58 protein-coding genes, 3 tRNA genes and 1 pseudogene (1 of these 62 only partly in view) are annotated in these 53,995 nt (G+C 66.4%); 24 read left to right on the forward strand and 38 right to left on the reverse strand.

Features of this window, described 5'->3' with window-relative positions:
• From C7H84_RS30885 to C7H84_RS30930, 10 genes are all read right to left on the reverse strand, one after another.
• A protein-coding gene (locus C7H84_RS30885) for a LacI family DNA-binding transcriptional regulator (protein WP_121862349.1) crosses the window boundary here: on the reverse strand, positions 1-79 show its start. Its footprint begins 953 nt before the window's first position; only the first 79 of its 1,032 coding nucleotides appear in the window; it begins with the start codon at positions 77-79; its stop codon lies beyond the left edge, outside the window.
• A gap of 34 nt (positions 80-113) precedes the next feature.
• Complete coding sequence (locus tag C7H84_RS30890) at positions 114-1,133, reverse strand: ABC transporter permease (RefSeq protein WP_121862350.1); 1,020 nt, start codon at positions 1,131-1,133, stop codon at positions 114-116.
• Entirely contained in the window at positions 1,130-2,743 is a 1,614-nt protein-coding gene (locus tag C7H84_RS30895; protein ID WP_121862351.1) for a sugar ABC transporter ATP-binding protein, read from the reverse strand. Before C7H84_RS30895 ends, C7H84_RS30890 begins: the two co-directional genes overlap by 4 nt.
• A gap of 156 nt (positions 2,744-2,899) precedes the next feature.
• On the reverse strand, positions 2,900-3,850 hold the full coding sequence (locus C7H84_RS30900) for a sugar ABC transporter substrate-binding protein (protein ID WP_121862352.1): 951 nt from the start codon (positions 3,848-3,850) through the stop codon (positions 2,900-2,902).
• Between the two features lie 313 nt (positions 3,851-4,163).
• Positions 4,164-4,358: a hypothetical protein gene (locus C7H84_RS30905; protein WP_121862353.1), complete on the reverse strand. Its 195-nt coding sequence runs from the start codon at positions 4,356-4,358 to the stop codon at positions 4,164-4,166.
• Positions 4,359-4,449: 91 nt separating this feature from the next.
• Positions 4,450-5,376 (reverse strand): CysB family HTH-type transcriptional regulator, encoded by a 927-nt coding sequence (locus C7H84_RS30910; RefSeq protein ID WP_121862354.1) that lies wholly within the window; start codon positions 5,374-5,376, stop codon positions 4,450-4,452.
• 81 nt (positions 5,377-5,457) lie between these two features.
• Complete coding sequence (locus C7H84_RS30915; protein WP_121862355.1) at positions 5,458-6,516, reverse strand: sulfate ABC transporter ATP-binding protein; 1,059 nt, start codon at positions 6,514-6,516, stop codon at positions 5,458-5,460.
• A gap of 13 nt (positions 6,517-6,529) precedes the next feature.
• The gene (gene cysW, locus C7H84_RS30920; protein WP_121862356.1) at positions 6,530-7,477 is read right to left on the reverse strand and encodes a sulfate ABC transporter permease subunit CysW; all 948 of its coding nucleotides are present in this window, start codon (positions 7,475-7,477) and stop codon (positions 6,530-6,532) included.
• A complete protein-coding gene (gene cysT, locus C7H84_RS30925) occupies positions 7,474-8,373 on the reverse strand; it encodes a sulfate ABC transporter permease subunit CysT (protein ID WP_121862357.1) in 900 nt (299 codons plus the stop codon). The genes cysW and cysT overlap by 4 nt, the downstream gene beginning before the upstream one ends.
• Positions 8,374-8,510: 137 nt before the next feature.
• The gene (locus tag C7H84_RS30930; RefSeq protein ID WP_121862358.1) at positions 8,511-9,548 is read right to left on the reverse strand and encodes a sulfate ABC transporter substrate-binding protein; all 1,038 of its coding nucleotides are present in this window, start codon (positions 9,546-9,548) and stop codon (positions 8,511-8,513) included.
• Positions 9,549-9,812: 264 nt separating this feature from the next.
• On the opposite strand from C7H84_RS30930, the gene lexA reads away from it, so the two are divergent.
• Genes lexA through C7H84_RS30950 form a run of 3 tightly spaced genes read left to right on the forward strand, consistent with a single transcriptional unit; the run spans position 9,813 to position 11,550 of the window.
• A complete protein-coding gene (gene lexA / locus C7H84_RS30940) occupies positions 9,813-10,460 on the forward strand; it encodes a transcriptional repressor LexA (protein WP_006759459.1) in 648 nt (215 codons plus the stop codon).
• A gap of 26 nt (positions 10,461-10,486) precedes the next feature.
• On the forward strand, positions 10,487-10,822 hold the full coding sequence (locus C7H84_RS30945; RefSeq protein ID WP_121862359.1) for a hypothetical protein: 336 nt from the start codon (positions 10,487-10,489) through the stop codon (positions 10,820-10,822).
• A 29-nt stretch (positions 10,823-10,851) separates the two neighbouring features.
• Positions 10,852-11,550 carry a DUF2939 domain-containing protein gene (locus C7H84_RS30950; RefSeq protein WP_121862360.1) on the forward strand — a complete coding sequence of 233 codons (699 nt, stop codon included), beginning with the start codon at positions 10,852-10,854 and terminating at the stop codon, positions 11,548-11,550.
• Between the two features lie 102 nt (positions 11,551-11,652).
• On the opposite strand, the gene C7H84_RS30955 is transcribed toward C7H84_RS30950, so the two are convergent.
• A complete protein-coding gene (locus C7H84_RS30955; protein WP_121862361.1) occupies positions 11,653-12,150 on the reverse strand; it encodes a universal stress protein in 498 nt (165 codons plus the stop codon).
• On the opposite strand from C7H84_RS30955, the gene C7H84_RS36660 reads away from it, so the two are divergent.
• The 3 genes from C7H84_RS36660 (at position 12,149) to C7H84_RS30965 (ending at position 14,248) form a co-directional block, all read left to right on the forward strand.
• On the forward strand, positions 12,149-12,343 hold the full coding sequence (locus tag C7H84_RS36660; RefSeq protein WP_162999409.1) for a hypothetical protein: 195 nt from the start codon (positions 12,149-12,151) through the stop codon (positions 12,341-12,343). The two genes, C7H84_RS30955 and C7H84_RS36660, sit on opposite strands and share 2 nt — an antisense overlap.
• Positions 12,344-12,493: 150 nt before the next feature.
• On the forward strand, positions 12,494-13,408 hold the full coding sequence (gene nodI / locus C7H84_RS30960) for a nodulation factor ABC transporter ATP-binding protein NodI (protein WP_121862362.1): 915 nt from the start codon (positions 12,494-12,496) through the stop codon (positions 13,406-13,408).
• 6 nt (positions 13,409-13,414) lie between these two features.
• A complete protein-coding gene (locus C7H84_RS30965; RefSeq protein WP_121862363.1) occupies positions 13,415-14,248 on the forward strand; it encodes an ABC transporter permease in 834 nt (277 codons plus the stop codon).
• A gap of 48 nt (positions 14,249-14,296) precedes the next feature.
• On the opposite strand, the gene C7H84_RS30970 is transcribed toward C7H84_RS30965, so the two are convergent.
• From C7H84_RS30970 to C7H84_RS30985, 4 genes are all read right to left on the reverse strand, one after another.
• Entirely contained in the window at positions 14,297-14,719 is a 423-nt protein-coding gene (locus tag C7H84_RS30970) for a hypothetical protein (protein ID WP_162999421.1), read from the reverse strand.
• A gap of 224 nt (positions 14,720-14,943) precedes the next feature.
• Positions 14,944-16,002 carry a permease gene (locus tag C7H84_RS30975; RefSeq protein WP_121862365.1) on the reverse strand — a complete coding sequence of 353 codons (1,059 nt, stop codon included), beginning with the start codon at positions 16,000-16,002 and terminating at the stop codon, positions 14,944-14,946.
• On the reverse strand, positions 15,999-17,126 hold the full coding sequence (mnmH, locus tag C7H84_RS30980) for a tRNA 2-selenouridine(34) synthase MnmH (RefSeq protein WP_121862366.1): 1,128 nt from the start codon (positions 17,124-17,126) through the stop codon (positions 15,999-16,001). Before mnmH ends, C7H84_RS30975 begins: the two co-directional genes overlap by 4 nt.
• Before the next feature lie 64 nt (positions 17,127-17,190).
• The gene (locus tag C7H84_RS30985; RefSeq protein WP_121862367.1) at positions 17,191-18,144 is read right to left on the reverse strand and encodes a LysR family transcriptional regulator; all 954 of its coding nucleotides are present in this window, start codon (positions 18,142-18,144) and stop codon (positions 17,191-17,193) included.
• A gap of 165 nt (positions 18,145-18,309) precedes the next feature.
• Here C7H84_RS30985 and C7H84_RS30990 point away from each other — a divergent pair, with 165 nt between their 5' ends.
• Both C7H84_RS30990 and C7H84_RS30995 read left to right on the forward strand, forming a co-directional pair.
• Positions 18,310-19,731, forward strand: coding sequence for a M20 family metallopeptidase (locus tag C7H84_RS30990; protein WP_121862368.1), 1,422 nt, complete (start codon positions 18,310-18,312; stop codon positions 19,729-19,731).
• 33 nt (positions 19,732-19,764) lie between these two features.
• A pseudogene (locus tag C7H84_RS30995) lies at positions 19,765-21,053 on the forward strand (MFS transporter).
• An 87-nt stretch (positions 21,054-21,140) separates the two neighbouring features.
• Here the strand turns inward: C7H84_RS30995 and C7H84_RS31000 are convergent.
• On the reverse strand, positions 21,141-22,193 hold the full coding sequence (locus C7H84_RS31000) for an NADP(H)-dependent aldo-keto reductase (protein WP_121862369.1): 1,053 nt from the start codon (positions 22,191-22,193) through the stop codon (positions 21,141-21,143).
• A 213-nt stretch (positions 22,194-22,406) separates the two neighbouring features.
• Positions 22,407-22,844, reverse strand: coding sequence for a PaaI family thioesterase (locus tag C7H84_RS31005; protein ID WP_121862370.1), 438 nt, complete (start codon positions 22,842-22,844; stop codon positions 22,407-22,409).
• Between the two features lie 169 nt (positions 22,845-23,013).
• Here C7H84_RS31005 and C7H84_RS31010 point away from each other — a divergent pair, with 169 nt between their 5' ends.
• Positions 23,014-23,496 (forward strand): helix-turn-helix domain-containing protein, encoded by a 483-nt coding sequence (locus tag C7H84_RS31010; protein WP_121862371.1) that lies wholly within the window; start codon positions 23,014-23,016, stop codon positions 23,494-23,496.
• A 413-nt stretch (positions 23,497-23,909) separates the two neighbouring features.
• Positions 23,910-24,533 (forward strand): phospholipase D family protein, encoded by a 624-nt coding sequence (locus C7H84_RS31015; RefSeq protein WP_346428404.1) that lies wholly within the window; start codon positions 23,910-23,912, stop codon positions 24,531-24,533.
• Positions 24,534-24,707: 174 nt separating this feature from the next.
• Here C7H84_RS31015 and C7H84_RS31020 read toward each other — a convergent pair whose 3' ends face one another.
• Positions 24,708-24,926: a hypothetical protein gene (locus C7H84_RS31020; protein WP_121862373.1), complete on the reverse strand. Its 219-nt coding sequence runs from the start codon at positions 24,924-24,926 to the stop codon at positions 24,708-24,710.
• A gap of 155 nt (positions 24,927-25,081) precedes the next feature.
• On the opposite strand from C7H84_RS31020, the gene C7H84_RS31025 reads away from it, so the two are divergent.
• The gene (locus C7H84_RS31025; RefSeq protein WP_240462142.1) at positions 25,082-25,447 is read left to right on the forward strand and encodes a GGDEF domain-containing protein; all 366 of its coding nucleotides are present in this window, start codon (positions 25,082-25,084) and stop codon (positions 25,445-25,447) included.
• A gap of 106 nt (positions 25,448-25,553) precedes the next feature.
• On the opposite strand, the gene C7H84_RS31030 is transcribed toward C7H84_RS31025, so the two are convergent.
• The 3 genes from C7H84_RS31030 to C7H84_RS31040 form a co-directional block, all read right to left on the reverse strand.
• Positions 25,554-26,027: a VOC family protein gene (locus tag C7H84_RS31030; protein ID WP_121862374.1), complete on the reverse strand. Its 474-nt coding sequence runs from the start codon at positions 26,025-26,027 to the stop codon at positions 25,554-25,556.
• Positions 26,028-26,202: 175 nt separating this feature from the next.
• Positions 26,203-26,442 (reverse strand): hypothetical protein, encoded by a 240-nt coding sequence (locus C7H84_RS37690; protein WP_346428405.1) that lies wholly within the window; start codon positions 26,440-26,442, stop codon positions 26,203-26,205.
• Positions 26,443-26,517: 75 nt separating this feature from the next.
• Positions 26,518-26,826: a phosphatidylserine/phosphatidylglycerophosphate/cardiolipin synthase gene (locus C7H84_RS31040; RefSeq protein ID WP_121862376.1), complete on the reverse strand. Its 309-nt coding sequence runs from the start codon at positions 26,824-26,826 to the stop codon at positions 26,518-26,520.
• Positions 26,827-27,027: 201 nt separating this feature from the next.
• Between C7H84_RS31040 and C7H84_RS31045 the strand changes: the two genes are divergently transcribed.
• From C7H84_RS31045 to C7H84_RS31055, 3 genes are all read left to right on the forward strand, one after another.
• Positions 27,028-27,771 carry a DUF695 domain-containing protein gene (locus tag C7H84_RS31045; RefSeq protein WP_121862377.1) on the forward strand — a complete coding sequence of 248 codons (744 nt, stop codon included), beginning with the start codon at positions 27,028-27,030 and terminating at the stop codon, positions 27,769-27,771.
• An 862-nt stretch (positions 27,772-28,633) separates the two neighbouring features.
• The gene (locus C7H84_RS31050; protein ID WP_121862378.1) at positions 28,634-29,098 is read left to right on the forward strand and encodes a hypothetical protein; all 465 of its coding nucleotides are present in this window, start codon (positions 28,634-28,636) and stop codon (positions 29,096-29,098) included.
• Between the two features lie 333 nt (positions 29,099-29,431).
• Entirely contained in the window at positions 29,432-30,685 is a 1,254-nt protein-coding gene (locus C7H84_RS31055) for an acyltransferase (RefSeq protein WP_121862379.1), read from the forward strand.
• 774 nt (positions 30,686-31,459) lie between these two features.
• Here C7H84_RS31055 and C7H84_RS31070 read toward each other — a convergent pair.
• The 8 genes from C7H84_RS31070 to ssuD form a co-directional block, all read right to left on the reverse strand.
• Positions 31,460-31,535 (reverse strand) — tRNA-His (locus C7H84_RS31070).
• Positions 31,536-31,599: 64 nt separating this feature from the next.
• Complete coding sequence (dusA, locus tag C7H84_RS31075; RefSeq protein WP_240462143.1) at positions 31,600-32,586, reverse strand: tRNA dihydrouridine(20/20a) synthase DusA; 987 nt, start codon at positions 32,584-32,586, stop codon at positions 31,600-31,602.
• 126 nt (positions 32,587-32,712) lie between these two features.
• Positions 32,713-32,967 carry a hypothetical protein gene (locus C7H84_RS31080; RefSeq protein ID WP_121862382.1) on the reverse strand — a complete coding sequence of 85 codons (255 nt, stop codon included), beginning with the start codon at positions 32,965-32,967 and terminating at the stop codon, positions 32,713-32,715.
• Positions 32,968-33,022: 55 nt separating this feature from the next.
• Entirely contained in the window at positions 33,023-33,220 is a 198-nt protein-coding gene (locus C7H84_RS31085; RefSeq protein ID WP_121862383.1) for a hypothetical protein, read from the reverse strand.
• A gap of 150 nt (positions 33,221-33,370) precedes the next feature.
• Entirely contained in the window at positions 33,371-33,586 is a 216-nt protein-coding gene (locus tag C7H84_RS31090; RefSeq protein ID WP_006400187.1) for a molybdopterin-binding protein, read from the reverse strand.
• 57 nt (positions 33,587-33,643) lie between these two features.
• The gene (locus C7H84_RS31095) at positions 33,644-34,600 is read right to left on the reverse strand and encodes an ATP-binding cassette domain-containing protein (protein WP_121862384.1); all 957 of its coding nucleotides are present in this window, start codon (positions 34,598-34,600) and stop codon (positions 33,644-33,646) included.
• Positions 34,597-35,409 carry an aliphatic sulfonate ABC transporter permease SsuC gene (ssuC, locus tag C7H84_RS31100; protein ID WP_121862385.1) on the reverse strand — a complete coding sequence of 271 codons (813 nt, stop codon included), beginning with the start codon at positions 35,407-35,409 and terminating at the stop codon, positions 34,597-34,599. Before ssuC ends, C7H84_RS31095 begins: the two co-directional genes overlap by 4 nt.
• A 16-nt stretch (positions 35,410-35,425) precedes the next feature.
• Positions 35,426-36,583 (reverse strand): FMNH2-dependent alkanesulfonate monooxygenase, encoded by a 1,158-nt coding sequence (ssuD, locus tag C7H84_RS31105; protein WP_121862386.1) that lies wholly within the window; start codon positions 36,581-36,583, stop codon positions 35,426-35,428.
• 341 nt (positions 36,584-36,924) lie between these two features.
• Here ssuD and C7H84_RS31110 point away from each other — a divergent pair, with 341 nt between their 5' ends.
• On the forward strand, positions 36,925-37,356 hold the full coding sequence (locus C7H84_RS31110) for a hypothetical protein (protein WP_121862387.1): 432 nt from the start codon (positions 36,925-36,927) through the stop codon (positions 37,354-37,356).
• A gap of 98 nt (positions 37,357-37,454) precedes the next feature.
• Here the strand turns inward: C7H84_RS31110 and C7H84_RS31115 are convergent, their stop codons facing one another.
• From C7H84_RS31115 to C7H84_RS31125, 3 genes are read right to left on the reverse strand one after another with little or no spacing between them, the layout of a single operon-like run.
• Entirely contained in the window at positions 37,455-38,603 is a 1,149-nt protein-coding gene (locus C7H84_RS31115; protein ID WP_121862388.1) for an enoyl-CoA hydratase/isomerase family protein, read from the reverse strand.
• A gap of 31 nt (positions 38,604-38,634) precedes the next feature.
• Positions 38,635-38,973 carry a multidrug efflux SMR transporter gene (locus tag C7H84_RS31120; RefSeq protein WP_121862389.1) on the reverse strand — a complete coding sequence of 113 codons (339 nt, stop codon included), beginning with the start codon at positions 38,971-38,973 and terminating at the stop codon, positions 38,635-38,637.
• A gap of 3 nt (positions 38,974-38,976) precedes the next feature.
• The gene (locus C7H84_RS31125) at positions 38,977-39,474 is read right to left on the reverse strand and encodes a heme-degrading domain-containing protein (protein ID WP_063549259.1); all 498 of its coding nucleotides are present in this window, start codon (positions 39,472-39,474) and stop codon (positions 38,977-38,979) included.
• Positions 39,475-39,699: 225 nt separating this feature from the next.
• Between C7H84_RS31125 and C7H84_RS31130 the strand changes: the two genes are divergently transcribed.
• The 7 genes from C7H84_RS31130 (at position 39,700) to C7H84_RS31160 (ending at position 45,091) form a co-directional block, all read left to right on the forward strand.
• Positions 39,700-39,776: transfer RNA gene (locus C7H84_RS31130), tRNA-Met, on the forward strand.
• Between the two features lie 181 nt (positions 39,777-39,957).
• The gene (locus tag C7H84_RS31135) at positions 39,958-40,503 is read left to right on the forward strand and encodes an NUDIX hydrolase (protein ID WP_121862390.1); all 546 of its coding nucleotides are present in this window, start codon (positions 39,958-39,960) and stop codon (positions 40,501-40,503) included.
• Positions 40,504-40,514: 11 nt separating this feature from the next.
• A complete protein-coding gene (gene aat / locus C7H84_RS31140; RefSeq protein ID WP_121862391.1) occupies positions 40,515-41,279 on the forward strand; it encodes a leucyl/phenylalanyl-tRNA--protein transferase in 765 nt (254 codons plus the stop codon).
• A gap of 33 nt (positions 41,280-41,312) precedes the next feature.
• Positions 41,313-42,143, forward strand: coding sequence for an arginyltransferase (locus tag C7H84_RS31145; RefSeq protein WP_121862392.1), 831 nt, complete (start codon positions 41,313-41,315; stop codon positions 42,141-42,143).
• A gap of 198 nt (positions 42,144-42,341) precedes the next feature.
• Positions 42,342-43,379 (forward strand): quinone-dependent dihydroorotate dehydrogenase, encoded by a 1,038-nt coding sequence (locus tag C7H84_RS31150; protein WP_121862393.1) that lies wholly within the window; start codon positions 42,342-42,344, stop codon positions 43,377-43,379.
• Between the two features lie 102 nt (positions 43,380-43,481).
• Complete coding sequence (locus C7H84_RS31155) at positions 43,482-44,276, forward strand: cystine ABC transporter substrate-binding protein (protein WP_121862394.1); 795 nt, start codon at positions 43,482-43,484, stop codon at positions 44,274-44,276.
• A gap of 122 nt (positions 44,277-44,398) precedes the next feature.
• Entirely contained in the window at positions 44,399-45,091 is a 693-nt protein-coding gene (locus C7H84_RS31160; protein WP_121862395.1) for an amino acid ABC transporter permease, read from the forward strand.
• Positions 45,092-45,146: 55 nt separating this feature from the next.
• On the opposite strand, the gene C7H84_RS31165 is transcribed toward C7H84_RS31160, so the two are convergent.
• The 6 genes from C7H84_RS31165 to rnr form a co-directional block, all read right to left on the reverse strand.
• Positions 45,147-46,133 carry a Gfo/Idh/MocA family oxidoreductase gene (locus C7H84_RS31165; protein WP_121862396.1) on the reverse strand — a complete coding sequence of 329 codons (987 nt, stop codon included), beginning with the start codon at positions 46,131-46,133 and terminating at the stop codon, positions 45,147-45,149.
• Positions 46,134-46,235: 102 nt separating this feature from the next.
• Complete coding sequence (locus C7H84_RS31170; protein WP_121862397.1) at positions 46,236-46,952, reverse strand: FCD domain-containing protein; 717 nt, start codon at positions 46,950-46,952, stop codon at positions 46,236-46,238.
• Positions 46,953-47,235: 283 nt separating this feature from the next.
• A complete protein-coding gene (rpiA, locus tag C7H84_RS31175) occupies positions 47,236-47,928 on the reverse strand; it encodes a ribose-5-phosphate isomerase RpiA (RefSeq protein WP_121862398.1) in 693 nt (230 codons plus the stop codon).
• Positions 47,929-48,034: 106 nt separating this feature from the next.
• Positions 48,035-48,907, reverse strand: coding sequence for an N-acetylmuramoyl-L-alanine amidase (locus tag C7H84_RS31180; RefSeq protein ID WP_121862399.1), 873 nt, complete (start codon positions 48,905-48,907; stop codon positions 48,035-48,037).
• A gap of 118 nt (positions 48,908-49,025) precedes the next feature.
• Complete coding sequence (rlmB, locus tag C7H84_RS31185) at positions 49,026-49,769, reverse strand: 23S rRNA (guanosine(2251)-2'-O)-methyltransferase RlmB (protein WP_121862400.1); 744 nt, start codon at positions 49,767-49,769, stop codon at positions 49,026-49,028.
• A 151-nt stretch (positions 49,770-49,920) separates the two neighbouring features.
• Positions 49,921-52,389: a ribonuclease R gene (gene rnr, locus C7H84_RS31190; protein WP_121862401.1), complete on the reverse strand. Its 2,469-nt coding sequence runs from the start codon at positions 52,387-52,389 to the stop codon at positions 49,921-49,923.
• Positions 52,390-52,638: 249 nt separating this feature from the next.
• Between rnr and C7H84_RS31195 the strand changes: the two genes are divergently transcribed.
• Positions 52,639-52,725, forward strand: a tRNA-Leu gene (locus tag C7H84_RS31195).
• Between the two features lie 183 nt (positions 52,726-52,908).
• Positions 52,909-53,898 carry an aliphatic sulfonate ABC transporter substrate-binding protein gene (locus tag C7H84_RS31200; RefSeq protein ID WP_121862402.1) on the forward strand — a complete coding sequence of 330 codons (990 nt, stop codon included), beginning with the start codon at positions 52,909-52,911 and terminating at the stop codon, positions 53,896-53,898.
• Positions 53,899-53,995 lie beyond the last annotated feature (97 nt).

Genomic DNA, 53,995 nt, shown 5'->3' on the forward strand with positions numbered 1-53,995 from the left:
GCCGCGAATTGTTCACCACGTGCGAGACGGTCGTAAACGACACGCCCGCCATGGCCGCCACATCCTTGATCGTCGCCATTTCCCGTTCTCTCTGGTCTGCTTTCTGTGTAGTTCTACCGGGCGCGGGCGCGCCGGCTGCGATACGTATCGAGCACGACCGCCACCACGATCACCGCCCCGGTGATGATCCGTTTGGTCGGCTCGTTCGCGCCGATCTGCGCGAGCCCGGCGGCCAGCACCGAGATGATCAACACGCCGAAAAACGTGCTGATCACCGAGCCGCGCCCGCCCATCAGGCTCGTGCCGCCGATCACGACGGCTGCGATCACCTGCAGTTCGAGGCCCACGCCCGCGTTCGGGTCGGCGGCCTCGAGCCGCGAAATCTGGAACAGCGACGCGAGCCCCGCGAGCGCGCCCATCAGTGCGAATACGAGGATTTTATACGGCCTCGGGTTAACCCCGGCAAGCCGCACGGCCTCCTCATTCGTGCCGATCCCGACGAGATAGCGCCCGAACACGGTCCGCGTGAGCACGAACTGCGCGGCGATCATCACCGCGACCGCGATCAGGAACGCCGGCGAGATGCCGAGCGCGATCGGATTCGACAGAAAATCGAACGCGTCGCCGATATAGGCCGTGCGCGAATTCGTCAGCTGGTACGCGACGCCGCGCGCGGCCTCCAGCACGCCGAGCGACACGATGAACGACGGGATCCGCCAGCCGACCGTGATAGCGCCCGTCAACGAGCCGGTCACGGTCGCGACCGCGATCCCGATCAGCGCGGCCGGCAGCGGCCCCCACTGCCATTTCAGCGCGGCCACGCTGACCATCGACGCCGCCAGCGCGAGCACCGAGCCGACCGACAGGTCGATGCCGGCGATGATTAGCACGAAGGTCATCCCCACCGACATCACGACGAGATCGGGGATCTGGTTTGCGATCGTACTGAACGTATCGTAGGTCAGGAAGTGCGAGCTCAGCGTCGAGAACAGCACGATCATCGCGGCGAGCGCGCCGGCCAGCCCGAGATAGTTCGACACGCCGAGCCGCGTGCCGGACAGCGTGCGCGCGCGGCGCCCCGTCACGGTGTCTTGCGCGCCTGCGTCGCTCGGGGAAACGGGAGGCTGGGTCATGGCTGTCGTCCTGTCGTCGAAGTGCCGGAAGCCGCGCGCGCCGCCGCTCCCGCTTCCGGATGCCGCGAGCCTGCGGGCAGCGCTTCACGGCCGAAGCCGGCGAACGCCGCGGCCAGCAGCGCATCCTGGGTCCAGTTGCCGCGTTCGAACACGGCGGTCATGCGGCCGGCCGACATCACGCCGATCCGGTCGCAGATCAGCATCAGCTCGCGCAGGTCGCTCGAGACGACCACCAGCGCGCGGCCTTCGCGCGCCAGCGCGCCCATCAGCGTATAGATTTCGAATTTGGCGCCGACGTCGATCCCGCGAGTCGGCTCGTCGAACAGCAGCACGCCCATGTCGCGCGCGAGCCAGCGGCCGATCACGACCTTCTGCTGGTTGCCGCCCGACAGCTCGCCGACCGTCTGCGCGGCGCCGTGCGTGCGAATCCGCAACGCGTCGATCTGCTGCTCGGCGAGCGCCGTCTCGCGCGCCGTGTCGACGATGCCGCCGCGCGCGAGCCGATCGAGCTGGCCGAGCGACACGTTCGAGGTGACCGACTGCGACAGCAGCAGCCCTTCGCCCTTGCGGTCCTCGGTGATCAGCGCGATGCCGTGCTTCACCGCGTCGACCGGCGAGCCGATGTGCGCGGGCTTCAACGGATCGCCGACCGCGATCATCCCGGCGTCCGGCGTATCCGCGCCGTAGATGAGCCGCAGCAGTTCGGTGCGCCCCGCGCCGATCAGCCCCGAGATGCCGAAGATTTCGCCCGCGCGCACCTCGAGCGACACGTCCTGCACCGCGGTGCCGCGTGTCATGCCCGACACGACGAGCCGCGGCGCGCCGATCCGGCGCGTGCCGAGATCGATGTGCTCGCCGATCTCGCGCCCGACCATCAGCGTGACGAGCCCGTCGGACGTCGTCGCGGCCATGTCCCCGACGTGCACCAGCCGGCCGTCGCGCAGCACCGCGACGCGCTCGGCGACGCGCGCGAGTTCCTCGAGCCGGTGCGAGATATAGACGATCGCCACGCCGCGCGCCTTCAGCCGATCGATCTGTTCGAACAGCAGCTCGACCTCGCGCGCGGTCAGCATCGCGGTCGGCTCGTCGAGGATCAGCACGCGACAGTCGCCGATCAGGTTGCGCGCGATCTCGACCATCTGCTGATGGCCGATGCCGAGCGCACCGACCGGCGTATCGGGGTCGACCGCGTCGAGCCCGACCTGCGCCATCGCGGCACGCGCATCGTCGCGCAGCCGCGCGCGATCGATGATGCCGAAGCGTCGCGGCAGGCGATTCAGAAACAGGTTTTCGGCGACCGTCAGCGTCGGCAGCAGGTTCAGCTCCTGCATCACCATGCGCACGCCGAGCGCCTCGGCCTGCGTGCGGCTCGCCGGCGCATAGGGCTCGCCGCCCAGTTGCATCGTGCCGGTCGTCGGGTCGACGAGCCCGCCGATGATCTTCGACAGCGTGCTCTTGCCGGCGCCGTTCTCGCCCGTCAGCGCGAGCGCCTGACCCGGCACGAGCGTCAGCGTGACGTCGGCGAGCACGGGTTCGGCGTAGGTCTTGCCGACGCCGGAGACGGACAGCACCGGAACGGCTGAACGGGTGGGTTGGAAGGTCGGTTCCATCGCGATCCTGGTTGCGGCCGCGCGCACGCGGCGCGCGGGTATGACGCTCACAAGTGCATTCGCATGCAGTGGCCGTGATCGCGCTCACTCCGTATAACGGCCACCGGCCCCGATTCTTGAGGCATTCTTGAGGCCGGCGGCCGCGACGGGGCGGCGTTACTTCGTCACGAGATCCACCGGCGTCTCGACCACGCCCGACATGTCGGCCTGCTTGCGATGCTCGGCGATCGCCTTGAGCGCCGTGTCGATGCCGAACACGGCCTGCTTCGCCGCGTACTGATCGGCGGTCGCGAGCACGCGGCCATCCTTCAGCATCGGCTTGATCGCGTTGATGTTGTCGTAGCCGACCACGAATACTTTGCCCTGCTTGCCTGCCGCGCGCACGGCCGATACGGCGCCGACCGCCATGTTGTCGTTGCCGCACAGCAGCGCGCGCAGGTTCGGGTATTCGTTCAGCATCGCGGACGCGACCGCGTTGCCCTTGTCGATTTCCCATTCGCCCGACTGCACCGACACGACCTTCATCCCGCCTGCCTTCATCGCATCCTGGAAGCCGGCCGTGCGCTGCTGCGCGTTGGTCGTCGTCGACACGCCTTCGAGGATGCCGACCTGGTCGCCCGCCTTCAGCCGCTTCGCGAGGTAGTCGCCGATCTTGCGCGCGCCCTTGCGGTTATCGGGGCCGACGAACGGCACGTTCAGGTTCTTCGACTTCAGCACGTCGGGGTCGAGCCGATTGTCGATGTTCACGACGATGATGCCCGCGTCGACCGCCTTCTTCACGACCGGCACGAGCGCCTTCGAATCGGCCGGCGCGAGCACGATCGCATCGACCTTCGACACGATCATCTGCTCGACGATGCGAATCTGGTTCGCGGTGTCGGTCTCGTCCTTGATGCCGTTCGTGATCAGGTCGAACTGGCCGGCGTTGTGCTTCTGGTATTCCTTCGCGCCGGTTTCCATCGTCAGGAAGAACTCGTTGGCGAGCGACTTCATCACGAGCGCGACCTTCGGCTTGGCCGTAGACTGCGCATGGACGGCCGGGGCGGCAGCGACCGCGACGGCGGCAAGCGCGGCGGTCAGGAAGCGACGGCGAAAGCGGACATTCATACACATCTCCTGGCGACTGGCCCGACGGGGCCGGATTGTTGTTTTAATGTGAGCAAACGTTTGCGCCACACTACCCGAGCATTGGCCATCGATGCTGCTTGTCGGTACCACGGAATGGAAGCGAGGCAGACGGCCGACTGCCTGGCGCGTGCTGTCGTCGACGCGCCACCGCCGGCGAGGGCGCCGGCGGAGTGAAGGCTATGCTGTACCGTTTCGGTGCGACGCGCAACCCGTCTGATCAATATTTAAGGGTTTATTCGGAGCACACGATTGCGCGTGTCGATTGCGGCGCGTTACGGCGTGCGGGTGTGCGTCATGCCGGGTTGCGCGGCGCGGCTTCGTCGCGATCATCCGCCGGTGGCTCGCCGAAGCGATACATCGTCGCAACGACGTATTCGAATCCGCCGCCTTTGTTTTTCTGTGAATTGGCGAATACGTGATGGGCGCCTTTGGCGGCAGCCCGATATTCCGCGGCGGCGTCGATCGAAGCTTCGACGCGCCGGCACACGATGACGGCACGAAGCCGGGTGTCACGATGTGCCGTTGCGGCACGTCCGGCGGCCGGCGTATGCCGCGCCGCCGGAGCGTCACCGTGGAACTCAGACCGCTTCGCGCAGCAGCCCCGCGATTTCCGCTTCGTTCAGGTGCGGCGCGAACATCTCGATCAGCCGGTACGCATACGCGCGCAGGAACGCACCCTTGCGCAACCCGACGCGCGTCGTGCTCGCCTCGAACAGATGCTGTGTGTCGAGCGCGACGAGGCCGGTGTCACGCTGCGGATCGAACGCCATCGCCGCGACGACGCCGATCCCCATCCCGAGTTCGACGTAGGTCTTGATCACGTCCGCGTCGATCGCGGTCAGCACGACGTCGGGCACCGCGCCGGCCTGCGTGAACGCCTGGTCGATGTGCGAGCGGCCCGTGAAGTCCTGGTCGTACGTGATGATCGGGTACTCGGCGATTTCCTCGAGCGTCAGGTTCTCGCGGCCGACGAGCGGATGTCCCTTCGGCACGACGACCGTGTGGTGCCACGAATAGCACGGGAACGTGACGATGTCCGGATAGCGATCGAGCGCCTCGGTCGAGATGCCGAGATCGGCTTCGCCGTTCAGGATCATCTGCGCGATCTGCTGCGGGCTGCCCTGGCGCAGCGCGAGATGCACCTTCGGGAACACTTCGGTGAACTGGCGGATCACCTTCGGCAGCGCGTAGCGCGCCTGCGTGTGGGTCGTCGCGACGACGAGGTGGCCGCTGTCCTGGTCCGCGAACTGGCGCGCGACGCGGCGCAGGTTCTCCGCATCGAGCAGCATCCGCTCGATCAGCTGGTGCACGGCCTTGCCCGGCTCCGTGAGCCCGGTGAGCCGCTTGCCGCGCCGGATGAAGATGTCGACGCCCAGTTCGTCCTCGAGATCCTTGATCTGCTTCGACACGCCGGACTGCGACGTGTACAGCACGTTCGCGACTTCCGTCAGGTTCATGTTCTGGCGCACGGCTTCACGCACGAAACGCAATTGCTGGAAATTCATGGGTTTGCCTCTTAGGCTGTCGTTGTTCGAATGTCGATTCGGGGCGATGTCCGCCCTCTTCTCTTTGGCCCGGTTCCGGTGTCAGTGTGCGGGAAAGACGCGCACTGCGCGCGGCACCGCCGTCGCGCCATCGCCCACCTGCAACGCGAGCGCGCGCCACGCGTCGCGATCGAGTTCCGCTTCGAGCGCGCCACCCGTGCGCGCCTCGAGCTCGACCCGCACCGAACCGCCGAGCGGGATCACGCGGCGCACGTCGACCGCGATGCCGTCGCGATGACCTTCGCCGGCCGGCCACAGCTGCAAGTCGTGCGGCCGCACGTACGCGTTCGCGGGGCCGGCGAAATCGGCATCGACCTCGATCGGCGCAGCCGCGCCCTGGGCGACGAAGCCGCGCCCGGCGACCGTGCCCGGCAGCCGGTTCGCCGCGCCGAGGAACTCGTACACGAACGCGCTTTGCGGATGATCGTAGACGTCCTGCGGGCTGCCGACCTGCTCCACGTGACCGCGGTTCAGCACGACGATGCGGTCGGCCACTTCCAGCGCCTCCTCCTGGTCGTGCGTGACGAAGATCGTCGAGATGTGCAGATCGTCGTGCAGGCGGCGCAGCCAGCCGCGCAGCTCCTTGCGCACCTTCGCGTCGAGCGCGCCGAACGGCTCGTCGAGCAGCAGCACCTTCGGTTCGACCGCCAGCGCGCGGGCCAGCGCGATCCGCTGGCGCTGGCCGCCCGACAGCTCGGACGGATAGCGCTGCGCGAGCCAGTCGAGCTGCACGAGCTTCAGCAGCTCATGCACCTTTTCGCGGATCACGGCTTCCGACGGCCGCTCGCGGCGCGGCTTCACGCGCAGCCCGAACGCGACGTTCTCGAACACGGTCATGTGGCGGAACAGCGCGTAATGCTGGAACACGAAGCCGACCTGGCGCTCGCGCGCGCCGACCGACGCGACGTCGAGCCCCTGCAGCACGACCTGGCCGGCGTCCGCGTGCTCGAGGCCCGCGATCACGCGCAGCAGCGTGGTCTTGCCGCAGCCGGACGGCCCCAGCAGCGCGACGAGCTCGCCCGCCGGGAAGTCGAGCGACACGTTGTCGAGCGCGGTGAAATCGCCGAAGCGCTTCTGAAGATGACGGACGGTGATACCCATTCTGGTTGCCTCTTTACGATTTCGACGAATTGGCGGCGACGGGGCCGGCATGAGCGGGAACGTCATCGCGTGCGCCGGCCAGTTCGGCGGCAAGATGACGCTCGGCGAGCAGCTTCAGCGCGAGCGTGACGAGCGCGAGCAGCGCCAGCACCGACGCCACCGCGAAGGCCGCCGCGAAGTTGTATTCGTTGTACAGAATCTCGACGTGCAGCGGCATCGTGTCGGTCACGCCGCGGATGTGGCCGGACACGACCGACACCGCGCCGAACTCGCCCATCGCGCGCGCGTTGCACAGGATCACGCCGTACAGCAGGCCCCACTTCACGTTCGGCAGCGTCACGCGCCGGAAGATCTGCCAGCCCGACGCGCCGAGCACGCGCGCGGCCTCTTCCTCGTCGGTGCCCTGCGCCTGCATCAGCGGGATCAGCTCGCGCGCGACGAACGGGAACGTGACGAAGATCGTCGCGAGCACGATGCCCGGCACCGCGAAGATGATCTGCACGTCGTGGGCCTGCAGCCACGGGCCGAACCAGCCCTGCGCGCCGAACAGCAGCACGTACACGAGGCCCGAGATCACCGGCGACACCGAGAACGGCAGGTCGATCAGCGTGGTCAGCAACGCCTTGCCGCGGAATTCGAACTTCGCGATCGCCCACGACGCGCACACGCCGAACACGAGATTCAGCGGCACCGCGATCACGGCGACGGTCAGCGTCAGCTTGATCGCCGACCACGCGTCGGGATCGGCGAGCGATTCGAGATAGAAGCCGACACCCTTGCGCAGCGCCTCGAAGAACACCGCGGCGAGCGGCACGACGAGGAAGAACGCGAGGAACACCAGCGCGACGCCGATCAGCAGCCAGCGCACGGCGCGCGGCTCGCTGACGGGGTCGAGCTGCTTCGCGGCGCGCGTGCGCGCGGCGGACGGGTTGTTCAGCACGACGGTGGACTCCTGGCTCATTGCTGGGCTCCTGCGGTGCTCGCGGCAACGGTGACGGCCGCAGGCGCGGGCCCGCTCGCGCCCTTGCTCGTCCTGCGCTGCAGATACCATTGCAGCGTGTTGATCAGCAGCAGCATCAGGAACGACACGACCAGCATCACGACCGCCAGCGCGGTCGCGCCTGCGTAGTCGTACTGTTCGAGTTTCGTGATGATCAGCAGCGACGTGATCTCGGACTTCATCGGCACGTTGCCGGCGATGAAGATCACCGACCCGTATTCGCCGAGCGCGCGCGCGAACGACAGCGCGAAGCCGGTGAGCAGCGCCGGCAGCACGGACGGCAGCACCACGCGGCGGAACGTCAGCCAGCGCGACGCGCCGAGGCACGCGGCGGCCTCTTCCTGCTCGCGCTCGAAATCCTCGAGCACCGGCTGCACGGTGCGCACGACGAACGGCAGCCCGATGAAGGTCAGCGCGACCAGCACGCCGATCGGCGTGAACGCGATCTTGATGCCGAACGGCGCAAGATACTGGCCGATCCAGCCGTTGGTCGCATAGACGGCCGCGAGCGAGATGCCGGCGACCGACGTCGGCAGCGCGAACGGCAGGTCGACGATCGCGTCGACGAGGCGCTTGAACGGGAACGTGTAGCGCACCAGCACCCACGCGACGAGAAAGCCGAACACGGCGTTGATGACGGCGCCGCCCAGGGCGGACGCGAACGTCAGCCGGTACGACGCGAGCACGCGCGGCGACGTGACGGCGGTGACGAACTGGTCCCACGACAGCGTCGCGGTCTTCAGGAACGTGGCGGCGAGCGGGATCAGCACCACGAGGCTCAAATAGGCCACCGTGATGCCGAGCGTCACGCCGAAACCGGGCAGCGCGCTCGGCTTGCGAAAGGTGTACGTCGTCATCGGATGCTCTTGCTGGGTCGATGCTGCTCACGGGTCCGACGCAAACGCCGGCGCCGAGAATTCTCGCGCCGGCGGCCCGTCGGGGATGCGGCGCGCTGTCGTGGCGCGCCGCTGTCGTTATGGTGTGACTGCGTGCGTTACTGCGGCTTGTAGATCGAATCGAACACGCCGCCGTCTGCGAAATGCGTCTTCTGCGCATTCGTCCAGCCGCCGAACGTGTCGTCGACCGTGTACAGCTTCAGCTTCGGGAACTGCTTCGTCAGCTCCGCCGGCACGTTCTTCGAACGCGGACGGTAGTAGTTGCGCGCCGCGATCTCCTGGCCCTGCGGGCTGTACAGGAAGTTCAGGTAAGCCTCGGCCAGCTTGCGCGTGCCCTTCTTGTCGACCACCTTGTCGACCACCGCGACGGGCGGCTCGGCCAGGATGCTCACCGACGGCACGACGATCTCGAACTTGTCGGGGCCGAATTCCTTGATCGACAGGAACGCCTCGTTCTCCCACGCGATCAGCACGTCGCCGATCCCGCGCTGCACGAAGCTCGTCGTCGCGCCGCGCGCGCCCGAATCGAGTACGCCGGCGTTCTTGTAGAGCTTCGTCACGAATTCCTTCGCGCTCTGCTCGTTGCCGCTCGGCTTGTGAACCGCGTACGCCCACGCGGCCAGGTAGTTCCAGCGTGCACCGCCCGAGGTCTTCGGGTTCGGCGTGACGATCGAGACGCCCGGCTTGGTCAGGTCGTCCCAGTCCTTGATCCCCTTCGGATTGCCCTTGCGCACCAGGAACACGATCGTCGACGTGTACGGCGATGCGTTGTCGGGCAGGCGCTTTTGCCAGTCCTTGTTGACGAGACCCTTGTTCGCGAGCGCGTCGATGTCGTAAGCGAGCGCCAGCGTGACGACGTCGGCCTGCAGCCCGTCGAGCACCGAGCGCGCCTGGGCGCCCGAGCCGCCATGCGACTGCTTGAAGTTGACCGTCTCGCCCGTCTTCGCCTTCCACTCCTTGCCGAACGCCTGGTTGAAGTCCTGATACAGCTCGCGCGTCGGGTCGTACGACACGTTCAGGAACGTCGTATCGGCCTGGGCATGCGTTGCGACGCCCAGCGCCGCCGCCGCGCCCAGCGCGAGTGTTGCGATCAGGCGGCCCACTCCGCCCACCAGCCCCGTATTGCGCTTCGCCATCCTTGGTTCTCCAGTGTTGTCGGTACTGCGATGTCGGGCCAGTCTATCGAACGGGTTACATGATTAAAAATAATCGTTCCTTATTTTTTAATACCCAAAAGTGCTAACGCAGACGGGACGGACGGTTGCGGCAGACAAACCGGCGCCGGGGCGTCACGAAATCACCTCGGAACGGGCGCGATCGCGTCGAACCTCAAGTAACACTTGAAATTCGCGAAGTACTGTATAAAAATACAGCTCACTGTCTATCCATACAGTTCAGCCATGACCAAACTCACCGCCCGTCAGCAGCAAGTGTTCGACTTGATTCGCCGCGCGATCGAGCGCTCCGGTTTCCCGCCCACGCGCGCCGAGATCGCGGCCGAGCTCGGTTTCAGCTCGCCGAATGCCGCCGAGGAGCACCTCCGTGCGCTGGCGCGCAAGGGCGTGATCGAGCTGGCCGCCGGCGCGTCGCGCGGCATCCGCCTGCTCGGCATCGAAGACGCCCCGCACCAGTTCACGCTGCCGCACGCCGGCCTGATGCAACTGTCGCTGCCGCTCGTCGGCCGGGTGGCAGCCGGCAGCCCGATCCTCGCGCAGGAGCACATCTCGCAGCACTACGCGTGCGATCCCGCGCTGTTCACGAGCAAGCCCGACTATCTGCTTAAGGTGCGCGGCCTGTCGATGCGCGACGCCGGCATTCTCGACGGCGACCTCCTCGCCGTGCAGAAGCGCACCGAAGCGAAGGACGGCCAGATCATCGTTGCGCGGCTTGGCGACGACGTCACGGTCAAGCGCCTGATGCGCCGGCCTGGCGGCCTCGAGCTGATCGCGGAGAACCCGGATTACGAAAACATCTTCGTCAAGGCCGGCAGCGCGGAATTCGCGCTGGAAGGCATCGCCGTCGGGCTGATCCGCTCGGGCGAACTCTGACAATCGGTCTCGCTGAGGAGAACACCATGGAACGCCTTTCCCGTTTGCTGCCTTTCCGTCAATTCGGTCGCCTGCGTCACCTGCGCGGCCGCACGCCCTGCGCGCCGCTGCCCGCGGCGCCTGTGGTGAGCCAAGAAGTCGCAGTTGAACGGCAGGCGTCGCTGCTGCCGTCGGCGCTGCCCGCATTCGCGCGGGTCTCGCTGAACGCCGGCCTGAATCACGCGGAACCGGCGCGCCGCGCGCCGGTGCGCGTCTATCACGGTCGGTCGCGCCTGATCATGGTCGGGACGATCGATGCCGTGTGCCGGATGATCGATCGCTGCATCGACGAGGAACGATCGGCCGCGCACGGTGGTCTCTGATTGCGGAACCTGTCCGCACCGGAGGCATCGTGACTGGATCTTCGGGCCGCGCGTGGCGGCCCAAGCACCTGCTGATCGTCGTGCTGGCCGTCGCCGTCCTGGCGGCGATCGGCTATGCATACGCGTCGCCATACGTCGCGCTCGGTCGCCTGAAATCAGCGATCGATGCGCGCGATGCGCAAGCGGTCAGTGAGTATGTCGATTTTCCGTCGCTGCGCATCAGCCTGAAGCAGCAGGTCACGGAAGAGTTGATGCGCCGGATCGATGCGGTCAAGAAGGACAATCCGTTCGCGGTGATCGGCGCGCTGATCGGCTCTGCATTGATCGGCCCGCTGGTCGATGCGTATGCGACACCGGAAGGTGTCGCAGCGCTGATGAGCGGCATCCCGCCTCGCGGCAATCCGGGCGAGCGTCCGCCTGATTGGTCGGGGCCGCCGTCAGGCGGTGCGCCTGGCAATGCACCGGTCGCACCGCCGGGCAATCCGGCAAGCACCCCCGCGCCTGGCAGCAACGCCAACGCGTCGGCCGCGCCGGCACCCACATCCGCACCCGCACCGGCCAGCCCGAGCGATGCCGGTCATCCGCAGCAAACCAGCGCCGGCTACCGGAATTTCGATGAATTCGTCGTGACCTACCAGCGCAGCGCCGACGGCACGCGCTATGCAGCGGTCTTCCATCGCTTCGGCCTGTTCTCGTGGAAGCTGTCCGCGATCGATCTGCATGCCTGAACGGCCGCGCTCCGCGGTGATGCCGCTGAAGCGGCACCGTGAGACCGGCGCGAATCGCAATGCGACTCGCGCGCTCTCACGCTCATGGCATCACATGCCGCGTTACTTGCCGTGCGCGTTGGCCGCTTCGCGTTCGCGCGCGATCTCGGCTTTTTGCTCTTCCGCCGACGAACATGCCACCAGGATGCTGCAGTTCACGCGATCGAGCAGTTGCGTGTTGCCGGATCCCATCCACCATCGCGACAACCCGCTGCGGCACCGGTGGCCAACGACGACGAGGTCGGCGTTGATTTCCGTCGCGAGATTCGCGATTTCGTCAATCGGATAGCCGAACGCGAAGTGGCCTTCCGCCTGAACGCCGCGCTCGCGCAGCCAGTTCACGCCTTCCTGCAGGATTTCGCGCGCGGTTTCCTCGAAGCGGCCGCACGCGACGTCGGTCAGCAGCCCCGCGCTTTGCGCGATGCTCGAGCGCATGTCGACGACCGACAGCAAATGCGTTTCCGCCTTCAGGTCCATCGCGAGATTGGCGCCGCACCGCAATGCCTTGCGTCCTTCGAGCGTGCCGTCGTAGCACAGCAGAATCTTGTTGTAGCTAGCCATGAAACCTCCCTATCGCGACTACGGCGACTACGTGCCGGATGCACTCATCATGGTGCGCCGCAATTGCGGACGCAAGGGATGGAAAACGCTGATTCGCCACGCGGGGCCGTCGACGATGATGCGACGCACCATCCGTGTGCCCATGCACCGTGCGGCGCGGGCCTGCCCTGAACAGACGCAGCCGATGCACTAGAATGGCCCGTTCATGCCGTCGACGCGCGATCGCCTCGGTCATGCCCATGTGACACGCGTTCGCCCGATCCGTTCGCAAGCGGCATGCCGACCGGGCCGGCAGCGCAGCTGCAAGACGCCCCCGTGCCCCGCTTATAACGACAACCCGCCCATGCCTGTTGCACCGATCGATTTCCGGAACGTCGAAAAGCGCTATGGCGACAAGCTCGTCGTCAACGACCTGTCCTTCCACGTGCAGGCCGGCGAATGCTACGGCCTGCTCGGGCCGAACGGCGCCGGCAAGACTACGACGCTGAAGATGCTGCTCGGCCTTGCGTATCCCGATGCCGGCGCCATTTCACTGTGCGGCGAACCGGTTCCGTCGCGCGCACGCCATGCTCGGCAGCGCGTCGGCGTCGTCCCGCAGTTCGACAACCTCGATCCCGACTTCACCGTCCGCGAAAACCTGCTGGTGTTCAGCCGCTATTTCGGGATGTCCGCGCAGGCCGCACGCGCGCTCGTGCAACCGCTGCTCGAATTCGCGAAACTGGAAAACAAGGCCGACGCGAAAGTCGGCGAGTTGTCGGGCGGGATGAAGCGGCGCCTGACGCTCGCACGTGCGCTCGTCAACGACCCGGACGTGCTGGTGCTCGACGAGCCGACGACGGGCCTCGACCCGCAGGCGCGACACCTGATGTGGGAACGCTTGCGCTCGCTGCTCGCGCGCGGCAAGACCATCCTGATCACCACGCACTTCATGGAAGAGGCCGAGCGCCTGTGCGACCGGTTGTGCGTGATCGAGGAAGGCCGCAAGATCGCCGAAGGCGCGCCGCACGCGCTGATTGAATCCGAAATCGGCTGCGACGTGATCGAAATTTACGGACCGGACCCGACCGCGCTGCGCGACGAGCTGGCGCCGTTCGCGAAGCACACCGAGATCAGCGGCGAGACGCTGTTCTGCTACGTGACCGACCCCGAACCGCTCAGCGCACGGCTCAAGGGTCGCACGGGGTTGCGCTATCTGCATCGGCCGGCCAATCTGGAAGACGTGTTCCTGCGGCTCACGGGCCGCGAAATGCAGGACTGATCGATCATGGACGTACGCAACTATTCCGCCGCCGCACCGTCCGCAGTGCCGCGCGAGTCGCGCTTCGCGATCGCGCTGCCCGCGAATGCGACCAACTGGATCGCGGTGTGGCGGCGCAACTACCTCGTATGGCGCAAGCTCGCGCTCGCGTCGCTGTTCGGCAACCTCGCCGATCCGATGATCTACCTGTTCGGGCTGGGGTTCGGCCTCGGCCTGATGCTCGGGCACGTCGACGGCGTGTCGTATATCGCGTTCCTTGCGGCCGGCACGGTCGGTTCGAGCGTGATGATGTCCGCGAGCTTCGAGTCGATGTATTCGGGCTTCTCGCGAATGCACGTGCAACGTACGTGGGAAGCGATCATGCACACGCCGCTCGCACTGGGCGACATCGTGCTCGGCGAGATTGTGTGGGGGGCAAGCAAGGCGCTGTTGTCGGGCGTCGCGATCATGCTGGTCGCGGGACTGCTCGGCTATGCGCGGTTTCCGTCGATGCTCGTCGCACTGCCGGTGATCGCGCTCGCCGGCCTCGCGTTCGCCAGCACCGCGATGATCGTCACGGCACTCGCGCCGTCGTACGATTTCTTCATGTTCTATCAGACGCTCGTGCTGACGCCGATGCTGCTGCTGTCGGGCGTGTTCTTCCCGATCGCGCAGTTGCCGCCGATCGCGCAGCACGCGGCCCACTTGCTGCCGCTCGCGAACGCGGTCGAACTGATCCGGCCCGCGATGCTCGACCGCCCGGCGACCGACGTCGGCCTGCATCTCGCGGTGCTCGCCGGCTATGCGGTCGGCGGCTTCGTGGTCTGCGCGTGGCTGTTCCGCCGGCGGATGATGCGCTGACGGCCGGCGCGCAACGCGCCGGCTCGATCGGACGAAAGCGCGACGACGTTACTCGTCGTCGTCGCTCCACGGGATTTCGACGTCGGTCAGGAACGCGACGGTCGCGAGCGGACCGCCTTCCTGGCGACCAAGCTTGCCGTCCGCGCGATGCCATTCGACGCGGAACTGCGTACCCGGATCGTCGGCGATCAGATACACCGCGCGCAGCTCTTCCGCGTCGGCTTCGTCGACCGGGCCGTCGAACGACACCAGCAGCTTCTGCGGCCACAGGCCGTTCACCGGATCGTAAATACGGTCGCCCTGCGGAATGTCGATGCTGGCCTCGACGCCGATCGTGGCGGAAGCTTCGATGATCATCGTGCCGAGCGCATTCAGCACGGCAGTTGCCCGCGCGGAATTGGCCTGGCGGATCGCGAGATCGCCGCGCGTCAGCGCCTTTTCGAGTCGAGGATGAATCTTCGGTTGGGTCATGCGTTTTCCTGTTTGCTTCTTGTAAAGGGCACCGCGCGCATGAAGCGGCGGCGCCGGATGAATACGACGGTCGCGCTGCGCGCCCGGTCCGCGCGCGCGGCGCGGCGGCCCTCAGGCCGGTTCGGGCGCCGGCAGCCGCGCAGGTCGCGCCCGGCTGGCCGAGCGGGCAGCGAACCGGATCCTTCCGACCGCCGCGCCCGCTGACCGTTGCGTGCGCGCGGCCGTCAGAATCCGAACGCGATCGCGAGCAGCCCGCTCACGATCCCGAACACGACGACGAGGCCCGCGACGATCGCCAGCATGTAGGGCTTGAACGAACGCGCGAGCATCGCGAGCGACGGCACGCTGATCGGCGGCAGCGTCATCAGCAGCGCGGCGGCCGGGCCGACGCCCATGCCGAGCGACAGCATCGCCTGGATGATCGGCACCTCGCCGGCCGTCGGGATCACGAACAACATGCCCGCGACCGCGAACGCGACGATCCAGCCGAGCTGGTTGCCGATGTCCGGGCCAATATGCGGGAACAACCACGCGCGCGCCGCGCCGAGCAGCAGCACCAGCACGATGTATTCGGGCACGAGCCGCACGGCCATGCGCGCGAGCAGCTTGATCCAGCGGACGAACGGATTGCCTGCCGCGGCCTGTTCGGCTGCGAGCGCGGCGAGTTGCGCGTCGTCGATGCTGCGGTCTTCGGGACGCGCGATACGGTTCAGCAGATAGCCGATCCCGAACACCATCGCGATGCCGAGCACGAGCCGCAGCGCGCTCCACTGCCAGCCGAGCACGAAGCCCATGAACACCAGCGCGGCCGGATTCAGCACCGTGTTGCCGAGCCAGAACGCGACCGCGCCGCCCGGCGATGCGTGCCGCGCACGCAGCCCCGCGACGACCGGCGCCGCGCAGCACGTGCACATCATGCCCGGCAGCGACAGCAGGCCGCCCGCGGCGACGCTGCCGAAGCCGGTGCGGCCGAGCACGCGTGCGACCCAGTGCGCGGGCAGCAGCGCCTGCACGGCCGAACCGAGCAGCAGCCCGAGCACCATCGCCTGCCAGATCGCCTTGCCGTACGCCCATGCATAGTCGAGCGCCGCCTTCAGCGACGGCTCCGGCGCGGCCGCCGACGTGCCCATCAGGATCGACTTGCCGATCGAATGATGCTCCGCGGCGACGAATGCCTTGTTGTAGTACGGGAACCATTTCACGTAGAACAGTCCCGCGACCGCGATCAGCAGGAAGGTCATCCAGCCGAGCGCCGGACTGGGTTGGGTGCGAGTGGTCGTCATCGTGTGGGGGTCGCCTGGTTGTTATCGGTTGCGGATTGCGCGCCTGCCGCCAGCGCGGCCGACGCGGGGAGCCCCGCTTGCGCGAGCCGGGCCAGCAGCGTGCGCGCCTGCTCGCGCACGTCCGCCGCATTCGGCTGGAACGTGAACGTCAGCGCGCGGTTCAGCTTGTTGTACGTGGCGCGGTAGGTGCGCGCATAGGCGGGATCGTAATGCTTGTCGATCAGTTCGGTGAACAGGTCGGCCCGCGCGTCGGCATCGATCAGCGCGTTCCAGTGCGCCACCTGGTCTCGGCTATGCAGGCCGATCAGCCGGTGGAGTTGCGCCTTGAACGCGTCCGGTGCGTCGAACAGGTGCGCGTAGTCCTCCAGGAGGAACGCGATACGCTCGTCGTGCGCCGCTTCGACCTGCACCCACGGCCCGGCGTGAAACGCCTCGATCAGCGCGATCGGCAGGTGCACGAGGCCGATTCTGCGGCTTTCCGATTCGACGAACACCGGCCATTCGGGGTCGAAACGGCCTAGTGTCTCGACCAGCCCCGAATCGAAGCCCTTCTGCGACGGTTGCGGCTGGCCCGGCAGCGCGCCGAGCAGCGAGCCGCGATGACGGGCGAGCGCCTCGAGATCGAGCGTCTGCGCACCCACGTCGCGCAGCGCATTCAGCAGCCGTGTCTTGCCGCAGCCCGTATGACCGACGAGCGCGATGTAGCGGAACCGCGTCGGCAGCGTGTCGAGCGTCGCACACACCGACTGGCGGTACGCCTTGTAGCCGCCGTCGAGCTGGCGCGCCTGCCAGCCGATCAGGTTGAACCAGTTCGTCATCGACCCGGAGCGCTTGCCGCCGCGCCAGCAATAGATCAGCGGCCGCCAGTTGCGCGGACGATCGGCAAACGTGGTGTCGAGATGGCGTGCGATATTGCGGGCGACCATCGCCGCGCCGACGCGCGTCGCTTCGTACGGCGACACCTGACGGTACATCGTGCCGACGATCACGCGCTCTTCGTTGCTGAGCACGGGCGCGTTCAGCGCGCCGGGGATATGGTCCTCGGCGAACTCGAGCGGCGTACGCACGTCGATGATCTCGTCGAACTCGCCGGCGCGATCGAGGGTGACAATCAGGTTCTTCAATTTGGCGTCGAACAGGGGCGATGCGGCTCGGCGAGCCGCACGGGCACGGAAGGCGGATTAGCGATTATCTCACGCCCGGGCGTCTCGGACCGCGCGCGGCCATCGGCGGGGGCGACGCGGCGCTCATCACGTCGACCAGATGGTCGCGAAACGCGCGCACCGACGCGGGCAGATCGCGCCCGGCCATGGTCTGCACCTGGATGCTGCGTTCGCGCAGCTGCGGGTTCGTGATGGGCACGACGGCGAAGCCGTCCGCGTCGAAACGGTCGCGCACCGACAGCAGCCCCGTGAACATCACCGCACCGGTCCGCTGCACGTAGCGATACATCACCGCGGTATTGTTGCTGGTCAGCTCCGGCTCGAGCATGAGCCCGTCGAGCACGCACGCGATGTCGATCAGCTGGCGCACCGTCGTGCCGGCCTCGGGCAGCACGTGCGGGTGTCGCGCGATGTCGGCGAGCGACACCGAATCGCACGCCGCGAGTGGATGATCGCGCCGCACGAGCGCATAGATCGGCGCCCGTTCGGTATGCTCGACGCGCACGCCCTGCTCCGGCGCGAGGCTGAACGTGAGCCCGATGTCGGCATCGCCGTCGCGCACGCGCCGCGTTGCGTCCGCCGGCGACACGACCCACACCGAGAAATCGACGCCCGGATGGCGTGCCTTGAAGCTCGCAAGCGCGCCCGGCAGGAAATCGATCGCGAACCCCTCCGAGCAGGCAATCTTGAGCAGGCTGCCGTGCAGCGCCTCGAGGCCGCCGATTTCCTTCATCACATGCTCGGCCTCCAGCAGGCTGCGCTGCGCGAAGCCAAGCAGCCGCTCGCCGGCTTCCGACAGTGCCATTCCGCGAGGCCGGCGCTCGAACAGCGGCGCGCCGAGCTCGCTTTCGAGCTTCGCGATCTGCCGGCTGATCGCCGACACGGCCACGTGCAACCGCGCCGATGCGTCGCTGAGCGACCCGGTGCGCGCCACTTCGACAAAGTACCGCAGCGCAAGACCATGCAGGAAAGCCGCCATCGTGGTGTCTCCGCGCCCGTCGCCCGGGCCGCTCAGCTTTGCCTTTTCGGCAATGAAAGGTTCGAAATTCGATCATTGTGGCAAAAAAAACGGCTTTCTAGAATCGATCGCACTCCCTGGTCGTGCGCACCGCGCCCGCCGGAAACCCGATATAGGAGACACGTCTTGAGCCGTACCGCCGCCATCCAGCACGCGCTGAACCAGTTCGAATCGGGCGCGTTCTACACGACCCTGAGCCGCCGCGTCGGCCTGCGCACCGAAAGCCAGGACAACCGCGCAGGCGCCGCGCTGCGCGCGTACCTGACCGACGAGATCGCGCCGGAGGCCGCGCGCCTCGGCTTCACGTCGCGGATCGTCGAGAACCCCGTCGACGGCGGCGGTCCGTTCCTGATCGCGTCGCGCCACGAGGACGACGCACTGCCGACCGTACTCATCTACGGCCACGGCGACGTCGTGCGCGGCTACGACGCGCAATGGCGCGCGCCGCTGTCGCCGTGGACGCTGACCGTCGAAGGCGACCGCTGGTACGGCCGCGGCAGCGCCGACAACAAGGGCCAGCACACGATCAACCTGGCCGCGCTGGCGAGCGTGCTCGAGGCGCGCGGCGGCCGGCTCGGCTTCAACGCGAAACTGCTGATCGAGATGGGCGAGGAAACCGGCTCGCCGGGCCTCGACGCGCTGTGCCGCCAGGAGCGCGACGCACTTGCCGCCGACGTGCTGATCGCGTCCGACGGGCCGCGCGTCACGGCCGAACGCCCGACCGTGTTCCTCGGCTCGCGCGGCGCCGTCAACTTCAAGCTGAGCCTGCGCGCCCGCGACGGCGGCCATCACTCCGGCAACTGGGGCGGGCTGCTGCGCAACCCGGCGACCGTGCTCGCGAACGCGCTCGCGAGCCTCGTCGACGCGCGCGGCGCGATCCGCGTCGCGGGGCTGCGCCCGCCGCCGATCCCGGCCGCCGTACGCGCCGCGCTGGCCGACCTGACGGTGGGCGGCGGCCCCGGCGACCCGGCGCTCGACACCGACTGGGGCGAGCCCGGCCTGTCCGCCGCCGAGCGCGTGTTCGGCTGGAACACGTTCGAGATCCTCGCGTTCAAGGCCGGCAATCCCGAACATCCGGTCAATGCGATTCCGCCCGTCGCGTATGCGCACTGCCAGTTGCGCTTCGTGGTCGGCACCGACTGGGAAGCACTGCATGCGCACCTGCGCGCACATCTCGATGCCCATGGCTTCGCGGACATCGAGATCGACGTCGAGCGCGGCGCCCCGGCCACGCGCCTGCCGCCGGACGATCCGTGGGTGAGCTGGGCCGTCGCGTCGCTCGCGCGCACGACCGGCAAGAAGCCCGCGATCCTGCCGAACCTCGGCGGCACGCTGCCGAACGAGGTGTTCGCCGACACGCTCGGGCTGCCGACGCTGTGGGTGCCGCACTCGTATCCGGCATGTTCGCAGCACGCGCCCGACGAGCACCTGCTCGGCAGCGTCGTGCGCGAGGGGCTGCAGATGATGGCCGGCCTCTTCTGGGATCTCGGCGACGCCGCGCCGTCCGAACGCCGCGCGGCCCCCGCCGCGGCCGGCGCCGCCCTGTAACGCGCTTCGCCCTTTCTCGGGACCGCTCACACGATGAACACCACCACCACCCTGACCTCGCAGGACGCCGTGCGCCCCAGCGCCGCGACGATCCGGCGCATCATCTTCGCCGCATCGATCGGCAACGCGCTCGAATGGTTCGACCTGATCGTCTACGGCTTTTTCGCGGTGACGATCGCCAAGCTGTTCTTTCCCGCGACGAGCGAAGCGACGTCGCTGCTGCTCACGCTCGGCACGTTCGGGCTGTCGTACCTGATCCGGCCGATCGGCGGCTTCGTGCTGGGCGCGTATGCCGACCGCGCGGGCCGCAAGGCGTCGCTGTTGCTGTCGATCGGGATGATGATGGTCGGCACGCTGCTGATCGCGCTGATGCCGACCTATGCGTCGATCGGTATCCTCGCGCCGCTCGGGATCATGCTGTCGCGGCTGATGCAGGGCTTTTCCGCCGGCGGCGAATTCGCGAGCTCGACCGCGTTCCTCGTCGAACACGCGCCGCAGCGGCGCGCTTCATGTCGAGCTGGCAGTTCGCGAGCCAGGGTCTCGCGACGCTGCTCGCATCGGGCTTCGGTGCGTTGCTGACGTCGACGCTGAGCACCGCGCAACTCGAAAGCTGGGGCTGGCGCGTACCGTTCCTGTTCGGCCTCGCGATTGGCCCGGTCGGGCTCTACATCCGCCGCTACGTCGACGAAGGCGTCGAGTTCCAGACGCAGGCACGCTCCGAAGCGCCCGTGCGCGAGCTGTTCGCGGACCAGAAGCTGCGCGTGCTGCTGTCGATCGGCGTGCTCGTGATCTCGACCGCGATCAACTACATGGTGCTGTACATGCCGACTTATGCGATCAAGCAGCTCGGGCTGCCGGCATCGACGGGCTTCGCGGCGACGCTCGCGACCGGCTTCGTGCTGACGCTCGTCACGCCGCTCGTCGGCCACCTGTCCGATCGCACCGGGCGGATTCGCGTGATGGCCGCCGCTGCCGTGCTGATGCTCGCCACCGTCTGGCCGACGTTCGCATGGCTCACGCGTCACGCATCGTTCGCGACGATGCTCGCCGCGCTGATCTGGATCGGGTTGCTGAAGGCGACGTACTGCGGCGCGCTGCCGGCACTGATGGCCGAGCTGTTCCCGTCGCAGACCCGCGCGACCGGTCTTGCGGTCAGCTACAACACGGGCGTCACGCTGTTCGGCGGCTTCGCGCCGTTCATGATCACGTGGCTGATCAGCACGACCGGCAACCGGCTGTCGCCGGCGCTGTACCTGATGGGATGCGCGGTGCTGAGTCTCGTTGCGCTGCTGGTTGCGCGCACGCGGCTCGGGATGCGGTAATCGATGCAATCGGGAGCACGACGGCGCAACGCAGCGCCGTCGGATGCGGCCCGTCGCGGCATGCGTGCCGCGCGGGCCGCTCGCCCGTTACGGCGCCGGGTTCGGCTGCTGTTCGTGCAGCGCGTCGATCTCGGCCAGGATCTCGTCGGACAGCTTCACGTCGATGCTGCCGATGTTCTCCTTCAGTTGCGCGAGCGACGTCGCGCCGACCAGATTGCTGCGCACGAACGGCCGGCTGTTGACGAAGGCCAGCGCAAACTGCGCGGGCGACAGCCCGTGACGTTTCGCGAGCGCGACGTAACGCGACGTCGCTTCGACGGCCTGCGGCTTGCTGTAGCGCTGGAAGCGCTCGAACAGCGTGATGCGTGCGCCCGCCGGCCGTGCGCCGTTCTCGTATTTGCCCGACAGCCAGCCGAACGCCAGCGGTGAATAGGCGAGCAGGCCGATGCCGTCGCGATGCGTGAACTCGGACAGGCCGTTCTCGAACGTGCGGTTCAGCAGGCTGTACGGATTCTGGATGCTCGCAATGCGCGGCAGCCCGAGTTTCTCGGCCGCACGCAGGAACTGCGCGACGCCCCACGGCGTTTCGTTCGACACGCCGATTGCGCGAACCTTGCCGGCCTTCACGAATTCCGCGAGCACGCCCAGCGTTTCCTCGATCGGCACCGTGTACGCATCGTCGACCCACGGATACGCGGCGCGGCCGAACGTCGTCGTGCTGCGATCGGGCCAGTGCAGCTGGTACAGGTCGACATAGTCGGTCTGCAGGCGCTTGAGGCTCCCGTCGAGCGCCTCGGTCAGGTTCTTGCGGTCGAACTGGTTGCCTTCGCCGCGAATGTGACGCGGATTGTGCGGCTGTCGCGCCGGCCCCGCGATCTTCGTCGCGAGCACGATGCGGTCGCGCTGCGCACGATGCTGCGCGAGCCAGGTCCCGATGTACTGTTCCGTGCGGCCCTGGGTATCGGGCTTCGGCGGCACCGGATACATCTCCGCGGCGTCGATCAGCGTGACGCCCTGCCCGAGCGCGTAATCAATCTGCTCGTGCGCGTCGCGCTCCGAATTCTGCTCGCCCCACGTCATCGTGCCGAGACCGATCAGGCTCACCTCGATGCCCGAATCGCCGAGTGTGCGGTATTCCATGCTGCTCCTGTCGCGTCAGTGGAAAGCAGGAACGCTATCACATCGAAGCGCGTGCTTCAGTCTGCCGATGCATACGCTTACAGCCGGCCTTCGCCGGGTACGCATCGCGCGCAGACGCGGATTGCGAGGTATCCGGTTGCGACGCGCCGCCGCGTACGCGGCGTGCAGAGGAAGTCGGCCGCTCAAGGCGGCGCGATGGCGCCATTCGCGCCGTTATTGCGGCCGCTGAATGAAGCAGGTCGCCGACGCGTGCGCGACGATCTTGTCGTCCGGCGTCTTCAGCGTGCCTTCCGCGACGCCGAGCGAACGCGACAGGTGGATCACGCGCCCTTCGGCGATCAGATCGACGTCGCGCGGCACCGGGCGCAGCATCTTCACGTGCAGGTCGACCGTGCCGTAACCGACGCCCGCCTCCAGCATCGCGTGCACGGCGCAGCCGGTGACCGAGTCGAGCACCGTCGCGGCGAACCCGCCGTGCACGCCGCCGAGCGGGTTCAAGTGCCGGCCGTCCGCGCGCGCGGACATTTTCACGTAACCGCGCTCGACACCGAGCGGCCGCATCGGGATCGTTTCCGAGATCGACGCCAGCGGCACGTCGCCCGCCGCCGCCGCGCGCAGCAGTTCGAGACCGGACAGGGAAAGCGGATTCATCGGGTGTCTCCTGATTGAAAGCGCGTCGCCGCGCGAGTAAGTTCCAAATCGGAACTCATTATTGACAACGGCATCGGGCCTGTCAACGCAGGTGACGCCCGTTGCGACCGAAGGTAAGTTCTATAATCGAACCCGCTTCTTCGCCCGGACCGCCGCACGAGACTCGATCATGAAATGGGATGACATCGGCACGCTGAACTGTTCGGTCGCGCGCACGCTCGCCGTGCTCGGCGATCGCTGGACCATGCTGATCCTGCGCAACGCCTTTCTCGGCTGCCGCCGCTTCGACGCGTTCCAGACGCAGTTGGGCCTCACGCGTCACGTGCTGGCCGAGCGGCTCGCGCGCCTTGTCGACGAAGGCGTGCTGGTCAAGCGCGCGTATCAGGAGCGTCCGCCGCGCTTCGAATACCGGTTGACGGCGAAAGGCCTCGACCTCTACCCGGCCCTGCTCGCGCTGATGACGTGGGGCGACCGCTGGAAGGACGACGGCCAGGGGCCGCCGGTGCAATTGCGTCATCGCACCTGTGGCCAGCTGATGCATGCGGTCGCGGTGTGTTCGGCGTGCGGCGAGCCGCTCGATGCGCACGACGTGCAGCCGGAACCCGGGCCTGGGTGGATCGTGCAAGAGACGACCGGGCCGCTCGATGCGTGATGCCTGACGCAGAAAGCGCGCCGCTGGCGTAACGCATCGCTTCAGATCGCGGGCATCACTCGTGCGTGTGCCCCGTGCGTTTTCAGCGGGTGGGCAGCGTTCGTTTTTGGGGCCCTTTCTGCAAGTTCAACCGCATCGATCGCACACGCGCCGGACCTTGAACCTGCGCGATCGCATCCGCCGCATCCGCGCAGTTCGTCGCGCGGCCATCCTCGCACCCATCCTCTTCATCGACCTCCGTCAATCGGCACGATCGTCGAACCGTCGCAGATACCGCGCAGCACGACGAACGTCACGTCATCGACCGCTTCACGCTGCCACATCAAGCGCGCTATTCGCATCCGGGCGTGACCGCGCCGCCGTGTGTGCGTTACACTCACGGCCCGCTGTCTCGAAATCATTCGCTGTCCAAGATGTTGTCGCGCAAACGCCTCGCCGCCGCCTGTCTCGCCGCTTCCCTGCTCGCCACGCCGTTCGCCGCTTTCGGCAAGACGCACAACGAATCGCTGTTGCAGCAGGCGATCGATTTCATTGCGCAACTGCTGCCGACTCCCACCCACGAAGCGCCCGCCACGCAGGCCGTCGAATCGGCGTTCTCGCCCGACGGCGGCGCCGAGGCGCTGGTGCTGAAGGCGATCGGCGCCGCGCGCACGTCGATTCGCGTGGCCGCCTACTCGTTCACGTCGCCGCCGGTCACGCGCGCGCTGCTCGCTGCGAAGCGACGCGGCGTGAATGTCGCGGTCGTCGTCGACGACAAGGGCAATCGCGCAAAGAGCAGCAAGCAGGCACTGAACCTGCTCGTCAACGCGGGCATTCCGACGCGCACGATCGACGCCTATGCGATCCACCACGACAAGTACCTCGTGATCGACGCCGAACATGTCGAGACGGGCTCGTTCAACTACAGCGCTTCGGCAGCCAGCCGCAATTCGGAAAACGTCGTCGTGGTGTGGAACAACCCGCAGCTCGCGTCGCGCTACCTCGCGCACTGGCAAAGCCGCTTCGACCAGGGCGCGCCGTACCGCTCGTCGTACTGACGCGTCACACGCACCCGTCGCGATCTGTGCTCAAGAGCGACGCGGCCAGCTTGCGTCATTGCGTGCGTTGCTTCGCGATGTCGTCAATGATCGGTGCGCACGACGCGCGAATCAACCTGGCCGAATGGCGGTAGCGCGGGTTTGACGGCGCCACGGTCCGTGGCCCCCGTTGATTCAGTGGATGTCGGGTGATCGCTCCGCAACCTGCGCGGTCGCGACACAGTGGTTCCCCTGCGCATGCGCATCGCTTGCGGAAGGCTTCGGCAGATCGCGCGCGCCGCCGGGCAGCGCGCCGAGTACGCAGTCGGTGCTGAAATTCAGCGTGTTCTGGACCATCGGATAAAGCAGATAGAGCGCGAATGCCAGATATCCGGCGTACAGAATTCGAACCATGGTGCGTTGGATGAACGGTTGATCTCGCTCTATTTACGGCATCCCAGCGGACAGCTTGAGGCACCGCGCATCAACTCGTACGTCGCGCAGGCACTCAGGCCGCACAAAGACCCGCATCCAATCGCACTCGTCAGCCGCGTCGACGAGAATCGCCGGTGGTTCAAGAGCCATTCCGTTCTCGACGCGTCGGCCATGCCGAAGGCGACCGCGCGCTCAAGACCTTCGCGGACACGCTGACCAGCGCACTGCGCGACAGCGACGTCATCGCCCGACTCGGCGGCGACGAGTTCGACGTGCTGCCGAGCGCCACCGATCCGGCCGACGTCGGCGAACCGATCGAGCGCGTCGCGCAGGGGCGCGCACTGCGCAACGCGACCGAGGCATGCGGCTATGCAATCCGGTTCAGTGTCGGCCACGTCGCGTACGATCCCGCGCGGCATCGCACGGTGGCCGACCTGCTCGACCCGGCCGATCGCCGCATGTACGAGGACAAGCGGCGCGGCAAGGCCGCCGGCGCCTGAGCGCGCCGAACCGAGCCCGGACGGCCCGCACACCGATACGCGCAACCGCGGCCTCCTGCTCATTCAACCGCGCTCAACCGCGTTCAGTGCGATTCACCGGGCCCTCTCAGCTTCCGCACGGCGGTGCGCTCGCCATCGCTTCCGCAATCTGCTCCGGCGTCAGGTCGCGCTGATGGGTCGCGATCGACCAGCGATGGCCGAACGGATCTTCCACCTGCCCGTAGCGATCGCCCCAGAACATGTCGGCGGCCGGCGTCGTGACCTTCGCGCCGGCCGCGACGGCCTGCGCGATCACCGCATCGGTATCCGGCACGAACAGGTGCAGGCAGACCGGCGTGCCTTTCAGCGTCTTCGGCCCGAGTGCGCCGTGCTCCGGCATTTCATCCGCGAGCATCAGCGTCGAATCGCCGATGGCGAGGCACGCGTGCGCGAGACGGCCGTCCGGCATCGGCAGCCGGAATCGTTCGGTCGCGCCGAACGCACGCTTGTAGAAATCGATCGCGGCTGCGGCGCCTGCGCAGATCAGGTACGGCGTCAGCGTGCGCATCCCTTCCGGGATCGGTTTGACGGTCGTGGCCATGGGTGTCGCTCCTTCAGTCGGTTGTCATGTCGGAAACGGGACGCACGCACGATGCGCACGCCTCCGACGCTACGACGGACGGACTCGACGGAAATCGACACGTGTATCAATATTTTTTTTGTTGGTTCGCGACGCGCCAGCCAGGTCACGCACGACATCGCTTCGACCGCTCGCGTCAATTGCAAACCTTGACCGCTCCGTCGGACGTGCAGTGATGGACCGTCCAGTGACTCTGCGCTGCGAGGTGCGGTGCGGCCCCGAGCCCGTGAATCGGGGTCGCCGGCGACGATGCGGGAACCGCAGTCGATGCGAGCTCGGGCGACGGTGGTATGGGCGTCGGAGCGGGTTCGGTCTGACAGGCCGCGAGCATCAGACAGAGCGCGGCTGCCAATGGGGCGACGGTGGATGGGCGCATGGCTTCGTGCATGGCAGCAGGACGAGTGTGGGGACCGATCTGGGGGCGACTCGCGGGGTACGCACCGAGCGCCGCTCAGATCTGCGGAAGATCACGCAACGTACGCGACTCGTTCGTCGCGTCGATGTCGAGCTCGATGCCTTCGGACGCGTCGCGATACCGCACGCGCTTCAGCCGCGGCCCCACCGCCGTTCCGTCCACTTCGTCGAACACGGCGCGAACGTCGTTGCCGGCCGCAAGCGCACGCGCGACATCCGCCACCGACGCCTCGCTCGGCGTTGCCGCCCACGAGCGGTCCGCCGGATTGACGGCCGCCCAGCGCACGTGTGTCACACGCGCACTGAGCAGATCGATTCGGACACCATTCACCGCGAACATCGACATCGGAATCTCCTTCGAAATGGTTGCGGTCGGGCGAACGCCTGACGATGGAAGCGGCGGATGGCGAGACGACCCGCGAATTCGACCGCCACCGGGCCGGCCCGACGCGCGACCATCCGCGCGCGGCTTCGGCCAGCGTGGTTTTCGATGATACATTGGGACGCTTTGCAACCGTCAACAGACAATCGTGCACGGGAGAAACACATGACCGACGCCTGGGGAACCTTCCCTGCCAGAATGGGCGACCATCAGGCCTTCATCAGCTTCAATCACGCCTTTGCGGAAATCGCCGAAAGCGATCCGCGCACCTCGCTGCTCAGCGTGCGGGTCACGCTCGCGCATCCGACGCCTGACGGCCTGCCGAGCGCGGACGAGTTCGCCGGCCTCACGCAGGTCGAGGACCTGCTGGACGCTGCCGTGACCGCGAAAGACGGTGTACAGGTCGGCCGCATCACGGTCGACGGCAACCAGGATTTCCTGTTCTACGTGCCGTTCGACGAAGCGGCCGCGACCGAGATCGTCGACTCGCTGGCCGACCAGACGACCTACACGCTCCAGTACGCGTACCAGGACGATCCGGACAAGGAAACGTACTGGCGCACGCTCTACCCGACCGACGACGACTGGCAACTGATGCGCGACATGAGCGTGCTGGAAGCGCTGCGGCAGAAAGGCGACGTGAGCGACGTGAGCCGGCGCGTGATGCACTGGGCCTACTTCCCGGAACCAAGCGACGCGCACCAGTTCGCCGACTGGGCCGAATCGAAAGGCTATCTCGTCGAATCGGTCGCACCGACCGAGGACGGCAAATCGGCCGTGCGGTTCGCGCACGAAGGCACGACGACACTCGCCGACATCACGCGCCATACGCTCGAGATCAATCGTGAAGTGCGCTCGCTCGGCGGCGAATACGACGGCTGGGAAACCAGCGTCGAGCAGGCAGGCTGACCCGGCCAACACGCGCGCTGCGCGCGTTCCGACCGTGACGGCTTCGGGACAAAAAGCATCCCGGCAGCGCGACGGTGCACCGCCGGGACCCAGACATCGCCGGCCGTAACCGGTGATGGGCCCGAGCGATCGCTCAGGCACGAGGAACGTGATTCATGCGCCTCAGGCGCACGGCACGGAGCGCGGCCGGTCGAACGCCTGTCCGGCTCCGCCGACGCGCGCTGCATGCGTCGGGCGGTCAAAAAGCCCCGCTCCTGCGCGAGCGAGCGGGGAAACGGTTGACCGGGCCGGGGTAGAACGGTCAACCGGTGAGATTCTGATCGCGGCCCGTGCGCTCGTCTGTGCGGCAACTCACCCTTTCAACCGGAAGGCCGGTAGGTTCGGTGCTCGCGCCGCATGCATCGCATCAGGTCGAGCGCGCGACACCAGCGAGTAGCGAGGCGATCGACCGTCACTTCGTATCGACCGCTTTCGACGGGCATCGCGGTACATCGTGGTTGGCGGCAGCGCCGATCGCGCCGGGAGATCTCGAGTTCCGGCGCGACGATTTTCTCCGGCCACGCTGCCTTTCGGTTCTTATGATTCGCCGCGCCTGTCCGGCTTCACGTACTGCGTGAATCTTGTGTGAATTACGGACCGAACGTCATTCCGCTCGGCGGTATCGCGATATTCTCGCAGGCTGTCGATCTCGACCGAAAAGGCATGGCCGTACGCGTTCGATAGCGGGTTCGTGACAGGTTCACATCGCGCTTATTCCCGCATGATTTCGGCGCGCTTATCCTAGATATCTGCCTGCTCCGCGGCCGTGACCGCGCTGGGACACTCCGGCCACAAAAAAATGCTTGCTATCCCCAAAGAAACAATGACACTCGCTCGGGCGCAACACGACGGCGTCGATGTCTGGATCGTCCAGCTTCCCGGACATGCCGCCTATGCCTATACGCATCTCAAGCGGGTATTCGCATCCGACGACTCGCGGCATCGCGTCGTGACGGTCGACCTGGCGAAACTGCTCGCCTGCGCCGACCGCGACACGACCGACTATGTGCTGCCGTCGGTTCAGTACTGGGCGCCCGGCAAGGCTGCCGGGATTCGCGAGTTCCTCGACCCGGCCGAGGCCCGGATTCCGGACATGCCGTTCATCACGTTTCGCGAAACGAAAACGCGGACGCTGCTCGGCATTGCGGGGCTGTCGAAAGTCGGTGTCGCGTCGTTCCGCAATGGCCAGCATCGCGCGCGCTATCTGGCGTACGCAGGGGCGACGAGCGTGCCGGTGGAGGTGCATGAAACGGAGGCGGATTTGCTCGTGCGGTATTGCGGCGGGTGATGGGCGAGACGCTTCGATCCTTTTGCGGCGATGATTGGCCCGCGTGCGGGCGTTCTACTAGGCTCGAACAGGCCGTCAGCCCTCGATCGCGTCGAGCCGGTCCGTGATTCCGCCCGGCCGACGACGCTGCCGTGATCATAGTTCATCGATCAGGCGCCGAAGCAGCAACGGCTCGATGCGGCGCACCTTGTGATCGAACATCGGATCGCACTCGTGGATCGCGACGTCGGGGACAACCTGAGCGGGCCGGTGTCCGCTGCTCTCATGAACGGAAAGCGCTGCAAATCACATTCTCTTGCCGTGTAGAATTTCCGGACATTGAGACTTTTCAAAATGACGACACAACTTCAGGCGACAAAATTCGAATTTCTAGACGGTCTCCGCGGTATCGCTGCTCTGCAGGTGGTCTTTCTGCACTACTGCGCGGCATTCTTGCCGACATTTGCTCGCGCCGGTGTCCCGGAACATTACAAATGGGAGACGCTGGCGACTAACTCGCCTGCATTTTTCCTCATCCAAGGATACGTGGCCGTGTACGTATTCTTCATCATGAGCGGTTTCGTGCTCGCGAACTCGTTCCTCAATTCTCGGGCGCCTGTGGTCGCGCTGGCGGTCAAGCGGTGTATCCGGCTATATCTTCCAGTCCTGGCATCGGTGTTGATAGCGGCCGCTCTGATGATTGCATTCAGATCGCTTGAGCAGCAGACAGCGGACATATCAATGTCATCGTGGCTGCGTCAACAATGGAGTGCCCAGCCAGACTCCCACATGGTGGTGAAGGACGCCCTGGTCAATTCGATGATTGTTGGATATGGTCAGGCCTCGGTATTCGCCACCTTTCCCGCATTCACGTCATCAGCATTCCTGACTCCAATGGTCGGTGCAGTCAACCCGCCGCTATGGACGCTGCATCTGGAGTTCTGGGGATCCATGGCCCTCCTCGCGGTCACGATTCTCATCCGGAATTTGTCGGCGTTGTGGACGTGGGTCGCATTGGCTGCGCTTTTCGTCTTGTCTGGCACCAGCTTCCTGATGCTGTTCTTGTTCGGCTTTGCGTGCTATCTCCTCAACCGGTCGAGCTATCAAACAACCTCTCTTGCTCGCTCAATCGTTGGACCGATGGTGTTGTTTGCGGGAGTTGTAGCGGCATGCATGCCGACGACCAGCGCCGCACAAGCGGTGCACGAACTCGTCCGGCGTCTGCCAATCATGCATGCGCTCGACCCATTCCAGCTTCAATGCGAGATAAGCGCAATTCTCATTTTTTCCGGAGTGTTCTTGTGGCCTGCAGCTCGCAATTTGCTTTCAGGTAGAGTGCCGCAGTGGCTCGGCAAGGTCTCATTCGGTCTGTACCTGGTCCACTTCGCAATTTTGCTCACGCTCGGATGTGCGGTATTTGCATGGCTTCAGCCTCTCAGTTACCTGGTGGCGTTTTTCGGCGCAACATTGATCGGCACACTGGCTTCCCTGTGTGCCGCAGCATTTTTTGAACGGGCAGTCGACGAGAAATCAATCAGCCTCGCACAGAAGGCAACCCGAATCGCGAGCGCCACGCTCCGTACGCGACAACGCCCGATGGAACACTAAGGCCGTGTTGTCGACGCGATGGCGTACCGGGCTCAACCGAATTCTCGAAGACATCGGCCGCTTTGTGCGCACGCTCTGTTGGAGATATTCGTGCCAACTGCTGCGCCTGATCACGCAGCTTCCGCGATGGCTGCGTAGCCAATTTGCGGGCATACGGCATGGCGCACTGATCGGCTCCGAGTACCTCATGCAAGGCTGCGATCATAACTATCGGCGATCGTAGTTCGCGGCGATCCGTCCGTGCGAGTCTCGAGGATCGCTCATACATTGCCTACGCTCTACATGCTGACCGCACTATCCGCGCATTTCGCCCGCTTTCCACGCTTCAGCAGGGTGGGCAGTCGATACTCCCCACTCTCGCGGCCGAAAGTACGCCACCTTCAGAGCGCCCGGCTCGACGCGTTCCGCTGGCTCGGCCACTTTCCGGTCTTCAGCGCAACTAGTCGATACGTTGCACGCCGGAATGCTCGACAACTGCGCTTCGGCGACGCAGACGGGGCGAGACGTGCACCGCATCCCACAACGTACTGACGGACCATTGCTCCACGAGGGGGTGTCAAGCCACGCATCAAAGTCGACTACGCGATGAGTTTGCTCGCGATGAGCGTATGCATATCCCGACATGCATCGAGATGTTCTCGGTACCGTACGCGAAATGGATGGATGATGAGCAGAACGCTCTAGAGATGGCGAGGCTCGAATCGACCTTATTGCCCCGAGTTGTTCGCTGCAAAACAAAACAGGCGCCGAAGCGCCTGTTTTGTTTCAGAATTTTGGGGTGGCTGATGGGACTCGAACCCACGACGACAGGAATCACAATCCTGGACTCTACCAACTGAGCTACAGCCACCACTGATACTGCTTTGTTTCTTCGCTGTTTCGTTTCGTTTCGTGTTCAGCAGCGAAGAACAAGATTATACGAACACTTTTCCGTCTTGCAAAGCACTTTTTTCAAAATTTTCGAGAGCGTCGTTCAGATGCGTACGAGCCTCGTCGAACACGGCCAGATCGCCGCGCGCGAGCTTCTTGTTGTCGGACAGCACACGACGCCAGCCGCGCGCACCCGCGACGCCCCGATAGAGCCCGAGCGCGTGCCGCACGATCGCGCCAAGATACGTACCGCGCTTCAGTTCCGCCGCGCAATATTCGATCAGTTGTGCCTCGGCCTCTTCGCGCGTCGGCACCGCCGCAGTCGACCCATAGAAGCACGCATCGACGCCCGCGAGCACATACGGGTTGTGATATGCCTCACGGCCGAGCATCACGCCGTCGACATGCTCGAGATGCTGCGCAACTTCGTCGAGCGTCTTGATCCCGCCGTTGATCACGATCTCCAGCGACGGGAAATCGCGCTTCAGCTGATACGCATAGTCGTACTTGAGCGGGGGGATCTCGCGGTTTTCCTTCGGCGACAGTCCCTTCAGGATCGCGTTGCGCGCATGCACGACGAACGTCTCGCAGCCCGCTTCGGCCACCGTGCCGACGAAGTCCCGCACGAACGCATAGTCCTCGACCGCATCGACGCCGATCCGATGCTTGACCGTGACCGGCACCGACACCGCATCGCGCATCGCCTTCACGCAGTCGGCGACGAGTTGCGGCTCGTTCATCAGGCACGCGCCAAACGCACCGCGCTGCACGCGCTCCGACGGACAGCCGCAATTCAGATTGATCTCGTCGTAGCCCCACTGCTCGCCAAGTTTCGCCGCGCGTGCGAGATCGTCCCGTTCGCTGCCACCCAGCTGCAGCGCGACCGGCGATTCGTTCGGCGTGAACGCGAGATGCCGCTGGGCGTCGCCGAACAGCAGCGCGCCCGTCGTGATCATTTCCGTATAGAGCCATGTGTCGCGCGTCAGCGTGCGATGGAACGACCGGCAATGACGGTCGGTCCAGTCGAGCATCGGGGCCACGGAAACGCGGCGGGGCGGAAGCGAAGACGGTACGGACATGGAATTCGGGGCAGCAAGCGGCACGGGAAATAACCCGCCATTTTACCGCAACGCGACCGGGCCGGCCCGGCAGCCTGACTAGACCGCCCCGCCCTCGCCCAGTTCGGCGTCAACGGCCCGCCGCGCCTCGTCGAGTACGCGCTCGATCACGCGCCGTTCGGTCAGCAGCATGCCGTCGACTTTCACGAGCCGCCAGTCGATCCGCACGGCCGCGCCCTGCAGCAGGCGGTAATGCGCATGCTCGCCGTCCCAGACCTGCTCGGTCTTCACCTCGATCTCATAGCCGCGGTACGGCTCGCTGAAATCGTCGAGATCGCTGCCTCTCGGTTCCATCGCTCGCTCCGTGGCAACGCACCGCCAGGCCGCCTCGACGGCCGGCGGCGCGCGCTCAATCGTATTCGTTGGACAAAACGGATTTGCCGTCGGCGGTCAGGTCGACCCGGTCGGCTGCCGCCTGGTAGATCAGCCCTTCGTTGAGCAACGCATAGACGACATCGTCGTACGCGGCGGGGACCGGCCGGGTATCGCCGAACTGGTCGATCCACTTCAGCGCCTCGATGGCTTCGGGAGAAAGGATGGGGGTCATGCGTTGGCCTCCGGCGTCGGTGTCGTTCCATCCTAGCACTTCGTCCGGACGCCGAATACCGCGGCAAACACGCGGCAAACGCGCGACAAAAACGCCGGCCGCCGTGGTCGGGCATCCCCATCCACGGCGGCCGGCGCGGAAAAACCGAGTTCAGAGGCGCGCGATCGACACCTCGGTGGATTTCACCAGCGCGACGACTTCCGCGCCGACCTTCAGTTCGAGTTCATCGACCGAACGCGTCGTGATCACCGACGTGACGATGCCGAACGGCGTCTCGACGTCGACTTCGGAGACCACCGGCCCGCGGATGATCTCCTTCACCTTGCCCTTGAACTGGTTACGCACGTTGATTGCAGTGATGCTCATCGGGTTGATCGCTCCGAAGAAAAAAGTCTGAGAACGGGCGGCCGTTGCCGCCCGGGTTTAAACGGCCCAGCGAATCTGTCCGACCGGTCGTACGTGATCGACTTCAGGCACCTGCTGGTCGGCGCCGCCCGGGCCGCCGGCGAGCACGCGTTGCAGCACGCGATCTTCCAGCGCCGCGAACGCGGCCGATGCGCGCGCACGCGGCCGGTCGAGCGGCACCGCCTGGTCGAGCGCGACACGTCCCTGCTCGATCAGCAGGATCCGGTCGCCGAGCGCGACCGCTTCCTGCACATCGTGCGTGACGAGCAGCGCGGTGAAGCGATGCTCGCGCCACAACCGCTCGATCAGCGCGTGCATCTCGATACGGGTCAGCGCGTCGAGCGCGCCGAGCGGTTCGTCGAGCAGCAGCAACTGCGGCCGGTGCACCAACGCACGCGCGAGCGCAACCCGCTGTCGCTGGCCGCCCGACAACTGCGCGGGCCAGTCGTTCGCGCGCTCGAGCAGCCCGACTTCGTCGAGCACCGCGCGCGCCCGGTCGCGCGCGCCGCGGCCGAGGCCCAGCATCACGTTCTGCAGCACGGTCTTCCACGGCAACAGCCGTGCGTCCTGGTACATGATCCGCGTATCGAGCGCGCCGCCGCCCTCGCCGCGCGTCGCGAGCGTGCCGCTGCTCGGCGTCTCGAGTCCCGCGACGAGACGCAGCAGCGTGGATTTCCCGCAACCGCTGCGGCCGACGATCGCGACGAAGCTGCCGCGCGCGATGCCGAGTTCGACGTTGTCGAGCACGGTGCGTGCGCCGAAACGCTTGCTGACGCCCGACAGCGTCACCGCGTCGTCCTGTGCCGGGCTGCCCGCGCGGCGCCGTGCGAGCGGCACGACGGATGCGCCGCCGTCCCGGTCGACGATCGCCGCATCGCGCGCGTCGTCATCGGTCACGCGTGCCTGCGCCAGTTCGGCCTCGAGGTCTGCGCCGGCGAGCGGGCCGTAAGCGGCCGCCGAAGTCGTCGCATTCATGCCTTTGCTCCTGATTGATAAGCGGGGTGCCAGCGCAGCGTCACGCGCTCGATCCATTTCGCCAGCACGTCGGCCAGCTTGCCGAGCACCGCGTACAGCAGGATGCCGACCACCACCACATCGGTTTGCAGGAATTCGCGCGCGTTCATCGTCATGTAGCCGATGCCCGACTGCGCGGAAATCGTTTCAGCGACGATCAGCATCACCCACATCAGCCCGAGCGCGAAGCGCACGCCGACCAGGATCGACGGCAACGCGCCGGGAAGTATCACGTCGCGGTACAGCGCGAAGCCGCGCAGGCCGTAGCTCTTGGCCATCTCGATCAGGTTCGCGTCGACCGAGCGGATCCCGTGGTACGTGTTGATGTAGACGGGGAAGAACACGCCGAGCGCGACGAGGAACAGCTTCGCCTTCTCGTCGATGCCGAACCACAGGATCACGAGCGGAATCATCGCGAGTGCGGGGATGTTGCGGATCATCTGGATCGTCGAGTCGAGCGCGACTTCCGCCGCCTTCGACAGGCCGGTCGCGAGCCCGAGCGCCAGCCCCACGCCGCCGCCGATCGCGAAACCGATCAGCGCGCGCCAGGTACTGACCTTCACGTTCGCCCACATCTCGCCCGACGTCACGAGCGACCACGCGGCACGCACGACCGCCACCGGTTCGGGCAGCACGCGGGTCGACAGCCAGCCGACGCGCGCGCCGACTTCCCATGCGACCAGCAGCGCGAGCGGCACGAGCCACGGCGCGACGCCGCGCCATGCGCGGGCGGCCACGACGGCGCCCGTCGTCGACGTTTTGGTAGTCATCGCAGGCCTCCTTCGCTCAGCTCTGGGCCGCCTTCGGCAGATAGTTGTTGCCGACGATCTCGCCGAACGGCCCGGACAGCGGGCCCGACGGACGCTTCGCGCCGTTGCCCTTGATCAGCGGGAACACGAGCTCCGCAAAACGGTACGACTCCTCGAGGTGCGGATAGCCGGACAGGATGAACGTCTCGATGCCGAGATCCGCGTATTCGCGCATGCGCTCCGCGACCTGCTCGGGGTTGCCGACGAGCGCCGTCCCCGCGCCGCCGCGCACGAGCCCGACGCCGGCCCACAGGTTCGGATACACCTCGAGCGCCTCGCGGCCGCCGCGTTTGCCGCCATGCAGCGCGGCCATCCGGCGCTGGCCTTCCGAATCCATGTTCGCGAAGGCCTTCTGCGCGCGGGCGATCGTGTCGTCGTCGAGACGGCTGATGAGTCGCTCGGCATCGCGCCATGCTTCGTCTTCCGTCTCGCGCACGATCACGTGCAGGCGGATGCCGAACTTGATCTTGCGGCCGCGCGTTTCGGCACGGGCGCGAATGTCGGCGATCTTCTTCGCGACGGCCTCGGGCGGTTCGCCCCAGGTCAGGTAAGTGTCGATATGATCGGCGGCGATCGTATGGGCCGCCGGCGACGAGCCGCCGAACCACAGCGGCGGATGCGGATGCTGCACGGGCGGATAAAGCGCCTTGCCGCCCTTCGACTGCAGGTGCTTGCCGATGTAGTCGAAGCCGCCGTTGTCGTGCGATGCCGAAAGCAGCCCGCGCCAGATGTTCAGAAAGTCGTCGGTGATTTCATAGCGCGTGTCGTGGTCGGCGAACAGTCCGTCGCCTTCGAGCTCGGCGGCGTCGCCGCCCGTCACGACGTTGATCAGCAGGCGGCCGCCCGACAGGCGGTCGAACGTCGCGGCCATCCGCGCGGCCAGCCCGGGCGACGCGATGCCGGGACGCACGGCAACCAGGAACTTCAGACGCTGCGTCGCCGGAATCAGGCTCGACGCGACAACCCACGCATCCTCGCAGGAACGGCCGGTCGGCAGCAGCACGCCTTCATAGCCGAGCGTATCGGCCGCGACGGCGATCTGCTTGAAATAATCGTAATCCGCGGCGCGCGCACCTTCGGCGGTGCCGAGGTAACGGCTGTCGCCGTGCGTGGGGATAAACCAGAAAACATTCATCTGCTGCTCCTGCTTGACTGTCCGTGCCGGAATTTGGATAAAGCGACGCCCTGCTCGCGTCGCGAATGAGCGACGCATGCATGGTGTGCGTTCGAATCGGGATGGTTCGCCGGTCAGGCCGCGCAGCGGGCGAATACGCAATTGCACGGCTGTTTCTGGGAAATCAGTCTATGGATCGGTGCGGGGCTTTGGAACGATTTTTTTGAGCTTAGGTTTTCCGCTTTCGTGATTAGCACGACGCTGCAGCGAATATCGCGCCGGCCGGGCCCTATAATGACGCACCTATCCGAATAACATCGCGCGAACGGCCCCGGCCGTCCGCGCCTGCAATGCACTCATCGATGCAGAAAGTCATCCTGCCGTTCCTGTCCGGCTTCCTGGCCGCCCTCTTCTTTCGCGAAGCGACGCTCGCGCTGCTGCATACGGCCGACCTGATCGCCGCCGCCGGGTTTTCCACGCAACCGTTCGCGCCGCTCGGCATTCCTGAATTTGTCGCGAACGCACTGATCAGCGCGTGCTGCGCGATTCCGATGGCGTGGCTGCTGCGCGTGTCGCCGGATCGCGAAGCGCCGTGGATCGGCGCGCTGGTGTTCGGCGGCATCGTGCTGACGGCTGCCCGCGTGTTCGCGATCGATCCGCTGCGCGGAATCTGGCCGTCGGGCAACATGATGCCGGTGCTCGCCGCCGGTTTCGCGGCGAACGCCGTCTGGGGCTTCGGCGCGCTCGTGTTCATGCGCGCCTTCATGTCGGACAGCGCCGGCGACGACGAATAACGCGTCCGCCACCGTCGAGCCAAGTCGGCATCCGCAAACGAAAAAGGCCGCCTGCATGCGTGTGCAGGCGGCCTTTTTCGTTCGGATACCGCGGCGCGTCAGTCCTTCAGATTACGCAGCGGGTGCGAGTCGGGCGTCCACGGGCTGTCGAACATCGCGAGCACGTCGGCCCGGTCGATGTCGGCGCTCGACTTGAAGCGCCAGGCCGGCTGAAGATCCTTGTCGACGATCAGCGCGCGCACGCCTTCGATCACGTCGCCGTGCGCGAACGTCGAACGCGTGAGGTCGAGATCGCGCCGCAGGCAGTTGGCCATCGTCGCGCCGCGCGCCCGTTCGACGACTTCGAGCGACACGGCCATCGACAGCGGCGACAGCTGGCTGCGCATCGCATGGGTCGCCTTCTCGACCCATCCGTCGACGGCCGCGCAATCCTGCTCCGCATCGAGCGACGCGAGGATCGCGCCGATATCGGGTTGCGCGAAATGCCGATCAATGCCTGCGCGCGCATCGGCCAGCGCCGACGTATCGGGCGTCGGCACGACCTTGTGCGCGGCTGCCGCGCCGGCGACGCACGCAACGGCCTGCGCGCCGCTGTCGATGCGTGCGCGGCGCAATGTGTCGAGCAGCGCCGGCAGCGCGGCATCGGGCAGATAGACGTCGGCGAGTTGTGCATACAGTGCGCCGGCGGCGTCGAGCGTCGCGCCGGTCACCGCGAGATAGCGGCCGATTGCGCCAGGCGCGCGCGCGAGAAACCAGCTCATCCCGACGTCCGGGAACAGGCCGATGCGCGTTTCCGGCATCGCCATCTTCGTCGAGTCGGTGACGACACGCAGGCCGCCCGTATGCCGCGCCGCCTGCGAAATCCCCATGCCGCCCCCCATCACGACGCCGTGCATCAGTGCGATGTACGGCTTCGGATACGTGAAGATCGTGTGATTGAGCGTGTATTCGTCGATGAAGAACCCGTCGATCGCATCGCGGTCGCCGCGCTGCCACGCATCGTGGAAGAAGCGCACGTCGCCGCCCGCGCAGAACGCGCGCGGGTGCGGGCTGTGCACGACGACGGCGACCACGTCGGTGTCGTCACGCCACGCATCGAGCGCTTGCTGCATCAAGCCGATCATCCCGACCGACAGCGCGTTCAGCGCCTTCGGCCGGTTCAGTTCGAGATAGCCGATGCGATTCGCGACATACGCGCGCACGTCGGGTTCGGCGGCCGCTGCGGGAGCGGAAGTGGAATCGGTCATGTGAGCCATCCGGCGTATCGCAAGCGCACGCTCAGTGCGCCTGCATCTTCGAGAACAGGTTCAGCACCACGACGCCCGCGACGATCAGCCCGAGACCGATCACGGCCGGCAGGTCCGGCACCTGACGATAGAGCAGCATCGCGACCAGCGTGATCAGCACGATGCCGGCACCCGACCACACCGCATAAATGATGCCGACAGGCATCGTGCGCAGCGTGAGCGACAGACAGTAGAACGCAATGCCGTAACCGGCCACGACGAGCGCGGACGGCCACAAGCGCGTGAAGCCGTCCGCCGCGCGCAGCGCGGACGTGCCGATCACCTCCGCGACGATCGCGATCGCGAGCCATGCATAACCCGGAAGCTGCATCGTTCAGCTCCTTGCGAGCGCCAGCACGGCATAGTCTTGCCCGAGTTCGGCACACAGCGCTTCGACGACGAACTCGTGATCGGCGCGCTGCGGCAGCCCCGACGCCGTGATCGAGCCGATCACGCCGGCGCCTGCGACGGTCAGCGGAAACGAACCGCCGTGCGGAGAATATTCGGAGATCGGCAGCCCGTGCTTGTCCGCGAGCGTGGCGCCGGCCTGCTGCATGCGCAGGCCGATCGCATACGAGCTGCGGCGGAAATGCGCGACGACGTTGCGCTTGCGGCGCACCCAGTCGGCATTGTCGGGGGTCGCGCCAGCGAGCGCCGCATAGAACAGCGGCTGGCCGAACGTGACGATGTCGATCGCGATCGCATGGCCGCGCGATGTCGCGAGCGCATGCATGCGGTTGCCGAGCGCCCATGCGCGCGCGGGGTCGAAATGGGGAAACACGAGCGCCTGTTCCTGCGCGCCGATCGATTGCAGATCGTGAGCGATGTCCATGAATCCGTCGATGCAGTAGTGAGTGTTGCAGCGGCGCCGGCGCAATCGCGCACGACATCGCTGCAGGAATGGGCGATACAAGCAAACCGTTCGATTCTAGCGCACGCGCATGCCGTACCGGCCCTACAAGGGCTCGGCGGGGGCTCCACCGCCGATTGCAATGCGGTTGTCAGAAAAGGCTTGCACGCATTCGAGAGAGCCCATATAATTCAATTCTTCGACGGACGCGGGGTGGAGCAGTCTGGCAGCTCGTCGGGCTCATAACCCGAAGGTCGTAGGTTCAAATCCTACCCCCGCAACCAACGTCCCGATTCGATGCAAAAAGCCCGGCTCCGCGCCGGGCTTTTTGTTTTTCCGCGCCTGATTCCGCGCATCGCGCGTTGCCACGCTGCGCCCCGCATGGCACGCCGCGCACATGCGCTGGCGTTCAAGAATGCCCCGCCCGGGTGATACACTCGCATCACCTCGTCCCTTCCACTCGACATGAAATTCTGCTCCGTCTGCGGTCACGACGTCATCGCACGCATTCCTCCGGGCGACAACCGCGAGCGCTTCATTTGCGATCACTGCGGCACGATCCATTACCAGAATCCGCGTAACGTGGTCGGCACGGTGCCGGTCTGGGGCGATCAGGTGCTGCTGTGCCGTCGCGCGATCGAACCGCGCTACGGCTTCTGGACGCTGCCGGCGGGTTTCATGGAAATGGGCGAGACGACGGCCGAGGCCGCCGCGCGCGAAACGCTCGAGGAAGCCGGCGCACGCGTCGAGGTGCAGAACCTGTTCACGCTGCTCAACGTGCCGCACGTGCACCAGGTGCATCTGTTCTACCTGGCGCGGCTCACCGATCCGGCCTACGAGGCCGGCGAGGAGAGCCTCGAAGTCAAGCTGTTCGACGAAGCCGACATTCCGTGGGACGAAATCGCGTTCCCGACCGTCAGCCAGACCCTGCGCTTCTTCTTCGCCGATCGCGCCGCCGGCGACTACGGCGTGCATACCGGCGATATCTTCCGCTCGCTGCGCAACGGCTGAGCCCGCGCCCCATGGTCCCCTGGCTCGGCCCGGACGATCCGTTTCCGCCCATCGAACGCGCGCTCGGCGCCGCGACCGGCGCGCCGGGGCTGCTCGCCGCAAGCGCCGACCTGCTGCCGTCACGCCTGATCGAGGCCTACCTGCGCGGCATCTTCCCGTGGTATTCGGACGGCCAGCCGGTGCTGTGGTGGAGCCCCGACCCGCGGATGATCCTCGCGCCGGCCGAATTCAAGGTGTCCCCGTCGCTGCGCAAGACGCTCAAGCGCGTACTGCGCGATCCGGCGTGGGAAGTGCGCGTCGATCATGACTTTCCGGGCGTGATGCGCGCGTGCGCACAGGCGCCGCGCCGCGGGCAGCGCGGCACCTGGATCACGGCCGAGATCATCGACGCGTATACGTCGCTCTACCGTTCCGGCAACGCGCACAGCATCGAAACGTGGCATGACGGGCGCCGCGTCGGCGGCCTCTACGGTGTCGCGTTCGGGCGGATGTTCTTCGGCGAATCGATGTACGCGGATGCCACCGATGCGTCGAAGATCGCGCTGGCAACGCTCGTCGCCCACCTTCGCGAGCACGGGCTGGAAATGATAGACTGCCAGCAGAATACGTCGCATCTAGCGTCGCTCGGTGGCCGCGAGATCGCACGCAAGGCCTTTGTCGCTCACGTGCGCCGCGCGGTAGCCGAACCGCCGATTCCGTGGCAGTTCGACAAGCGCGTGCTCGCCGCGCTGACGGGCCCCGCCGAACCGGCGGCTCCCTCCGGGATCGAGCGCTAGCGCGGCACTCCTTCCCTGCATCGAGAGCTGCCCATGACTCACCCCACTGAGCTGCCGCTTTCACCGCTTTCGGCGCTGCAATTCTATGCAACGGCGCCCTATCCGTGCAGCTATCTGGACGGCCGCATCGCGCGCTCGCAAGTCGCGACGCCGAGCCACCTGATCAATTCCGATATTTACACCGAGCTCGTGAAGGCCGGCTTCCGGCGCTCGGGTGTGTTCACCTATCGTCCGTACTGCGACGGCTGCCGCGCGTGCGTACCCGTGCGCGTGCCGGTCGGCGCGTTCACGCCGTCACGCACGCAGCGCCGGATGTGGAAGCGGCACCGCGCGCTCGTCGCGACCGTCTCCCCGCTGCACTACGACGAGGAGCACTACGCGCTCTACATGCGCTACCAGTCCGCGCGCCACGCGGGCGGCGGCATGGACCGCGACAGCCGCGACCAGTACGAGCAGTTCCTGCTGCAGAGCCGGATCAATTCGCGCCTCGTCGAATTCCGCGACCTCGATACGCCGGGCGGCGAGCCCGGCAAGCTGCGCATGGTCAGCATGATCGACATCCTCGGCGACGGACTGTCGTCGGTCTACACGTTTTTCGAGCCCGACGACCAGCACACGAGCTACGGCACGTACAACATCCTGTGGCAGATCGAGCAGGCGAAGAGCCTCGGCCTGCCGTACGTGTATCTCGGCTACTGGATCCGCGAGAGCCCGAAGATGGCGTACAAGGCGAACTTCCATCCGCTGGAAGGGCTGCTCGACGGCCGCTGGAAAATACTCGATCCGGATCGCGTCGACCTGCCGCCGGTCGATGCGGCACTCGCCCGCGCGCCGTTGCCGGGCGGGCATTCCGGGTCCGGCTAACAGGTTGACGGGCGAGCCGGCACGCGGCCCGGCGCCGGCAACGCACACCGTTTCCGCTCGTGCACGCGCCACCGCCGCCTGCGAGAACGCGTGAAAATTACGCCTCCGCCCGCGCGTGCGACGCGAAACCCGCCCTTGCCGCGCCACTCCCGGTAAAATAGCGGGTTGTCATTCATTCCGGCTGTCCGCCCAATTCCCGTGTTCAGTTCCCTCTATCCGCTGGCCCGCGCATCCCTGTTCAAGATGGATGCGGAAGACGCTCACCACCTCACGCTGCGCGCGCTCGGCGCGGCCGGTCGCACGGGCCTCGCCTGCGCGCTGTCGGCCCGCGTGCCCGACGCACCGCGCACGGTGATGGGCCTCACGTTCCGCAACCCGGTCGGCCTCGCCGCCGGTCTCGACAAGGATGGCGCCGCCATCGATGGCCTCGCGTCGCTCGGCTTCGGCTTCATCGAAGTCGGCACGGTCACGCCGCGCGCGCAGCCGGGCAACCCGCGCCCGCGGATGTTCCGCCTGCCGCAGGCCGAAGCGCTGATCAACCGGATGGGCTTCAACAACCACGGTGTCGACCAGTTCGTGAAGAACGTCCAGGCGGCCCGTTATCGCGGCATCCTCGGCCTGAACATCGGCAAGAACGCCGACACGCCGATCGAACGCGCGGCGGAAGACTACCTCTACTGCCTCGAGCGCGTGTACCCGTTCGCGAGCTACGTGACGATCAACATCTCGTCGCCGAACACGAAGAACCTGCGCCAGCTGCAGGGCGCGGGCGAGCTCGACGCACTGCTCGCCGCGCTGAAGGACAAGCAGCAGCGCCTCGCCGACCTGCACGGCAAGCTCGTGCCGCTCGCGCTGAAGATCGCCCCCGATCTCGACGACGAACAGGTCAAGGAAATCGGCGACACGCTGCTGCGCCACAAGATCGAAGCGGTGATCGCCACCAACACGACGCTGTCGCGCGCAGCCGTGCAGGGCCTGCCGCACGCGGACGAAGCCGGCGGCCTGTCGGGACGCCCGGTGTTCGACGCGTCGAACGAAGTGATCCGCAAGCTGCATGCGGAAGTCGGCAGCGCGGTGCCGATCATCGGCGTCGGCGGCATTTTTTCGGGCGAGGATGCGCGCGCGAAGCTCGCGGCCGGTGCATCGCTCGTCCAGCTGTATACGGGCTTCATCTATCGCGGCCCAGCGCTCGTCGCCGAATGCGTGAAGGCGATCGCGCGCGACGGCGCCGCGTAATATAGCCATAAACAAACGGTATTTAGTAGCCGATTGTATTTTTGCTATGATCGACCCCACAGTCAGAATCAAGCGCCCCGCTGGGGCAAGGAAGCTCACACGATGAAAATTTCGCCGCTGAAGAAGCTGCTCGTTGCCGGCCTGATCGGCACGTCGTTCGCCGCCGCCACCGCGCATGCGGCCGACCTCCTCGACCAGGTGAAGGAACGCGGCACGCTGCGCGTCGGCCTCGAAGGCACGTTCCCGCCGTTCAACTCGAAGAGCCCGCAGGGCGAACTGGTCGGCTTCGACGTCGACATCGCGAAGGCCGTCGCCGCGAAGCTCGGCGTGAAGACCGAATTCGTCACGACCGAATGGAGCGGCATCATCGCGGGCCTGCAGGCCGGCAAGTTCGACGTGATTGCGAACCAGGTCGGCATCACCGACAAGCGCAAGGAAACGCTCGACTTCTCGCCCGCGTACACGTACTCGTCCGCGCAGCTGATCCAGCGCAAGGACGACACGCGCCAGTTCAAGTCGCTTGAAGACCTGAAGGGCAAGAAGCTCGGCGTCGCGCTCGGCACCAACTACATGGACATGGCGAAGTCGGTGCCCGGCATCGACGTGAAGACGTACCCGGGCGCGCCCGAGTACCTGCGCGACCTCGCGGCCGGCCGTCTCGACGCGGCGCTGAACGATCGCCTGATGCTCGCGTACCTGACGAAGAACTCGCAACTGCCGCTGCGCCCGGGCGCGAACGTCGGTTCGGCAAACCCGTCGGGCATCCCGTTCAAGAAGGGCAACCCGAAGTTCCAGAAGGCGATCGACGACGCGATGGCGCAGCTCGAAGCCGACGGCACGTTCACGAAGATCTCGGACAAGTGGTTCGGCATCGACGTGACGAAGCCGATCAAGTAAGCAGGCCTCTGTTTCCCGCCTGACGGCGGGCCGGAAAGGGCGGCATCCGCAACGATGCCGCCCTTTGTTTTAGCGGTCCGGTTTATGATTGCGCTTTCGCGCACGCATCCGATTCGTATTCCATGTCGACAACGTCCCTGCTCGTCCAATCGCTGCCGGTGCTCGCCCAGGGTGCCGTACTGACCGTCAAGTTCGCCGTGCTGTCGATGGTGTTCGGCCTGCTCGGCGCCGTCGTGCTCGCGATGATGGGCATCCGGCAAAGCGAACCGCTCGAAGGTTTCGAACGCATCTGGGTCAACGCGCTCGCGTGGCTCGCGCGCGCATACGTGAGCCTGATGCGCGGCACGCCGCTGCTCGTGCAGATCTTCGTGATCTATTACGGGCTGCCGAGCCTCGGCATCTCGCTCGATCCGACGCCGGCCGGTGTCATCGCGCTGTCCGCGAACGTCGCGGCCTACATGTCGGAAAGCATGCGCGGCGCGATCAACGGTATCGCGCGCGGCCAATGGCTGGCGTCTTACAGCCTTGGACTCTCGTGGGCGCAGACGCTGCGCTACGTGATCGGCCCGCAGGCGCTGCGCATCGCGGTGCCGAGCCTCTCGAACAGCCTGATCAGCCTGATCAAGGACACGTCGCTCGTGTCCGTCATCACCGTGACCGAGCTGCTGCGCAGCGCGCAGGAAGTAATCGCAGCAACCTATCAGCCGTTGCCGCTGTACCTGGCCGCCGCGGCCATCTACTGGGTGCTGTGCCAGATCCTCGAATGGGTGCAGCGCTGGTACGAAAAGCGCCTGTCGCTGCCCGCACGGCACTGAGCACGTTGCTGCTCCCGCCGGGCCGCTGACGCGCGCCCGGCACCGTCCCTCCAGCCTATTCGCCCGAATAGCGCACGCCGAGCGCCGCGCGTGCCGCGTCCGTCATCGCGATCATCTGTCGGGAATGGTCGTGCGTCATGATCGGGCTCTCGAGCTCGCCCGCGCGCAGCAGGTCGCAAAAATGCGCGGTCTCGTAGTTCAGGCCCCCGCCTTCGACCGGCGCATCCAGTTCGACGGTGCGTCCGTCCGCATAGCGGATCGTCGCGCGCGCCGGGTTCCACCACTTCTCGTGAATCGTCACGTGCCCGCCCGCCGCGGCGATCAGCGCGTCGCCGCGCCCCATCACGTCCAGCCCGCAGAAGAGCTGCGCGATACCGCCGTTCGCGTGACGGCTGTTCAGGCTCGCGAATACGTCGACGCCCGTCGCGCCGACGCGCCCGAGCGTCTGCACGTCGCATGCGGCGCCGAGCCAGTCGACCGCGAGAAACGCTTCGTAGATCCCGATGTCGAGCAGCGCGCCGCCGGCGCGGTCGAGTCGATAGACGGAATGATCGTCCGGCACCGACGACGACGCGCAGCCCGCGCGCACGAGCCGGATCTCACCGATCGGATCGTCATGCAGGTGCGCACGTAATTGACGGTACAGCGGAAAGAACGGCGGCTTCATCGCTTCCATGAAGAGCCGTCCGGCCGCGCGGGCCGCAGCGAGCACCGCGTCGAGTTGCGCGGCGTTCAGCGTCGCGGGTTTTTCGCACAGCGCGGCCTTGCCGGCGGCGAGTGCCGCCTGCGCGTAATGGGCGTGGCTGTCGTGAAGCGTCGCGATGTAGATCGCGTCGATGTCGCTCGCGAGGAGCGCGTCGAGGCTCGCGGCCGGCGTGCCGCCGCAGTCGTTGCAGAAGGCGGCGGCCGCGTCGGCGCGGCGTGCCCACACGCCGGCGAGCACGGCACCCGGCACGTGAGCGAGGCTGCGCGCGAAACGGCGCGCAATGCTGCCTGCGCCGACGATGCCGAAGCGCACCGGGCGGTTGTCGAGGTCGTTCATCCGGATCTTCCGTATCGGTCGTATGACGGTGGCCGGCACGCTGCCGTGCCGGCCGTCATCATAAACGGCTCGCCGGCTCGTGGATGAACGACGCGCGCTGATTCAGGCGCGCACCGGCACGTCGACGGAGAAATCGCGCGAGATCTCGTCCGAGCTGAAATCGATCAGCGCGAGCGATGCCGCTTCGGCTTCGCGCGGATCGCGGCGTTCGATCGCATCGACGACGCGCGCATGCGCCTTGACCGCGATGTCGTGCGCGCCTTCCTTCTGCGCGACGCGCGGATTCACGAGCCGCACGGCGCCGCGTACGATCGCCGCCATCTGCTGGAAGAACTGGTTGCCGCTCGCCTGCACGATGCGCGTGTGCAGCAGCTCGTCCGCGGTGTCGTAGCCGGCGTCGCCCGGCTGCAGCACCTTGAACGCTTCGAACGCCTCGCGAATGCCCGCGATTTCGGCCGCGGTCGCACGAACCGCCGCCTGCGCCGTCGCACGCGGTTCGATCAGCATCCGGAATTCGATGACGTCGCGCATGAACTGCGGGTCGGGCTTCGCGCGAAATCGCCAGCTCACCACGTCTTCATCGATCATGCGCCAGTCGCGCATCGATCGAACGCGCGTACCCACTTTCGGACGCACATCGAGCATGTCGCGCGCAAGCAACATCGACAATGCTTCGCGCATCACCGTACGGCTCACATCGAACTCTTTCGACAGCACGTCCTGCGGCGGCAGAATGCCGCCATACTTGTCTTCGACAATACCCGCGACAAGCCCATCCATCACTTTCGCGACCAGTGACCGGTCTTTGCCCTGCTCCATAACACCTCCCCGTGCGTCGATTTGCGAACAACTGCTCCGCAGTTCCGCCGGCCCTGGTTACGACTGTTCTTATGATCTATAAGTTGGCGAGTTCGGGGATATTTCGCTATCTGGTAAACACCTGACAGGGTTATCCCTCTTTTGAATGGGGTGATTTATACGGCTTCAAAAAAAGCCCGGAAAGCGCGCTGCGCTTGCCGGGCCGGGACTTCCACCAAATTCGAACATGCAATCCGTTACGGCATCCTGACGCCATTACGGACTGCTTCTCATTCAGTTTTAATTAATCGGGATAAACGATCGTTTCAACGCCGTTCGCGGTGCCGAGCAGGCACAGATTCGCGCCGCGCTCCGCGAACAGGCCGACCGTCACGACGCCCGGCCATCCGTTCACCTGCGCTTCGAAACCACGCGGATCGGCGATCTGCAGCCCCTTGACGTCGATGATCTCGTTGCCGTTGTCGGTGATGTACGGCGCGCCGTCCTTCGTCACGCGCAGCACCGGCACGCCGCCCAGCGCGGTCACGCGCCGCCCGATCGCCGTGCGCGCCATCGGCACGACCTCGATCGGCAGCGGGAAGCCGCCGAGCACCGGCACGCGCTTGCTGCCGTCCGCGATGCAGACGAACGTATCGGCCACCGACGCGACGATCTTCTCGCGCGTCAGCGCGCCGCCGCCGCCCTTGATCATTGCGCCGCTCGCGTCGATCTCGTCGGCGCCGTCGACGTACACCTGCAGCGACTCGACCTCGTTCAGGTCGAACACCTTGATGCCGTGCGATTTCAGGCGTTCGGTCGTCGCGATCGAGCTCGACACGGCGCCGCGATAGCGCGTCTTGACGGCCGCGAGCGCGTCGATGAAGCAGTTGGCGGTGGAGCCGGTGCCGACACCGATCACCGCGCCTTCCGGCACGTTCTGGATCACATAATCGGCGGCCGCCTGGCCGACCAGGCGTTTGAGTTCGTCTTGAGTCATGGGGTGGGAATACAGCGGGATTGCGGAAAACCGCCAGTTTACCGGACTCGGAAGACGGCCCGGGCTTTTTCGACGCCGTTATCGGCGCCGCCTGGCATGCAGAGGATCACGGCACGCCGGCGGCAGACCGGTTGCCGGCTGCCGCCGTGGCAGGGAAATACTTGTCGAGCAGCGCCTGCGCGATCGCATCGGTTTCGGCATCCGGATCGCCCGCATAGTCGGACGGCCGGAAATGCATCTGGAACGCGGCGAACACGCGTCGCGTGCGCGCATCGAGCACGCCATCGGTCGGCACGTCGTAGCCGTAGCGCGCGAGCTTCAGCTGCAAGTCGCGCACGTCGACGAGCGCGTGCGGATCGCGGTCGGCAAGCCGTGCGGCCACGGTCGCGTCGTCCGGCCACGCGCCGACGCCGGCTTGCGCGAGCGCATGCCACGGGAACAGCGGGCCCGGGTCGATCTTGCGTTGCGGCGCGATATCGCTGTGCCCGACCACACGCGTCGGGGCAATCCCGTAACGCGCGACGATGTCCTTCGAAAGGCGGATCAACGCATCGACCTGTTCGGGCGGATACGGCTGCCAGGTGCGGTTTTGCGGGTCAAGCGGGCCGCGGTTCACGTTCTCGATGCCGATCGACGCCGCATTGAGCTCGGTCGTGCCCTGCCATTCGCTGATACCCGCATGCCATGCGCGCTCCGCTTCGGGAACGAGCTGGTAGACGACCGGCATCCCGTGCTCGATGCGCGGTTGCGGCGGCACGACGTAGTGCACGCTGACCGAATCGCCCGTCAGCGTGCGCAGCGATTTCGCTTCGTCGCTTTCGGTGTAATGCATCACGAGGAAGCGGATACGCGAATCGGCGCCGCGCGCGTGCAGGCCGGTGTCGGCGTAATAGGTATCGCGCTCGACCAGCGACGGCGACGTGCAGGCGGCCAGCAGGCCCAGGATGGCGCACGATGCGCCGAGGCGAAACAGGGTCATGGTTCGCGAACTCCGGGAGCCGCGTGCCGCGCCATCGCGGCACGCGTCGTCGCGGCCCGCGCATTGCGCGAGACCACTTGCGTCAGCCCATGTGAAGACCGGTATCGACGAGCGTATTTCAGCCCTTCACGCGCCGCTGCCGCACCGCTTCGTACAGGCACACGCCGCTCGCGACCGACACGTTCAGGCTCTCGACGCTGCCGGCCATCGGGATGCTCATCACTTCGTCGCAGGTGTCGCGCGTGAGCCGGCGCATGCCTTCGCCTTCCGCGCCCATCACGATCGCAACGGGGCCGTCGAGCTTCGCGTCGTAAAGCGTGCCCGACGCCTCGTCCGACGTGCCGATGATCCACACGCCCGCTTCCTTCAGCTCGCGCAGCGCGCGGGCGAGGTTCGTGACCGTGATGTACGGCACCGTATCGGCCGCGCCGCTCGCGACCTTCGCCGCGGTCGCGTTCAGGCCGACCGCGCGGTCGCGCGGTGCGATCACCGCATGGGCACCGGCGGAATCGGCGACGCGCAGGCATGCGCCGAGGTTGTGCGGGTCGGTAACGCCGTCGAGCACCAGCAGCAGTGCCGGGCCCTGGATGCCGTCGAGCAGCTCGGACAGGTTCTGCGCGAGCGGGACGTCCTCGACGCGCGCGACGACGCCCTGGTGACGCTCGGTATGCGCGAGGCCCCACAGGCGCGTTTCGTCGGCCGCGATCAGCCGCACGCCCGCTTCCTTCGCGGTGTGCAGGAAGTCCTGCATGCGGCGGTCGCGGCGCGTCTGGTCGTACAGCACCTCCGCAACCGTCGATGCATCGTGCCGCAAACGTGCGGTCACCGCATGAAAACCGTAAAGAACCTTCAGACGTGACATGACTGGAACAACCTTCGATCAAACGTGCGGCCGCGCAACGCGCGCAGCCGCGATCCATGGAAAAGGAAAGCGCCGCGTTGCCGGCCGGTGACCGGTAGAACGCGGCGTCTCTCGATACTGCAAGGGCGTGCGCATGCGCCGCCCCGAACGCTCAATACTTCTTGCGGGCGTGAGGCTTCTTCGCGGCCGTCTTCGCGGCCACGCCGCCCTTCTTCTTCGCGGCACGCGCCGCCCGCGCCTCGTTCACCGCGGCGCTCGGCGCGCCGGCCGGCTTCTTGCGGCGCGGCGCTGCGTCCTCCACCGGCGGCAGCGAGCGCACGCGCGGACCGCCGCGATCGTTGCCGTTAACGTTGCCGACCACAGCCGGCGCCGGTGTCGGACGCGGTGCCTTCACCGGCGTATCGCGCACGAGGCGGAAGTCGATCTTGCGCGCGTCGAGATCGACGCGGCTCACCTGCACGCGCACGCGATCCGACAGGCGATACCGGATGCCCGTGCGCTCGCCGCGCAACTCGTTCTTGATCTCGTCGTACTGGAAGTAGTCGGAGCCGAGTTCCGTCACGTGCACGAGCCCTTCGATGAACAGCGTGTCGAGCTGCACGAAGATGCCGAACGACGTGACGCCGTTCACCATCCCGCCGTACTCCTCGCCGAGCTTGTCGCGCATGAAGTAGCACTTGAGCCAGGCCTCGACGTCGCGCGACGCTTCGTCGGCACGCCGCTCGTTTGCCGAGCAGTGCAGGCCGAGCTCTTCCCAGATCGCCGTGTTCGAACGCGAGCGGCCGCGCGATTCGTCGTCGGCCTGCTGCATCGCGCGGGCGCGCGGCGACAGCGCGGTGTTCAGTTCGAAGCCTTCCGGTGCCTTCGGCGCGTATTTCTTGCCCGACAGGATCGCGTAGATCGCGCGGTGCGTGAGCAGGTCGGGATAGCGGCGAATCGGGCTCGTGAAGTGCGCATACGCCTCGTACGCGAGACCGAAGTGGCCGATGTTGTCCGGGCTGTAGACGGCCTGCTGCATCGAGCGCAGCAGCATCGGCTGCAGCATCTGCGCATCGGGCCGGTCGCGAATCTGCGCCATCAGCGCCGCGTAGTCGCTCGCGTGCGGCTTCTCGCCGCCGCCGAGCGACAGCCCCATGCCGCGCAGGAACGCGCGCAGGTTCTCGAGCTTTTCCGGCGTCGGGCCCGCGTGCACGCGGTACAGGCCCGGGTGCTTGTGGCGCTTCAGGAAGTCGGCCGCGCAGACGTTCGCGGCCAGCATGCATTCCTCGATCAGCTTGTGCGCATCGTTGCGCTGACGCGGGACGATCTGCTCGATCTTGCCCTGCGAGTTGCAGACGATGTACGTCTCGGTCGTGTCGAAGTCGATCGCGCCGCGCTTCTGGCGTGCGGCGAACAATGCCTTGTAGACGCCGTACAGGTCCTGCAGGTGCGGCAGCAGATCCGCGCGACGCGCGGCCTCCGGCCCCTTGGTGTTCGACAGCACGGCCGCGACTTCGGTGTACGTGAGCCGTGCGGCCGAATGGATGACGGCCGGATAGAACTGGTACGCCTTGATCTCGCCGCGCGCGGTAATCACCATGTCGCACGCGAGCACGCAGCGGTCGACCTGCGGATTCAGCGAGCACAGCCCGTTCGACAGCTTCTCCGGCAGCATCGGGATCACGCGGCGGGGGAAATACACGGACGTGCTGCGCTCGAGCGCATCGGCGTCGAGGCCGCTGCCCGGCTGTACGTAGTGCGACACGTCGGCGATCGCGACGATCAGGCGGAAGCCGTCGCCGCGGCCGACCTTGGTCGGTTCGCAGTACACGGCATCGTCGAAGTCGCGGGCGTCCTCGCCGTCGATGGTGACGAGCGGCACGTCACGCAGGTCGACGCGGAAGCGCAGGTCGGCCGGTCGCACCTTGTCCGGCAGCGCGGCGGCCTCGCCGAGCGCCGGCTGGCTGAATTCGTGCGGAACACCGTACTTGCGCACGGCGATCTCGATTTCCATGCCCGGATCGTCGATGTCGCCGAGCACTTCGACGACGCGGCCGAGCGGTTGCGAATGGCGGCTCGGGAAGTCGGTCAGTTCGACGACGACGACCTGCCCGACCTTCGCCTTCTTCACGTTCTGCGTGATCAGGATGTCGTGGCCGATGCGCTTGTCTTCGGGCGCGACGATCAGCGCGCCGTTCTCGTTGAGCAGGCGGCCGATCACGCGCTTGTTCGCGCGCTCGGTGACTTCGACGACGTGCCCTTCCGGACGGCCGCGGCGATCGTAGCCGACGATCCGCGCGAGCACGCGGTCGCTGTGCATCACCTTCTGCATTTCGCCGTTCGGCAGGAACAGGTCGTCCTGGCCGTCGTCGCGGATCACGAACCCGTAGCCGTCGCGATGGCCCTGCACGCGACCGGCAACGAAGTTCGACGGATGAGTGAGCTGGTAGTGGCCGCGCTTGTCGAGGCGGATCTGGCCGTCGCGTTCCATCGCGGCGACACGCCGGAAGAACCCCTCGCGTTCCTGGCGCTTGATCGACAGCGCTTCGGCGATGTCGTTGGCGGCCAGCGGCGCGTCGCTCGTACGCAGCACGCCGAGAATTTCTTCACGGCTCGGAATGGGGTACGGATATTTGCTCAAGGGTTTGTCGATGATTGTTCTCGTTGCGTTGACTGGTGGTGCACGGCATCAACATAGAAGTGTCCGTCAGACAGTTCTATAGTGACGGCGACGGATCATTCTATCACCCGCCTGTGTCGCCAAATGACGCGAATGCCGCGTGCAGGCGCCACAGCGGCCGGTTTGCGGCGCATCGCAAAAAAGTGTTGACACGGATAATTGGGGCGCTATAATTTCGCTTCTTTGCAGCAAGCAGCTACTGCAAAACGTGCCCAGGTGGCGGAATTGGTAGACGCACTAGGTTCAGGTCCTAGCGGTGGCAACATCGTGGAGGTTCGAGTCCTCTCCTGGGCACCATCTGTTTTTGAAAAGGTCGGCTTCATGCCGGCCTTTTTTCATTTTCGGCCTCACATTGCGCGCAGCGGTCGCGCCATATGCTCGCCACGCGGATCGATAGCAGAATTAATCGGTTATCGATCGCCCTCCCCGTTGGTACGTTAGCCGCCTTGCTTGCAACGAACCCAACGAGGAACACGATCCATGACGTCGATGAACCGCCGCGCGTTCGCGCGCGCGATGCTGGCCGCCGGGCTGAGCGCCGCCGGCTTCCGCGCGCAAGCCGAGAACGCACCGTCCACGCTGCGCATCGGATATCAGAAATCGTCGACGCTCATTACGCTGCTCAAGATCCGTGGCACGCTCGAGCAATCGCTCGCACCGCTCGGGCTGCGCGTGTCGTGGCATGAATTCGCAAGCGGCTTGCCACTGACCGAAGCGCTCAACGTCGGCGCGGTCGATTTCAGCGCCGACGTGGCCGACACCGTTCCCGTCTTCGCACAGGCCGCGCATGCGCGCTTCGTGTACGTCGCGCAGGAAGCGCCATCGCCGAAAGCGCAGGCCATCATCGTCAAACGCGACAGCGCGCTGCGCACGCTGGCCGATCTGAAGGGCGCGCGCATCGCCGTCACGAAGGCCGCCGGCAGCCACTATCTGCTGCTGGCCGCACTCGCGAACGCCAGACTCGCCCCGGCCGACGCGGCGATCCACTACCTGACGCCGGCGGACGGTCGCGCGGCATTCGAGCGCGGCAGCGTCGATGCATGGATCACGTGGGATCCGTATGTCGCATCCGTCGACGCGAATCCCGACGTGCGGATTCTGGCCGACGGCAACGGACTTGCTTCGTACCAGCGCTATTACCTTGCGTCGAGCAGTTTTGCCGCCGCGCGTCCGGACGCCATCCAGATCGCGTTCGAGCGCCTGTCGCAAGCCGGCACGTGGCTGCGCGAACATCAGCAGGAGGCCGCCACCCTCCTCGCGCCGATCTGGGGACTCGACGCAAAGACGATCGAGCGCGCGAACGCGCGGCGCAGCTATCTCGTGCGCGCCGTCGCCACGCAGAACTTCGGCGAGCAGCAGAAGATCGCCGATACGTTCCTCGCGGCCGGTTTGCTGCCCGGTCGCGTCGATACCAGCGAAGCCCTGCGCTGGAATTTCGCGGCAAAGCGCGCGGAGCCGATCGGCGCCTGACACCGCGGACGTGCGACTGCCAATATATTTATCGCCGCCGATCAAATTGTGTTGACAGACTCTTCAGACACGCTACAATAGCGGTCTTCGCATCGCA

This window comes from Burkholderia sp. Nafp2/4-1b, from assembly GCF_003635165.1.
Taxonomy (GTDB): domain Bacteria; phylum Pseudomonadota; class Gammaproteobacteria; order Burkholderiales; family Burkholderiaceae; genus Burkholderia.

Coding starts and splice junctions, on each gene's coding strand:
- C7H84_RS30890 (WP_121862350.1), bottom strand. CDS start 1,133: ATGACCCAGCCTCCCGTTTCCCCGAGCGACGCAGGCGCGCAAGACACC.
- C7H84_RS30895 (WP_121862351.1), bottom strand. CDS start 2,743: ATGGAACCGACCTTCCAACCCACCCGTTCAGCCGTTCCGGTGCTGTCC.
- C7H84_RS30900 (WP_121862352.1), bottom strand. CDS start 3,850: ATGAATGTCCGCTTTCGCCGTCGCTTCCTGACCGCCGCGCTTGCCGCC.
- C7H84_RS30910 (WP_121862354.1), bottom strand. CDS start 5,376: ATGAATTTCCAGCAATTGCGTTTCGTGCGTGAAGCCGTGCGCCAGAAC.
- C7H84_RS30915 (WP_121862355.1), bottom strand. CDS start 6,516: ATGGGTATCACCGTCCGTCATCTTCAGAAGCGCTTCGGCGATTTCACC.
- cysW (WP_121862356.1), bottom strand. CDS start 7,477: ATGAGCCAGGAGTCCACCGTCGTGCTGAACAACCCGTCCGCCGCGCGC.
- cysT (WP_121862357.1), bottom strand. CDS start 8,373: ATGACGACGTACACCTTTCGCAAGCCGAGCGCGCTGCCCGGTTTCGGC.
- C7H84_RS30930 (WP_121862358.1), bottom strand. CDS start 9,548: ATGGCGAAGCGCAATACGGGGCTGGTGGGCGGAGTGGGCCGCCTGATC.
- lexA (WP_006759459.1), top strand. CDS start 9,813: ATGACCAAACTCACCGCCCGTCAGCAGCAAGTGTTCGACTTGATTCGC.
- C7H84_RS30945 (WP_121862359.1), top strand. CDS start 10,487: ATGGAACGCCTTTCCCGTTTGCTGCCTTTCCGTCAATTCGGTCGCCTG.
- C7H84_RS36660 (WP_162999409.1), top strand. CDS start 12,149: ATGAAACCTCCCTATCGCGACTACGGCGACTACGTGCCGGATGCACTC.
- C7H84_RS30955 (WP_121862361.1), bottom strand. CDS start 12,150: ATGGCTAGCTACAACAAGATTCTGCTGTGCTACGACGGCACGCTCGAA.
- nodI (WP_121862362.1), top strand. CDS start 12,494: ATGCCTGTTGCACCGATCGATTTCCGGAACGTCGAAAAGCGCTATGGC.
- C7H84_RS30965 (WP_121862363.1), top strand. CDS start 13,415: ATGGACGTACGCAACTATTCCGCCGCCGCACCGTCCGCAGTGCCGCGC.
- C7H84_RS30970 (WP_162999421.1), bottom strand. CDS start 14,719: ATGACCCAACCGAAGATTCATCCTCGACTCGAAAAGGCGCTGACGCGC.
- C7H84_RS30975 (WP_121862365.1), bottom strand. CDS start 16,002: ATGACGACCACTCGCACCCAACCCAGTCCGGCGCTCGGCTGGATGACC.
- C7H84_RS30985 (WP_121862367.1), bottom strand. CDS start 18,144: ATGGCGGCTTTCCTGCATGGTCTTGCGCTGCGGTACTTTGTCGAAGTG.
- C7H84_RS31000 (WP_121862369.1), bottom strand. CDS start 22,193: ATGGAATACCGCACACTCGGCGATTCGGGCATCGAGGTGAGCCTGATC.
- C7H84_RS31005 (WP_121862370.1), bottom strand. CDS start 22,844: ATGAATCCGCTTTCCCTGTCCGGTCTCGAACTGCTGCGCGCGGCGGCG.
- C7H84_RS31010 (WP_121862371.1), top strand. CDS start 23,014: ATGAAATGGGATGACATCGGCACGCTGAACTGTTCGGTCGCGCGCACG.
- C7H84_RS31015 (WP_346428404.1), top strand. CDS start 23,910: ATGTTGTCGCGCAAACGCCTCGCCGCCGCCTGTCTCGCCGCTTCCCTG.
- C7H84_RS31020 (WP_121862373.1), bottom strand. CDS start 24,926: ATGGTTCGAATTCTGTACGCCGGATATCTGGCATTCGCGCTCTATCTG.
- C7H84_RS31030 (WP_121862374.1), bottom strand. CDS start 26,027: ATGGCCACGACCGTCAAACCGATCCCGGAAGGGATGCGCACGCTGACG.
- C7H84_RS37690 (WP_346428405.1), bottom strand. CDS start 26,442: ATGCGCCCATCCACCGTCGCCCCATTGGCAGCCGCGCTCTGTCTGATG.
- C7H84_RS31040 (WP_121862376.1), bottom strand. CDS start 26,826: ATGTCGATGTTCGCGGTGAATGGTGTCCGAATCGATCTGCTCAGTGCG.
- C7H84_RS31045 (WP_121862377.1), top strand. CDS start 27,028: ATGACCGACGCCTGGGGAACCTTCCCTGCCAGAATGGGCGACCATCAG.
- C7H84_RS31050 (WP_121862378.1), top strand. CDS start 28,634: ATGACACTCGCTCGGGCGCAACACGACGGCGTCGATGTCTGGATCGTC.
- C7H84_RS31055 (WP_121862379.1), top strand. CDS start 29,432: ATGACGACACAACTTCAGGCGACAAAATTCGAATTTCTAGACGGTCTC.
- dusA (WP_240462143.1), bottom strand. CDS start 32,586: ATGCTCGACTGGACCGACCGTCATTGCCGGTCGTTCCATCGCACGCTG.
- C7H84_RS31080 (WP_121862382.1), bottom strand. CDS start 32,967: ATGGAACCGAGAGGCAGCGATCTCGACGATTTCAGCGAGCCGTACCGC.
- C7H84_RS31085 (WP_121862383.1), bottom strand. CDS start 33,220: ATGACCCCCATCCTTTCTCCCGAAGCCATCGAGGCGCTGAAGTGGATC.
- C7H84_RS31090 (WP_006400187.1), bottom strand. CDS start 33,586: ATGAGCATCACTGCAATCAACGTGCGTAACCAGTTCAAGGGCAAGGTG.
- C7H84_RS31095 (WP_121862384.1), bottom strand. CDS start 34,600: ATGAATGCGACGACTTCGGCGGCCGCTTACGGCCCGCTCGCCGGCGCA.
- ssuC (WP_121862385.1), bottom strand. CDS start 35,409: ATGACTACCAAAACGTCGACGACGGGCGCCGTCGTGGCCGCCCGCGCA.
- ssuD (WP_121862386.1), bottom strand. CDS start 36,583: ATGAATGTTTTCTGGTTTATCCCCACGCACGGCGACAGCCGTTACCTC.
- C7H84_RS31110 (WP_121862387.1), top strand. CDS start 36,925: ATGCAGAAAGTCATCCTGCCGTTCCTGTCCGGCTTCCTGGCCGCCCTC.
- C7H84_RS31115 (WP_121862388.1), bottom strand. CDS start 38,603: ATGACCGATTCCACTTCCGCTCCCGCAGCGGCCGCCGAACCCGACGTG.
- C7H84_RS31120 (WP_121862389.1), bottom strand. CDS start 38,973: ATGCAGCTTCCGGGTTATGCATGGCTCGCGATCGCGATCGTCGCGGAG.
- C7H84_RS31125 (WP_063549259.1), bottom strand. CDS start 39,474: ATGGACATCGCTCACGATCTGCAATCGATCGGCGCGCAGGAACAGGCG.
- C7H84_RS31135 (WP_121862390.1), top strand. CDS start 39,958: ATGAAATTCTGCTCCGTCTGCGGTCACGACGTCATCGCACGCATTCCT.
- aat (WP_121862391.1), top strand. CDS start 40,515: ATGGTCCCCTGGCTCGGCCCGGACGATCCGTTTCCGCCCATCGAACGC.
- C7H84_RS31145 (WP_121862392.1), top strand. CDS start 41,313: ATGACTCACCCCACTGAGCTGCCGCTTTCACCGCTTTCGGCGCTGCAA.
- C7H84_RS31155 (WP_121862394.1), top strand. CDS start 43,482: ATGAAAATTTCGCCGCTGAAGAAGCTGCTCGTTGCCGGCCTGATCGGC.
- C7H84_RS31160 (WP_121862395.1), top strand. CDS start 44,399: ATGTCGACAACGTCCCTGCTCGTCCAATCGCTGCCGGTGCTCGCCCAG.
- C7H84_RS31165 (WP_121862396.1), bottom strand. CDS start 46,133: ATGAACGACCTCGACAACCGCCCGGTGCGCTTCGGCATCGTCGGCGCA.
- C7H84_RS31170 (WP_121862397.1), bottom strand. CDS start 46,952: ATGGAGCAGGGCAAAGACCGGTCACTGGTCGCGAAAGTGATGGATGGG.
- rpiA (WP_121862398.1), bottom strand. CDS start 47,928: ATGACTCAAGACGAACTCAAACGCCTGGTCGGCCAGGCGGCCGCCGAT.
- C7H84_RS31180 (WP_121862399.1), bottom strand. CDS start 48,907: ATGACCCTGTTTCGCCTCGGCGCATCGTGCGCCATCCTGGGCCTGCTG.
- rlmB (WP_121862400.1), bottom strand. CDS start 49,769: ATGTCACGTCTGAAGGTTCTTTACGGTTTTCATGCGGTGACCGCACGT.
- C7H84_RS31200 (WP_121862402.1), top strand. CDS start 52,909: ATGACGTCGATGAACCGCCGCGCGTTCGCGCGCGCGATGCTGGCCGCC.